Genomic DNA, 54213 nt, shown 5'->3' on the forward strand with positions numbered 1-54213 from the left:
TGCCTACTTGGCAGACGGCGGCACCGTATGCTCTCGCGCATCAGCCTGCGCATTCACCACAACTGTCATGAGCACTGCCAAGCACCACATCGTTGAGCCTTGGAGGTTATCGAATCAATACTCATGCAGTTGTGCAGCACACCAAACGCTCCGGTTTACCCTTCTTCGCTGAGTGATGTGCTGAATAGAAAAAGTGCCGAAGCATGCTTAAGACACACTATCGACACCTTACCCTCTTATTATGGCTAAATGGATAATACAAAGTCAAGCATGTATCACGCTATTTTTTGAATCTTAGCCACACGTTTACGGTTTTTAAATGCAATATCGAGTGGAGCATGCAAAATCCATAGCGTTGCCTTTAGTATTTCATCGATTTCATTTCGACAGGTTCCTAGTGATGGTTTTCTCCAACCTTCACCAAGACGCCCTCGGTCGATTTTGCGGGGTTTTGCAGTGGCGTGATAGTAAGATGCAATGGCTCGCTTAGAAGAACCATGCGCGTAATAGCTAAGCAGAATGCCGAAGGCTTTTTTGTCAATTTTGAGAGCGGAATCTACGACCTGAGAAATCAACATTCCATCATCATCATTGCACATTGGGCGCGTCGGTGTTCCGCTTGGCTCTACGGTTGCCATGTACTGAGCTATAACGCTGCTCATGCGTTTCTCTAATCGACCTGAGTAAACCCATGCTCCCCACAGTTCCAGCCAGCCATTAATCCAATCATGCTGCTCTTTGGTGAGTTCTAACTGCCTTATGTTCATCGCTTACCCCACCTGTTCTTCCCAATATCACCGCGAGCTGTCATGAATACGCCATTCACTATTGCGTGGTGCTTGGCCTCTTTGTCGTTGAGATATTTTGATATGGTTTCTCTGTTGATGTGTAGGCGTCGTGCTAGCTCGCTCTGATTGCCGTATGTATCGACTAGCATGTCGGGTATGGTTCGGATTTCGGCATTCATATCCCCTCCAGTTCGGTAATGACCACTTCCAGCTTGCCGCCCTTCACTAACTCCCCGCGCCGCACTCGGAAATCATCAATCTGCTCGTCGTCTTCCATGAATCCAGCATGCACAAGCGAATCAAAGACGGCCTTTTGCAAGTTGTCTAAGTCTCGGCGGCGTTTGTCTGGTACGTGGGCAGTGATTGAGAATTTGAGTCTGGAGGTGGTGTGAATATCGAGGTTTTGTTGCTGGATGATGGTGATAATGCTTTGTCGGTACTTTGTGCCTTTCTCGCTGATGTAGTGCCGTTGCCTTGCGTGTCGCCAATATGTGTTTAGGCTCGGCGGGTACGGCAGCGTTAGCCGGTATTCCCTCATAGTTTCAGCTTTCCCTCTGCAATCAGCGCGGCCTGAGTTCGTATTACTCCCTCAAGGTGTGCCATATGCGCTTCACCGGCGTCTGTACGCCTTGTCCTGCGGTCTATTTCATCGTGACATGCAGAGCATGCCCAAGCGCCGAATAAGTCGTTAGGCTTCATCCCTACGCCGCACAATCCAGCCATTCGATAATGAGCTAGTACTACCGTCTCACTATTGCCGTTACATATGCCGGGCAACCGCACTTGGCATTCTCGGCCTTGGGCTTCTTTCCGAAGGTTAGCCATTCTCACTCTCCTTCATCATCAGGTAGACGATCATGGCATCTCGAAGAGGCTCGCTATCACTGTCACTATCCCAATTGATGTCGATGCAGTATTCTTTCAGAATCGGCCATGCATCTGATGGGCAGCTAGTAAAACTGAAACCATGCTGCGCCCTGCTCAACTTGCCGTCGTTAATCACAAATACGGCGCGACCAGAGATATCGAAACAAATCCAATCTTTGAGTTCGGGGTGACGTGAGATTGCTACTAATTTATTAATCTCAAAGTCACTCATCTTGCTGTAGTTACGTGAGGTTGCTATCAGTCGGTTTATTTCATCGTCGCTTATCTTGCTGTAATCAGTCATGTCTATTCCTTGCTCGCACTCTCAGCCAACGCACATCGTGAAGGTGGGCGCTGTAGTTGAAAGTCACTGTTGATATGGGTTGGGGTTTACTGCGTGGAGTGGATTTGTTGAAGATTAAGTTGTCTATCGTTATTCGTGTCGGACTTCGCTGTCGCTTCATGCTGCTGAACTCCTGTTGTGTTGTTGAGCCCAGCGCATCGCGGCTATGGCATCATCACCGAACTTAACGTTATGCTCTGCACCAAATGCCTGTATCAGCTCTATCAGGTCACGCATTTCACCCACAGTCATTCGACTAGTTGATTGCCCAAGCACAACAAAGCCGCCCTCAATACCCGGTGCTGACCGTTGGCCTTTGAGTGATGCGGTGAATATGTGCTTCCAGTCTTCACTGCTGAGCGTTAACCCATGCCAAATGACTTGCTCACTGATATCGTTAAGCATTGCCCATAGGCGCGCGTTCTGGTCTAGGGTTCTGGTTCGCTCTTGGATGGTTACTACGAGGGGTGAATCTGGATTGACTGGGAGTGACTGGATGAACTGGATGGCGTTTTGCTGTCGGTGTCGGTCTATCAGAAAATAGGCCTGTTTATTCATCACTCCCCCTTAACCTTGATGCCAGCTGCGCGGATCGCTTTAATTGCATCTTCCTTAAAATTGAATACACCATCTGACCAAACATATCTCTCACCGCTATCGATTTGCTTCAGGCTTGGCAGCTCCACCTCCACCGCCTCGCGGCTTGCTTGCCATGCCCACCACTGACCATCAATTATCTCGTCCGTGTAACCATCATCACAACGCAGACATTCCCAGCCATCCATAGGCTCGCATTCGTTATTTTTTTCCCATGCCGCTTCAAACTGTTCACGACCTGTCATGATTATCTCCACTCCGATGCTTGCTTGTTGTCATTCTGATTGGCAGCGTACCGGCGCGCGGCCTCATCCTGTTCAATGTTGACGAAGTGTCCATTCTTCCATCCCATGTAAAACGTCTTTGGCTGGCCAGAACGATATTTCCCAACGATGATTTCGGCGATCCCCTTCATGTTGCTGTTGTCGTGATAAACCTCATCGCGGTACGGGAAGATAATCACGTCTGCATCCTGCTCGATCGCCCCTGAGTCCTTCAGGTCTGCCAGAGTTGGGCGCTTGTCAGGTCGAGTCTCAACACCACGATTAAGCTGTGAGAGCAAGATAACGGGTACTTTGCTGCGCAGGCTGAACTGCTTGAGCTTCCGTGTAATCTCTCCGATCGCTATGTCGTTACGCTCTGCCTTTGGCTTTTTCATCAGGCCGAGGTAGTCGATAGAAACAAAGCTGAGGCCGCCGTCCATGTTCAACCGTTCGGCATGTGAGATTATTTCATCAACGCTCATCGCCTCATCAAGCACATAGTTCTCTTCGCCCTGAAGCATGCCGGTGGCGGCTGTTAGTCGAGTGAACTGCTCGGGGATCATATCCAGAGGGTTACGCAGTGCGCCGATAGCTAGACCAGAGCGATCCGCAACATGGCGTTCGACGACCTGCATCTCTGACATCTCCATGGAAATCATTAGGCCGCGTCCTTTCTGGTGACCAATTGAGTTGCCGATGTTGATCGCCAGTTCCGTTTTACCCATACCCGGTCGCCCAGCGATGATTATCAGGTCAGTGCGATCGAATCCCCCGTACTCGTTATCCATCGGCTCAATACCGGTTTTGAGATACAAGCCTGACTCAGCGCCTTTCATGCGTTTCTCCAGAACATCCATGTAGTCCGGCAGTAGGTCACCAATCTTGCGCGGCAGCCGGTCATTGGTTTCGAATTGCAGGTTCGATAAAATACCGCTGACTTCGGCGATCCGCTCGTTTAGGTCATGAGTGCCAGCTTCACGAAGCAACGAAGCCGCCTTGGTTAACTCAGCCTCCCCCTTTCGCAACATCCAGCACTGGCGAACACGCTTAGCCCACGCCTTGATGTTTGCAGCAGACTTGCAGCGGGCAGATACCGACAAAACCAGATCCCGAGTTTCACCAGCCACCCCCTCCTGAACCGTAAACGGGTCAATCGGTTCGCACTTGTTCAGCAGCGCAACGATAACGCGGTACATGTTCTGCAAGTGGAAGTTCGCAAAAGCCTCGGCAGGCAGCTTCCCTGCGATTTCAAGGCAATCAACGTGGTCACCCTTGATAATCATTGAGCCAATCAGCTGCTCTTCAAAATCGTAACTGTCCATCAATCCTCCCTCGTCAAAATTTCATCAATTTTTTCTTGCCTCAGCGCTGTCTCGATCCCGTACTTCTTGCCATCAGGATTCTCACCGCAAGCCCATTTTGTTGGTGTGTACCCATGGGCTAGATAACCGTTCAGGAACGTGTTTATCTCCGTAGGTTGAGCTTCTAGGTCTTTGCACTGCTTCAGATAAGATTGCCATAGGCGCTTTAGGCCTTTCTCGACCGTCGCCGATACGCTAATGATTTTTGGTAGGCCGTACTTCTCAGCCTTGGTGTTCCAAGTTTCTTTCAGCCGATCACGGTCAAATGGTGGCATGGCGGCTCTTGGATTTGCTCCCTTAGCTCGAGGGTTAGTTCCTGCTTGACGGGGTGTTTTTTTGCTCACATCCAGCAAGCCCACATCGTGGGTTTGGGTATGTTTTAATTCTTGTTTAATAACTTCTTGTTCATGTACTCCGCACTTACCTTCGGAGTTACCTTCTGGTGAATGGCTTAAAGCCGCGCCAGCACTGGGTTTGTTACCCTCGCTATTACCTCCGGATTTACCTCCGGCATCATTACCTCCGGCTATACCGCTTAAAGCCGCGCCAGCACTGGGTTTGTTACCTTCGGCACCATTTTTGTGGTTATTCCCATTTTCTTGATCAGCTATGAGCTGGTAATCGCTATAGTTTGTGATTGATATCACTGTCCCATGGCGGTTACCTGAATAACTCAACATGCCCTGTGATACAAAAAAGTCCAACATTCGGCGAACCTGCTGAGGGCTTTTCTCTTTACCTTCTGCATCGCGTAATTTTCGACACAATAGGTCATATTTGGTGACCAACTGCCCCGCCGCCAATGACCATTCGACACCGTTAAAGCTAACTGTACGGGGTTTGTGAGTGGCTTGACCGATCAGCCTGACCCATAAGGCCAACTTACCAACATCAAGCGCCCAATCAGCGGAGAGGAGACTTCTGAATAGGGCAAAGTGCCCCATCTTCTGGTTCTCCATCCTGATACTCCTGACGACCGTTTTATCAACAAAGTTCGCATAAGCAACGTTACCCATCGTTCTTACCCTCACTGGCTTTCTTCTCTGGTAGCAAAGCCTTTAACTTCTGAATAAATCCCAAGTTAACCGAGCGTAAAAACTGATCTCTTATGATGCTTTTATGAGTACTTTGCTGGACATATCTCCAGTCTTTTTGCATACTAACCTCCTGTGAATGAGCTCAAAAATTCATAGTGATCTGAGAGTCGTCAGCTGTTCCCGCAGTTGGCGACTTTTTCTTTTGTGGCAATACCGATTCCACAGCCTGACGCGCTACCTCACGAATCAAACTGGTTTCCCATACCTTCTCTAGCAGTACGAACATCGTTGCCATGTCGCGGATATTTAGGCGGCTTACTTTCGATTCGTGCCACCCTGCTTGCTTTGCTAACTCTCGGTTAGTCTTCTGCATCATCCGGCAGCGGAGTTCTGTCTCCACTTCGTTGATGCGCTTGCTATAACTTGCATGTTCCATTGATTAAAATTTCCGTGTTGAATAAATAGTTACACCACCGGTTGGTGGTTGGGTTTTTCACCAAACGCCTTTTCGGCATAGGGTGAGAGATCAGATTGTTTAAAGAGCGGTGTTGCTTAAGCTGCTTGATCCGGATGAGGGAACAAGTGCGGTAAATCAGGTCGAATTTCGTAAGCCTGAATTTCTCCACCAGTAGCATTCACGACATGATCTACATGCTCTGGTGACACCTTCGCCTTATTGTGAAGCCACTTATAAACCGCCTGCTGACTGAGACCGCAAGCAGCGCCAAGTTTTTTCTGAGAACCAACTAAGGCAATGGCGGTTTTAATTACATTATTCATAACAACCTCCATTGTTTATCAAAACAAATAATAAAACCAAGGTTGTTATTAGTCAACAACTACAGTGCTTTTGATTGTAAACAACCGAGGTTGTACTATTACCGCATGAAAATGACACTTGCTGAAAGATTGAAGCTTGCGAGAAAGCAATCCGAGTTATCCCAAGGTAAATTGGGAGAAATGGTTGGTATATCTCAGGCTGCAATCCAAAAAATAGAATCTGGGAAGGCTTTGAAATCAACAAAGCTTGTTGAGCTTTCTCGCGCATTAAAGGTTCGCCCTGAGTGGTTGGCGGAGGGGATAGAACCAATGCGGGGAGATGTTGCGATCATTGATAGTAGGGAATCATCCATACCACCTGAAAGCGAGTGGGGAACCGTTGATGCATGGGATAGCAAAACCCCATTACCCGATGATGAGGTAGAGGTGCCATTTTTAAAGGATATAGAATTTGCATGTGGTAATGGAAGCTTCTGTGACGAGGACTACAACGGCTTTAAGTTACGATTTTCAAAAGCTACTCTCCGTAGGGTAGGGGCTAACACGGATGGGTCAGGAGTTCTATGTTTCCCTGCGCGCGGCAATAGCATGGAGCCAGTGATACCAAATGGCGCAACCGTAGCTGTTGATACTGATAATAAGCGCATAGTTGATGGTGAGTTATACGCCATAAACCAAGATGGACTAAAGCGCATAAAACAACTTTATCGTAGGCCGGGTGGCATTGTTGAGATTAGGAGCTTTAATCGTGACGAGCACCCTGATGAATCTGCAATGGAGAATGAACTGGAGATTATAGGGTTCGTATTCTGGTACTCCGTGATTCGTTATCGTAGATAGCCAACCTTCCGTGATGCTGGTTTAGCCCAGTGGCCTGAGGATACGTTCTAGTCGTAGCTAACATGACAACAAACCACGAAAAAATTTAAAGCTTAAAAAGGGAAGTATTATGTCTGATGTTAAGAATATAACGCCGGAACAGCTAGCTCTAAAGGTAACAATGGAAATGCTGATGGAACACCTTGAAGAGTCACAATCAAAGGATCCTGAGTTCGTTTGCCCAGTTTGTCACAAGTCATCTTTTACAGTTCCAGTATCATCAAAAGACCCAACAAAACCGATGATTGTTACAATGCCGCTTCCTCACTCAGAAGGTAGAGGAATATGGAACTTCCAAATTATGTGCAACATCTGCGCTCATTCAATGTATTTCAATACAGGTAAAATCTGCTCATTATTAAAAGAAAAAGGTAAAATATGAATTCCGGTTGCTTTGATGAGTTTATCTGGGCTACCGATGAGAAGAAAAAGTCATCAGGGAAAAAGGCCAAACGTGCTAAACTAGAAAATCAAGATGGCAGCAGTATGTTTGTTGCTGAGTTCGTAACCATTAAATACGAGGAGGAACAGATGAGTAATCAATCACCACATTTGAAAGTTCCTCTGACTTTCAAATCAGCATTATGGTTGTCACTTGGCGTTATCACTATCGTAATCGCATCTGCATGGACTGCCTTTACTTATCTCGATTCTAAAATTGAGTCTTCACGTATTAATACAGAAGCTAAAATAGAAGCTCTTGGCGCTGACACTAGAGCGCACTTCGAGTCATCTAGACTAGAAGCAAAAACTGATAACTCTGCTATTAATGCACAACTTCAAGCCATATCAAACAGCATGGCTGAATTGAACGGAAGACTATCTAAAGACTCGAAATAACCCCGCCGCCGAGCGGGGTTTTTATTGCCCTCACTCCTTCATCGCCTCCGCTGCCATTATGTACGTCGCCCTTCTCTTTTCGTCATACTCAATCTGCGCGAAAGATTCCAACATCGAAATGATGTACTCCTTCGTCACCTCTTGCTTGTAAGACACCAGATTCAGCGTTGCCTTTCCCACCGCTTCGCATAGGTCGTTATAGCCGATCGCGTTCTTATCCATATGACCTCCTGTTTTGCTCACTTTATCACCATAAACCAAATATTTCTCAGTTTTGATTGAAAATAAAAAACAACAAAAACAACCAAATAAAACAAAAAAGGATTAAACCGAAAAATAAAACAACCATCGTTGTTGACACAATAACAACTATGGTTTTAAATAACCACACCAACACGGCAGCACACCAGATCACCGGAAGCTGCCAGCTCTTTAACAATCTGATGCTTTACCACTTTATGCCGAGAAGGTGTTTAGTGTGAAAAATGTCAGTTACAGGTCGTTTATATAGCGGCCTGTGCCGGACAAATGGAGGTTCTTATGAATGCAAGAGAACGATGCAGGGCTAAGCGCCATGCGATACGAGAAAAAGAACGGATGATTGCAGCAGCTACAGGTTGCAACTACCGGACTTCATTGCCTGCCTCATTATACGCAGCGGGTCACCGTAAGAGCGAGAGTGTGACAGCGAGGTAGTTTCCTACCTCGTTTTACTAACCTTTAGGCTTAGGTGGTTTGGGTGTTGGGCGGGGAATAGCGTGATTGGGGACTATATCTCTACAGGTCATTGTGTTCACTTAAACAATTTACCGGTGAGGGTTATCTCCGGCAAACCATGCAATAAAACGTTTCGTCCGAGATAAGTTCTGGTCTTGGTCTTCATCGTAACCCTTTCTGATATTTGTTCTAACCAATGCAATATCTGAAAGGATCAGCCACGGCCTTAGGTCGTTGTCTTCTAACTCTACAAGCTTATCTAGTAACTCATCATCTGAATATCTGCTCTCCAGTGTTAAGAGCTTCAAATACTCTCTACTCTGGCGAGATGAATGTTCTGATGATTTAGCAAACTGATATGTCATCTGAATTGCGGTCAGAACAGCGACAGCCAAGCCATACCAAAACGCACCTTGGACTCCTGAAAAAACAGCCGAACCGAGGATGAGAAGAATTAGCGAAATAAGCTTATCAATTCGCCAAGTTAGTGAACTAAATAGGTGTTCGAAGTTGTATGAATACTCAATTCTGTAAAGCAGTTCTTCTCTGTCCATTTTTCCTCTGATTCAGCTATTTGCCACCTTCTGGTTTTGGCTGAGGCTTCGGTTGAGGCTTCGGCTGCATACGTGGTGGCATATGGTCTTGTTTAAAGTCTTTCATCGTTAAAATCCTTTGTACTGTTGGGGTGATGAAAGATTACACGTTTTTTTGCTGTTGGGGAATGGCAAGAACCACTGCCGCCTGAGGTGGTTAAGACAGTACAGGCATTAATTATTGGCGTAGATAAACGGGCGCCAGAAGATTCGCGGGAAGAGCATTCCCTTAATTTAGAGAGGTAGGTATGGAATTTAAAGAATTGCCAGAATATGCACAGGTTATTGCTTTAGAGGCCTTAAAAGATTTAATCGTTCAGGGTCCTGTTCACGAAAAAGAGCCAGCCGAAAAACTGGCTCATGCGGTTCAAGTGGCATTCGTGAAGATTTTTACGAATTAGCCTTCCTTCTTCAAGTGTTCAAGAAATGCAGAGTAAGCTTTTTTAACATCAAAAACACCAGTACCTACTCCTGATATAGGCCCTGTCTTTCCTGCTCTTATAAGCTCAATAACCAATTGAAGAGCTGCCTGCTCTGGGTTTGATTTTGGGTCGACAATATCCGACATTTTCCAATTCCTTACTTTGACTGTGGAATAACCAAAATATCAGTTTTCCTTGACTGTGGAAAGTTAGGAACCACCTCGCCTGATGTGGATAAAAGCAGGCAACAAACAATCACAGGTCGCTTAGGCGGCCTTTTTTATTGGGTGAACAAGGGGTGTGAGATGAATACCGCAGATTTACGCAAGATTCTTGATGAACACAAAATTTGGATTGAGTCGTTTGGAGAAAACGGATCACGTGCCAACCTGTGCGGTGCCAACCTGCGCGATGCCAACCTGCGCGATGCCAACCTGAGCGGTGCCGACCTGTGCGGTGCCGACCTGCGCGATGCCGACCTGCGCGGTGCCAACCTGTGCGGTGCCGACCTGTGCAGTGCCGACCTGCCAGATCACACGTTCGTAATCATGGGGCATAAATATCCAATCACCATCACCAATGGTGAATATGTTCGAGCAGGATGCCAGAACCATACAGTTGCAGAGTGGCGCAAGTACAGCAAACAGGAAATTGCTGATATGAATGGACGTTCAGCACTGCGCTTCTACCCTGAGCTGCTAGATATCATAGATTTTTATCTTGGTAAGGGTGAGCGTCCAAATTGGCTTAAAGAGCCAAGTGAAGAAACTGAGGCCGCCTAGCGGTCTTTTTTATACCCAGAATGGAGATAGATATGAAGCACACACTAAAAGTTTATAAAGATTCCAAAGAATACCCTGATTACATGAAAGTCCGTTTTGATAAAACAAGCATAGGTAAATCATTCCTGTTTAATGGTCACCGATGGGCGTATGAGCATAGTACATTCGATGATTCTGGCAATTACGACCTGCTTTATCGTTTCGACGATGAGCCATACCCAGAGGAAAAATCAAATTCTGTAGATGAATTAACTGCTCGCGATTACTTCGCATCGAAGGCGCTCGGCCTGTGTTATGCGGACTACCTTAACTACGCCGCTGAGAATGGTGTTCAAGAAGGCTGGAGAGATGGCGTAGCGAAGGATGCTTATCTAATGGCCGACGCAATGTTAAAAGCCCGTGACGAGTAATGCACCTAGCAGGTATTCACTGAGTATCTGCTGTGAGCAATCCCGCTCATAACTGGAGAATGACTGCTCTGGTTAGCTGACACGTTTTGCCCCTCTCGTTAGGGGCTTTTTTATACCCGCTTCATCGCAAAGCGTAGGCGTTTTGCAATGAAACCAACAAAGGAGATCGCCAGTGAGCGAGATTACAGATTTAGTCGTCATTGAGAAGACCAATGCTCTAGCGGTCTTCACCAGCCAAGAGCAGCTAGACCCACTTATTGAGGCTATCGAGAAAGAGGCTCGCAGTCTGGTGCCGGATTTATCGACAAAGAAAGGCCGAGACGCTATCGCATCTATGGCACATAAAGTTGCCCGTTCGAAAACTTATATCGACAACGCTGGTAAAGACCTCGTAGCCGAACTAAAGGCGCTGCCAAAGCAGATTGATGAAAGCCGCCGATTAGTGCGTGAGCGGCTGGATGCGCTGAAGGATGAGGTTCGACGACCACTTACTGAGTGGGAAGCTGAGCAGGAGCGTATCAAGGCCGAGGAAGCCATGAATGCCATGCATGAAGAAGCGCTGGTAATGAATTCAGAGTTCGACCGCCAACGCGCAGCCAAGATTGAAGCCGATCATGAAATGGCTTTACTCATGAACGAGAAGATTGACCGTGAGCGCGAAGAAGCACGACAGAAAGCCGAGCAAGCCAAACGCGAGCATGAAGAACGTATTAAGCGTGAGGCCGAAGAGAAAGCACGGCGCGAAGCAGATGAAGCGGCAAAGCGTGAAATCGAAGCGGCAGCAGCCAGAGAACGTGAAGCGACATTGGCGAAGGAACGCGCCGAACGTGAAGCCAAGGAGCTGGCGGAGAAGGCGGAGCGCGACCGCATAGAGGCGGAGCAGCGAGCCGAACGCGAGAAGCAGGAAGCCGCTGAGCGTGCTGAACGTGAAAAGCAGGAAGCCATTGCCGAAGAGCAACGAAAAGCTCACGAAGAAGCCGAGCGAATTAAGCGTGAAAACGAGCAGAAGGAACAGGCTCGATTAGCTGAAGAAAAGCGCATCAAGGATGAAGAAGCTCGCCGCGCCGCAGATAAAGAACACCGCAAAATAGTAAACAACAAAGCACTACAAGACCTTATCTCCGCAGGTGTGCCGGAAGAATGCGCCAAGCTGTGCATCACGGCTATAGCCAAAGGCAACATCACCGCAATCAGCATCAACTACTAATCAATCAAACAGGAGTAACCCCATGCAAGAACTCAGCTTTGCAGGGTGCCCTCGCATGGGCACTCTTCGCGAATCACAACTAGATCGTATCGTTCGTATCGTCACTCAATTCTTCTCACCACTCTGGAGCAAATAACTATGACTGATTTCATGAGAGAACCACGCCGAATCCAAGCGGTGAGAGCTTGTCGATTTCTGCGCTGGGTTAAACGACTTCCCGTAGTTAAGCACTTATTTATCAAAGGTGATCCGCTATGAACATCACATGCACATCGCTCGCTAGCAAGCATGGAGTGCGTCAAGGCGAGTTCGTAATGGAGTTGCAAGGCGTTTCCATAGCTGAGCAGCCAAACAGCGAGAAAGAGCTTAGAGAGCTTCTGGCGGGTATGGATATTCAGACTATTTGTGAATACCTGAATGACATGGGATTCACGGTAACCAATAAGCAGGCGTCAGCATGAACCAAACAATAGACCCACTGGAACAGCAGTTACTCCAGTGGATGCGATCACCAGAGATGATTCCGGTGATGAACGACCAGATTGCTCAACTAGAAGCAGTGGCAGATCACCGTACAAACATGCAAGAGAAAAGGATGGGAATTAATGAGTGTGCTCAGAGTTATTGATACAGAGACATGCGGGTTGAATGGCGGTGTTGTTGAGGTGGCAAGTGTGGATATTGAGAACTCCTTATCCATCATTAATCCAATGAGTGATTTCGTTAAACCAGACCGCCCTATCGAATTCAGCGCAATGGCCATTCATCACATCACAGAGGATATCGTTGCTGATAAGCCATTGATTGATGATGTGGTTGGTCGCTATCAAGGTGCTGATTTCTACATAGCCCACAACGCAAACTTTGATAAAGGCGTACTTCCAGAAATGGGCGGAGAATGGATATGCACAAGAAAGTTAGCGGCGCGTCTTTATCCAGACCTTGATAGCCACGCCAACCAGTTCCTACGTTACGCGCTTGGGCTTGATGCGTGGGTTCCTGAAAACCTACACGCCCACCGTGCGCTATATGATTGCTATGTAACTGCTGCACTTTTTATTCGCATCTCACGTGATTCGTCTTGGTCAGTTGAAGAAATGCTAGAGATCAGCTCTCAGCCAGTCCTACTAAAAACACTGAGAATTGGGAAGCACAAAGGTAAGACGTTCGCTGAGGTAGCAAAAGAGGATCCTAGCTGGCTCAAGTGGGCTTTAAGCACCATCAGCGACATGTCAGATGACATGCGATTTACGATACAACACTACCTAAGAGATTAATTTAATGAAATTTGAAAAAGCCATGAGAAAGAAAGCCAAGCTACGGCTGGCACTTACTGGGCCAAGCGGGGCTGGGAAAACGTATAGCGCCCTTGTTATCTGTAAAAGTATGGGGGGAAAAACGGCAGTTATAGATACAGAGAAAGGGAGCGCGTCACTTTACTCAAATGAGTTCGATTTCGATGTTCTTGAATTAGACCCGCCATTTAGCCCCGAGAGATTTATTGAGGCTATAGCAGCCGCCGAAGCTGCTGGGTATGACAACCTTGTTATTGATTCTATCTCTCACGAGTGGGGTGGCGTTGGTGGTTGTCTTGATGATCTGGATACGATCGCAAAAACAAAATTCAAAGGAAACACACACGCGGCATGGAGTGCATTAACCCCGCGACATCGCAAGTTCCTTGATTCAATACTACGAGTGAATTGCCATGTCGTAGCGACTATGCGAAGCAAGACTGAAACAGCGCAACAGGAAGGTAGCAAAAAGGTCGTAAAACTTGGCATGAAATCTGAGCAACGCGATGGTGTTGAATACGAGTTCACAACCGTTCTTGATATTAACCACGAAACTCACACAGCCACAGCATCCAAAGATAGGACAGGTCTTTTTTCCAATGTGGATTACACGGTAATTGACGATTCGGTAGGGAAAAAGCTTGTCGATTGGCTTAACGATGGAAGAACTAAAGCTGAAATAGACTTAGCCCACTTCGTTCTTGTTGCTGAGAAGTCCCAATCATTTGATTCCCTGAAGTCTGCATGGGCTGAGGCTTACCGTTCATTGAGAGATACGCCAGAACAAGCCAAGGCACAAGAAATATACGAAGCAAGAAAATCAGAACTATTACCAACTGAGGAAGCTGAATAAATGGCGAGCAGAGGCGTAAATAAAGTAATCCTTGTCGGGAATTTGGGAAATGATCCAGAAGTTCGATACATGCCTAACGGAGGCGCAGTCGCAAACATCACGCTAGCCACATCAGAGAGCTGGCGTGACAAACAGACTGGCGAGCAGAAGGAAAAAACTGAGTGGCATCGCGTAGTGCTATTCGGAAAGCTGGCTGAGGTTGCTGGTGAATATCTGCGTAAAGGTTATCAGGTTTATATCGAAGGTGCTTTGCAGACTCGTAAGTGGACAGATCAGGCTGGTGTTGAAAAATACACCACTGAGATTGTTGTAAACGTTGGCGGCACCATGCAGATGCTGGGTGGACGTCAAGGTGGCGGTGCGCCTATGGGCGGCGGTCAGGCACAGGGTAATCAGTTCAGCGGCGGCTTACTGCCAGCGGCTCGCCCTCAGAGCACTCCAGCAGCTCAGCCACAAAGCAATGAACCTCCAATGGACTTCGATGACGACATTCCTTTCTAGCAGGTAACAATCATGACGCCGCAGAGCATCCTGCGCGTCCTCAGCCAGCACCCCGACAATAACATCACCGAATTCCACAGAGCGCTTAACTCAGTGGGCGGCAAGCTATTGGGCGGCGGTGCTACTGGCGGGGTGACGCTGAATTATCACGAGCCATATTACACATGGCGAAATTTTCTTGAATCCACTCACATCAAATACAACCACATTGGCCGCATTAGAGCATATCTGGACGCAGAGCCATGGGGGAATGTGAATCTTGGTGGAACTATCTACCGACTAAAGCCTGACGTTGATATCGACGCGGCTATTTCTGCGCTAAGTATGGCCGCATAGGAGATATTCATGAACAACCTACCAATTCAGACCTACGAATCAGTAGTTCAGCAGCGTGATGCGCTGGAGAAGAAGCTGGCTGAATTAGGCAAAGAGAATGCCTATCTACTACCAAGTGCTGCTAGTGAGCTTAATACGTCATGGATGCTGCATAAAACAATGCTTGGGGCTCAAGTCGCCCTTTTCTATGTAGTCAATGGAGACTTTCAATCAGCGCGTGATTGGTTGGAGGGAACAACTGACGAAGCAGGAGCAGAGATTCCTGACGGAATGACCATTCCTGAGCTTCAAGAATGGTTCGATAGCCAGATGGTGAGCAATGACGGGAATAACGGTTTCCTTAGCCACAAACAAGCAGAGGAAGCGATTAAAACAAGGGTTCCAGCCACCGACGCATTCACCCGTGAGCTGATGGCAAAAGGTGTTGATGCTTTAGCTGTGAAATACAGAAACATGATTGAAACCATGCATCCAGATACCATCGCATACGGTGCATTAAAGCAAGAGTTTGAGTCGGTAATCAAAGAGGCTAATAAATTCGCCGCCCAGCTTCGCAAGGGGATTAATGATGCACAGTAACAGCAAAGAGCTAAATACAAATTCACAGGAAAATAAAATGAAAAAGTTTGAATTGGTTGCAGAGTTATCTAAAGAGTTTTTTGGTCGCAAATTATTCCGCATTCGTGCGCTGATTTCATTTGGCGATATTTGCAAGGGTGACTTAGGCGGCTGGGTTGAAAAAGAAGAGTGTGTGGATCAGTCCGGCAATGCGTGGGTGTCCGGCGATGCGCGGGTGTCCGGCGATGCGCGGGTGTACGGAAATGCGCGGGTGTACGGAAATGCGTGGGTGTACGGCGATGCGCGGGTGTCCGGCGATGCGTGGGTGTACGGCGATGCGCGGGTGTACGGAAATGCACTGGTGTCCGGCGATGCGCGGGTGTCCGGCGATGCGCATCATATTACTGTCTCGCCAATCGGATCAGAAGGTGGTTATTTAACGGCTTTCCGTCAGAAAGATAACTCTATCGTTGTTAGTCGTGGTTGCTTCTCTGGATCTATCGAGGAATTTGAAAAGGCAATAAATGCTACTCATGGCGATAGCAAATATGCAGAGCAATACAAAATTGTGATTTCGCTAATTAAATCTCGACTAGAAGCCGTGGAGCAGAGTAATGACTAAGCTAACGACTGAGCGGTTAGAAGAAATAGCAAAACTGGAAATAACTGAATTTAGCAATGGAATGGATATTGCGAAAGATGCATATCAATCAGTTGGCAGCTCTGAGATTGTCTTAATGGCTCGACAGCTTCTGGCATACGAACAAGCTGCTGAGCATCCGGCAGCGCGGATCACATGGGACGGGTCTGAGTTCAGCGTGAGTAATGTAAGCGAAGATTTTTTATACGGTGGCACTGCTGTCTATCTGGCACCGGTATTACCTAAACAGCCTGAACACTCACGCCAGCACTTTGAAAGCCTATGCAATCAGTTTTGGAATTGGGCTGAGTTAGACGAAATCGATCAAGATGAAGAACCGCGTCTTGAATGGAATGGTTCTAACTATACCCACCGCGTAACCGCTGCGCTGTGGAAAATGTATCAAGCAGCACCCGCACAACCTGTAATACCAGAACAGCCAGACGCTCAAGATTTAGAACTCTATATAGACATGCTCGAAAATAGCGATAGCGACGATCAGGACGGGGAATTAAACAACACTCAGCTAATTATGTGGCTCAAAGAGTTACAGCGCCGCCGCACGCTACCAGCACAACCAGCCAATGGAGATAAGCAATGAACAATATCATCAAATTCACAGGCAGTACTGACTGGTCACGCGACAAAGTTATCGATCATTTAGAGCGCTGTCAGATGGCTTCGTCTGTAACGATGCCGGCAGAAGGTCTTGAGCACTTACTCATGCAAGTATTGCGGTACATCGATTCGCAGAAACCAAAATCACAAAGGGTAAGCGAGTCTTGCAAAGCAGGAAACGACATTATTGCAGAACGTCAGCGTCAAATCATAGAGGAAGGATGGACGGCAGAACACGACGACGAGCATGCAGAGGGAGAAATAGCTTCAGCGGCTGCGTGCTATGCGTTATTTGCTAACGATCAGGGCTTCTCAACTCCGGCACATTGGCCGTGGGGTAAAGAGCGGTGGAAGCAGGCTGGCCAGCGCAGGGATTTAGTTAAAGCCGGTGCTCTCATTCTCGCTGAAATTGAACGTTTAGACCGCGCAGCCCCAGCACAGGAGAGCGAATAATGAGTAAGCGCAGATCTACAAGAAAGGCAAAAGCGGCCTTGTCCGAACTAAGTATTATTTTCTTAGCGTGTGGTTTTAGTCGCAAGCGCAACCGTGTGAGATTGCCTGTTTTTTCTATGTCAGCACAGGAGCAGAAATAGATGCTGATAGCTGGTTATATCCTTCTAGTCAGCGCCTGTGGATTAGATGCTTGCGACGCCCTCCCCGTTACACCTGAAGTCATGCCAAAAGAAACCTGTGAACAATGGATAAAGCTGATTCATGAGAAGCGGCCTAACCACGTTCTAATGTGCTTACCAGTTAACAAAGATTAATAGCCGCTAACCAGCGGCTTTTTTATTGCCTAAGTTTGGAGAAAACATGCAAATCGAAATCGGCGAATACGTCATTACGAGTGACACATACAACCTGATTCTTAACGAGAAAAAGGTAGCAAAGGAAGGTAAATCTGCAGGTGAAGAGAGGCTTCAGTCCATCGGGTTCTACTCAAAAATCTCCACGCTTATCTCTGCATTAATTCAGCGCGAGGTTCTGCTCTCTGACGCCCAGTCATTGCAGGCAATGCAGCAATTAATAGAGCGAGTTTCATTGCAGTGTGAAAAGGCTTTCAAGGACTTTAACAATGCGACACATCATCAAGGGTAATCCAGAGCGTAAAGAAAGAGCGGCGATGAAAGCTGCTCTCGATATACATCAATCCAAGTACGGCGACTATGGGCCAACCAAGAAAGGCGTCACGTACACAATCAAAGTTAGCGAAGAGAAATTCTTCATCGAGATTATCAACCGAGAGAAATCATATGTGGCTACATCGATGATGCGGCCTAGGGATTTATCCAAAGTGTGGGGGAGTGCAGCGTGAATAAATACAAACTGATTTATGCAGACCCACCGTGGACATATCGCGACAAGGCAGCCGATGGCGAGCGGGGAGCATCATTCAAATATCCCACGATGAGCATATTGGATATATGCCGTTTACCGGTATGGGACTTAGCTGATGAATCTTGTCTGCTGGCAATGTGGTGGGTGCCAACTATGCCGGCCGAAGCGTTGAAGGTGGTCGATGCTTGGGGATTTAGATTGATGACTATGAAGGGATTCACATGGCACAAGACAAATCGACGTAAAGGGAACAGTGCGATCGGCATGGGCCACATGACAAGAGCTAATAGCGAAGATTGTTTGTTTGCGGTTCGTGGTCGGCTGCCAGAGCGATTTAACGCAGCAATATGCCAGCATCAAACTTTCCACCGCGCTGAACATAGCGCCAAGCCCCCAGAGTTTCGCGATCTGCTTGTTAGCTTGCTAGGCGACGTGCCTCGCATTGAGCTATTTGCGCGTCAGCAGGCTGAATGTTGGCATTCGTGGGGCAACGAGGTCGGTTGCAATATCGAGTTCCAGCAAGGAGTGAAAGCGGCATGACATGACAGCAGAACAAGACAACGCGATCCGCAATGTGGCGCGGCGATGCAACGAAGCAATGAAATCTGCAATAAAGTCCGCGCCAAAAAAAACCAACATCGACACAATCACCCGCCCCATTCTTCTCAGCCACTACGAAACCATTAAACCTCTCGGAATTCCATTCGTTAGGTTCCTTTGGACTATTGGCGTTTTGAATGGGCAGTTTGAGGATAAATGATGGAGAAATTCAGTCTAAACCGCCACGAGGCCGCCGCCTTCATTGGGATAGATAAAGACACGCTAACTCAGTGGTGCCGGTCTGGGCGCATTGCTTACACGAAGAAAAACCCTACGAAACCCAATTCCCCCTACATGTTCACTCGCACTGCATGCATTGCGGCGCTAAACAATCCGATCCAAACTGTGCCGGTGAGCGCGGTTGGTGCGACAGGAGAATCATTATGTCACTCTTCCGCAGAGGTGAAATATGGTACGGCAGCTACTCGACGCCAAGCGGCAAGCGAATTAAGGAATCACTTGGCACGAAGGACAAGCGCCAAGCGCAGGAGTTGCACGATAGAAGGAAGGCAGAGCTCTGGAGGATAGAGCGGTTAGGCGACTTTCCTGATGTGACCTTTGATGAGGCTTGCCTCAGATGGATAGAAGAGAAAGCCGATAAAAAGTCTCTTGATGATGACAAAAGCCGGATGGGATTCTGGCTAATGCATTTTGATGGGGTCAGGTTAAAAGATATTACAGAGGCCAAAATATATACGGCGATAAGCAAGATGACCAACCGGAGATATATGGCAAACTGGCTGGCTCAATCCACGGCGCTGGAAAAAAGAGGGAAAGAAGTTCCAGCGTTTTGTGATAAACAGGTGTCTACATCAACAAAGGCCAAGCACCTTGCCTTGATGAAGTCTTTGCTTAGAGCGGCTGAGCGCGATTGGAAGTGGATAGAAAAAGCTCCAATTATAAAAGTACCGCAGGTTAGAAATAAGCGCGTCCGCTGGCTGGAACCGGCTGAGGCGCAACGGCTAGTTAATGAATGCCCGGAGCCGTTAAAGTCTACGGTGATTTTTGCTCTCGCTACTGGTCTTCGCCGATCCAATATTATCAACTTGGAATGGCAACAGATAGATATGCAAAGAAAGGTAGCTTGGATAAATCCTGAAGATAGCAAGTCTGGCAAGGCCATTGGTATAGCCTTAAACAATACTGCATGTAAGGTACTACGGAATCAACTTGGACAGCACCAGAAATGGGTATTTGTTCACACCGAAGCCAAAAAGCGATCAGATGGGACATTAACGCCAGCAGTGAGGAAAATGAGGGTTGATTCCAACTCTGCTTGGCGACTAGCACTTAAGCGGGCTGGGATAGGGAATTTTCGTTTTCACGACCTGCGCCATACGTGGGCAAGTTGGCTGGTTCAGTCTGGAGTGCCGCTATCTATATTACAGGAGATGGGTGGTTGGGAGAGTATAGAAATGGTGAGACGCTACGCTCATCTAGCCCCGAATCATTTAACCGAGCATGCGAAGCAAATAGACGTCATTTTTAGCGATGATGTCCCAAATATGTCCCAGTTGGAAAATTTGGAGGTGATAGGATTTGATAAGTGATTGATTTTAATGGTACGCCCTACAGGATTCGAACCTGTGACCTACGGCTTAGAAGGCCGTTGCTCTATCCAACTGAGCTAAGGGCGCACTGAGACGGTTGAGCAGTTGCTCTCTGTCGGGTCGTGCAGCGGATTTGGATTATACGGTCAGCACAGTTTGAGTCAATGCCTTTTGTCCGTTTGATCATCCACTTGGTTATTTTATGGTTATTCTTTGCCTGACAGCACGCTTTGCATCTGACACAATAGAAGCCCTCCCCCGCTTGAACAATATTGATGGATTTCGTCACTGATGGCAGCAAAGATTATTGATGGTAAAACGATTGCGCAGCAGGTTAGAAGCGAGATGGCTGTGCGCGTAGAACAACGTTTGGCTGAGGGGAAACGCGCCCCTGGGCTGGCAGTAATATTAGTAGGCGAAAACCCTGCCTCGCAGATTTACGTCGGCAGCAAACGCCGCGCATGTGAAGAAGTCGGTATCATATCAAAATCTTACGATCTGCCGATTTCCACCAGCGAAGAGCAGCTATTAAGTTTGATTGATGACCTCAACGCCGATAACACTATCGACGGCATTTTGGTTCAGCTTCCGCTGCCTGACGGTATCGACAACGTGAAAGTGCTGGAAAGAATCAGCCCAGATAAAGACGTCGATGGCTTCCATCCATATAACGTTGGTCGTTTATGCCAGCGTTCGCCAAAGCTCCGCCCATGCACTCCTCGCGGCATTATCACGATGTTAGAACGCTGCGAAATCAACACCTATGGCTTGAATGCCGTGGTCGTTGGCGCATCGAATATTGTGGGTCGCCCTATGGGACTTGAGCTGCTGTTAGCCGGTTGCACCACCACCATCACCCATCGCTTTACCAAGGATCTGCAAAAGCACGTTGAAAATGCCGATCTGGTTGTGGTCGCCGTGGGTAAACCAGGCTTTATTCCCGGTGCATGGATCAAACCAGGCGCCGTGGTGATCGATGTTGGGATCAACCGTTTAGCCAGTGGGAAAGTCGTTGGTGACGTTGAGTTTGATGTAGCCGTTGAGCGCGCGGGTTGGATCACCCCCGTACCGGGTGGCGTTGGGCCAATGACCGTAGCAACGCTGATTCAAAATACCCTGCAAGCCTGCGAAGAGTTCCACGACATTTAAGCAGCAAACTACTCTCTATATAAGCCAGTCATTGACTGGCTTTATTCATTTATAGCGGTTGTCCACACAGCAAGATAATTCCTAGTCTTACGTCATTTCCTTGTGGATATATGATTCCGACCTATAGTTATTTATTACACATCAGCGATTGAGTCGCGAATTCGTTAACCTCAGTTGCTCCATTCACGTTCATAAACCTCATGTCATTCAATTACCTAGCTCGGAGAATATCCAACTCGTCTTCGTCAACATGATCTATACCGATAAGGAGCCATCATGCCATACCAGACAATCAATCCTTACACCGACAAACTCATCAAAGAATATCCACAGCACGACGATAAATATGTCGAATCAGCCTTAACAACCGCACACAAACTCTATAAGTCAGACTGGGCACAAGGTGATATATCTCAACGCCTTAACGTTCTGAGCAAGCTGTCTGAGCTATTTACCCAACACGAAGAAGAACTGGCGAAAACGATCAGCCAAGAAATGGGCAAACTTATCGAGCAGAGCCGTGGCGAAGTTAAGATTTGTGCTGCGATTGCCAAATATTATGCAGACAACGCCAAAGCGTTTCTCAAACCGGTCAAATACCCTTCATCACTCGGTGAAGCCTGGGTTGAACATCATCCCATTGGCATCATCATGGCGGTAGAACCGTGGAATTTCCCGTTCTACCAGCTCATGCGCGTATTAGCCCCGAATATGGCCGTTGGTAACAGCGTGATGGTAAAACACGCCAGCATCGTCCCCCACTGTGCCGAAACCTTCGAACGGATGGTCTCTCAGGCAGGAGCCCCTAAAGGCGCCTATACCAATCTGTTCATCTCACAGGATCAGGTCGCCAGCATCATCGATGACGATCGTGTCAGCGGCGTTGCCCTTACCGGTTCCGAACAGGCAGGTAGCGTAGTAGCAGCACAGGCGGCTAAAAACCTTAAAAAATCCACCATGGAACTCGGCGGGAATGACGTATTTGTGGTTCTTGATGATTGCGACCTCGACAAGGCAATCAAAGTGGGTGCTCAGGCCCGCCTACAAAATGCGGGTCAGGTGTGTACCGCTGCCAAACGCTTTATTATTCATGAAAAGATTGCCGATAAGTTTCTTGCCGGTTTTACCAAGGCGTTGGAATCCGTAAAAATGGGCGATCCGCTCGATCCGAGCACCACACTGGGGCCTTTATCGTCTAAAGGCGCATTGCAGAACTTGATTAAGCAGGTTGATAAAGCTGTCAAAAACGGCGCCAAAGCGACATTAGGCGGTAAGGCTGTAAATCAACAAGGCTATTTCTATCCGCCAACAATCCTCACAGATATCAAGCGCGATAATCCAGCCTATTTCGAAGAGTTCTTCGGCCCAGTCGCCATGGTATTTGTTGTGAAGAGTGACGATGAAGCCATCAGCTTGGCGAACGACTCACACTATGGGCTGGGGGGTGCCATCTTCACTGGTAACATTGAACGCGGCAAAAAAATGGCCTCACGCATTGAAACCGGCATGGTATTTATCAATACCTTGAGCGGTACTGCGCCAGAACTGCCGTTTGGTGGTGTAAAACGTTCAGGCTATGGCCATGAATTGGCCGATCTTGGGATTAAAGAGTTCACGAACCAAAAACTGGTCGTTGTGGCTTAACTTATTCTTGGGATTAATTCTCTGCGGGTGTGGTAACGCACCCGCATTCGTAGATTAGCTATACGCCACCGCGCGCAAACTGGCATAATAGCGCATTGCCCGCCGTATATTGATAGTCATACATTGGCTATACGATGGCTACGGCATCTCGAACGAATCACTCCCAAAGAATAAAGAGATAACACCATGGAAATCTTCCATCTGGAAAACCATCCGCACGTTGAACTGTGCGATCTACTGAAACTACAAGGCTGGAATGATAGCGGCGCAGCGGCAAAAAACGCCATTGCTGACGGCTATGTGAAAGTTGATGGGAAGATCGAAACACGTAAACGTTGCAAAATTCTTGACGGTCAGACGGTGACTTATAACGGTCAAAGCGTGCAGGTCAAAGCGTAATTGATACGCTTGATGTGAAAAAGCCGGCGGGTAAGCCGGCTTTTTTATTGGATAAATCTAACGCCTTACTTACGACGCCAAGTCGTCCCCTGCGGGCCGTCTTCGAGCACAATACCGAGCTCATTCAATTGATCACGCGCCGAATCGGCCATCGCCCAATCCTTCGCCGCACGAGCGTCGTTACGCTGTTTGATCAACGCTTCAATCTTAGCCACTTCGCCATCGTCAACCTGCGCGCCGCTTTGCAAGAATACCTCAGGGTCCTGCTCCAGCAGGCCAAGGATTTTCGCCAGCTTGCGGAGCTCTGCTGCCATAGCATTAGCCAGCGCCATATCTTCTGATTTCAGGCGGTTAACTTCACGCGCCAAATCAAACAACGCAGAATAAGCTTCCGGCGTGTTGAAATCGTCGTCCATCGCTTCGCGGAAACGCGCTTCAAAGACATTGCCACCGGCTGGTTCTGCGTGAGGATCGGTGCCACGCAGCGCAGTATACAGACGCTCCAATGCAGCTCGTGCTTGCTTAAGGTTCTCTTCGCTGTAGTTCAGTTGGCTACGATAGTGGCCTGACATCAGGAAGTAACGCACGGTTTCAGCATCATAGTGCTGCAACACATCACGAATAGTGAAGAAGTTGCCCAGCGATTTAGACATTTTCTCGCGGTCAATCATCACCATACCGGAATGCATCCAGTAGTTCACATAAGGGCCGTCATGCGCACAGCTTGATTGTGCAATTTCATTCTCGTGATGCGGGAACATCAGGTCAGAGCCACCGCCGTGAATATCGAAATGTGCGCCTAACTGTTTGCAGTTCATGGCTGAACATTCAATATGCCATCCAGGGCGACCAGGACCCCAAGGCGATTCCCAGCTTGGCTCACCCAGTTTAGACATTTTCCACAGTACGAAGTCCATCGGGTTGCGTTTCACATCAGCAACTTCAACGCGAGCGCCTGCCTGAAGTTGATCCAGATCCTGTCGAGACAGCAAGCCATAGTCCGGATCGGTATCCACAGCGAACATCACATCACCGTTGCTGGCAACGTAAGCGTGGCCGCGTGCAATCAGCAATTCGACGATTTCAATAATCTCAGGAATATGGTGCGTCGCACGTGGCTCAAGATCGGGACGCGCGATATTCAACGAGTCGAAATCTTTGTGCATTTCTGCCAGCATACGCTCGGTCAGCTGCTCGCAGGTTTCGCCATTCTCCACCGCTCGTTTGATGATTTTGTCATCTACGTCCGTCACGTTACGCACATATCTAAGGTTGTAACCTAAATAGCGTAGATAGCGCGCCACCACATCAAAAGAAACGAATGTACGACCATGGCCGATATGACACAGATCGTAAATGGTTACCCCGCACACATACATACCGACTTCACCGGCGTGAATAGGTTTGAATTCCTCTTTTTGACGACTGAGTGTGTTAAAAATCTTTAGCATCGGGGCATCCGTGATGTTTGACATAATATTAGGTGTATTGAACCGCGAAGAAAGGCCGTTTGCAAGAATAACCCCTATTTTCACCCGTTTGGGTGCCGATTTCTTGTGTTCTTCTTTGTGCTATTTCACGTTTTCAGTTTTCACAGAGTTTTGCAGCCCACGGGGTATTTCCGTTATCGTAGTGATGTACCGTTAAGAAAGGCGATACGCTAACTGCGACAAAAGGGTGTCAGCGCCCTGCGCATCGGCTACAATCGCATTCTTTCGTCCTCTACATCAAAAAAACAGGATTATTGATATGGTTACTTTCCACACCAACCACGGTGACATCGTCATCAAAACTTTTGACGACAAAGCACCGGCTACCGTTGCCAACTTCCTGGAATATTGCCGTGAAGGTTTCTACGACAACACTATCTTCCACCGTGTTATCAACAGCTTCATGATTCAGGGCGGCGGCTTCGAACCTGGCATGAAACAAAAAGAAACCAAAGCTCCGATCAAAACGAAGCGAACAACGGTTTGAAAAACACCCGTGGCACGCTGGCAATGGCGCGTACCAACGACCCACATTCAGCAACTGCGCAGTTCTTCATTAACGTGGTTGATAACGATTTCCTGAACTTCCGTTCAGAACGTCCAGACGGTTGGGGCTATGCCGTCTTTGCCGAAGTCGTTGAAGGCTTAGACGTAGTAGACAAAATCAAAGCAGTCTCTACTGGCCGTAGCGGCATGCACCAAGATGTTCCACGTGAAGACGTGATCATCAAAAGCGTCACCGTAAGCGAATAATCGCTTCTTGATGCGCACGCTATTTATTGCAGATTTGCATCTTAGCGAACAGGAACCGGCGATTACCGCCGGTTTTCTGCGTTTTTTACAGCGCGATGCCTATCAGGCAGATGCTTTGTATATTCTCGGTGACTTTTTTGAATACTGGATTGGCGACGACGATCCACAGCCGCTGCACCGTGAAATTGCCACAGCATTACGCGATCTAACGGCTTCTGGCGTACCGTGCTATTTCATTCACGGCAACCGTGATTTCTTGATAGGTAAACGTTTCGCGCAGGAATGCGGTATGACGTTACTTCCGCAAGAAACGTTGTTAACGCTGTATGGACACCGCATTCTCATCATGCACGGTGATACACTGTGTATCGACGATGAAGACTACCAGCGCTACCGCCGTAAAGTGCACAACCCGCTTATTCAAACGTTGTTCTTATGGCTACCTCTGCGTACACGCTTAAATATCGCGGCCAAAATGCGCGATCGCAGTCAGATGACCAACGGTGATAAATCTGACGCCATCATGGACGTCAATCAACATGCGGTTATAGAAGCGTTAGAGAGAAATCAGGCCGAGTGGCTGATTCATGGGCATACTCACCGCCCAGCGATTCATGATATCTCCATGCCGAACGGTAAGCTTGCAAAACGGGCCGTACTGGGCGCATGGCACTATCAAGGATCGATGATAAGCGTTACGCCCGCAGGTATTGAACTGATTGAGTTCCCTTTCTAAAAGCGCCTTAAACTGGCGCTAGTATTCGTTGCCCACGACGCGGCTACGATAGCTTTCCCAATCAAAATTAACCCATAAACTGTTACCTAAGCTCATACGATCCATCACGCGTTCGCCGAGCAACGTATTCATGCTCTGCACGTTTAGGTTAGACAGCATACCGGTTGGTCGTTTAGACGATGAGCGACGGTCGACAATTTGATTGATGATCACTTTTTCATAGCGAGATTCGGTCTGCACACCAATTTCATCAATAACCAGCAAATCCACCGCGCTGAGATCCTCTAACAGGCGCTCTTCGGTAGTATCGCTGTTACCGCTAAACGTCCCCTTCATGCTCGACATCAAATCCGCTACGGTGACGATAAGCACTGACTTATTGCGTAAAATCAGATCGTTGCCAATAGCCGCAGCCAGATGATTTTTACCTGTACCAGGCTTACCGGAAAACACAAAGCTTGCGATATTGCCGTCAAATTCAGCAGCATATTGGCGAGCACGTTCCAGCGCGATGCGCTGCCCTTCGCACTCAACACGATAATTATCAAACGAGCAGTTCATATGCAGAGGGCGAATCCCTGAGCGCTTGAAAACGCGCTGCATTTTCATTGCCTGATTCTCACGCGAAATGGCTTCTGAACGTTTACGCCCTTCTTCTTCCTGCCAAATGCGCCATTCCTCGGCGTTAGTAAACTTTGGCTCAACGTGAGCAGGCATCATTTTCTTCAATCTCTGCATCAGGTTCATGCTAGCGGCATCTTTCATCATTAACCTCTGAAACCTTTAGGGATGGAATAATCTTGTTCGCCTATGTCATTGATATCACGTTTTGGCTGACCACCGTTACTCATGCGATTTTGCTGCACGCTGCGTGCGAGTTTCTGCTGCCATTGCACATGATGGAAGGCCTTCCCCTCCGCCTGCCAATAAGCAACAAAGGAGGCCAATTCAGTTGGGGTCACCGGTGAGGTCAAAATGCATCCCCACATTGCCGCCATACGCAAAAAGTCAGCGTCGGGCTGCCATCCTGCGTACATCACAAACTTACCTAGCGGTGTTGGAATATTCTGTGCGGCAGGAACAGCGGCATCGTGGCTAAAATCATCATTAAACAGAGACTCTTCAAGAGTAACATCTGAATTTGCGCGGCCAGCCGCTTCTTCAATAGCCAACAGCTCAGCCATTCTCTCTGGTGTCACTGCGTAAAAAATTGGCATGTTGTTATCGAGCACAGTCATTATTCCACGATCGCCGGATTTTAACGCCGTCGCCGGATCGCGGCTAAATGAATCTAAGCTCGTAATAGAAGAGGCCAAAATTTTGACAGACATGTTTTCTTTTTACTCTGATGAAGTGTGAACTGATAAAACGAACAACGGTGTATACCGTCCAAATACCACGCGCCCGAGGGGTTTTTAGCCCTGAGCTATCTGGCGGTATATTACCAGTCCATACAGTATAAATCAGTCTTATCTCGAACGAGAGAAGGAATGAAATGACCACACGAATGAGAAAGCGCGGAATTCCTGATAATTCAGCGAAAAACTAAGCCACTGTGTGCTCAAAATCGGAGATAGGATGCGAGTACACCACAACACGATTTCGCCCACCTTTTTTGGCTTGATACATCGCAGCATCAGCTCGAGATACGCTCTCATCTGCGCTGAGATGCTGATCGGTGATGGTGTACACACCGATGCTAACGGTGACTTTTTCTGGGCCACCGTGCACATGGACCTCTTCTGACACACGATTGCGAATATTTTCAGCAATTCTAGACGCTGACTTTGTATTTAATCCTTTAAGAATAATGGCAAACTCTTCGCCACCATAACGCGCAACCACATCCGTTTTACGCACCGATGCCACCATCGTATCAGCAACACGACGAATCACTTTGTCGCCAACAGGATGACCGTAGCCGTCATTGATACTTTTAAAATGGTCGATATCAATGAAAAACAGAGAAATCGGTGATACTTCCGAAGCGCCTTTGATTCGGCTAGCCAACCTGTTGTCAAAGTAACGCCGATCATACAGATGAGTGAGGGAGTCACGGATCGACTTCTCATAAGATTCGAGGTAATCCTCTAACCCCTTTTGATAAAGCTTGTAGATGTCGTAAATAAACGCCAAAACAACGAACAGCGTAGCCAATACCTCAAATAAATGAGAACCATACCATGCCAGTGAAGTCACGTATGCGCTACGCCACATCAGCAAGATACTGCCAAGAAACGCTACGCAGCTGAGACTAAGGCTAAACCAAAACCCATTAACCAACTTAGTAAAGAAAACGACCGTAAATGTCGTTATTACCCAAATAATGATTAAGGCATTGCCAATATGTGAACTCCACAAACGGCGATAGTTCAGTTCGTCCGGTTCAATTATCGGCAATTGTAATATGTTATTATTGCTGATAATAACGACAGCAAAACCCACTGCTATCAATATAACTAAAGTACAACTCGCCGTTACGGTGCTTTTATTAACATAATTATATTTATTTTTTATATAAAATAGCACCGAGAGTAAAAACAACACGGCCATTGAAAAACTGCGAATAACAAAATCCACGGCTAAAGCATTTGCACTTTCTTTAATATTAGACTCGGAAATTAAAACACCAGGATATATAAACAGACTATTCGCGAGGAATAAGCTCGATAGTCCATAGGCACTGGCTATAGCGATCAGGTGTAAATGTGTGTTATTGAAGTGAAAACGAATCAAAATAATAATCGTTAAAAACATATGTAAAACAAAGACAATAGCGGTAGATACAGGGAAGAACGAGCGTAAAACGTCAAAGCGATGGGCGCCAAAGCGGATAAAAAATGCAAATAGACAAAATAGTAATAGGAAAGAAACAAAACTAAGAAAATGGCCTTTTGCCAGAAATGATGATTTTCCGTTTTCTAACATAGCGAACATCCTGTTCTCTAACCGCCATTAAGGTTAAGTTATATTTTCGTGTTATTAATTTAATAACTGCTGTATACCATTATATAAACTGGCATTCAATAGATTAAATCAATCATTACAAATTAAATCCACGTCATTAATTAAATTTATAGTACAACTGCAATAGATCGAATTATTATATATTTTAAAGTTAATAAATAAGTAGGAAGTTTATTCAGTTAGTCGTTCATTAAAGCATGATGGAAAATTAATCAAATAACTCAATATTATTATAGCCAAAATTTTTCAGGCTATTATTACAATATATCTCAGAAACATAGCCCTGCAAAAAACGACTGCACGATGTACATAACGTTGGTATCAAAAGGGTCACTTTCAGCATCAAAACTCAACGACGGCGATGCTACGCAACCGTTTTCGTCACTATAAACACGTGATATACTTCGCGCCTCTTTACTTGCTCAGCGCAGCTGGGTTACCAAAGTTAGTTCGTTAAACAGGAGCTTGCCATCAATGTCAGCCAATGTTGTTCCGGCTAACCCATCCGAGGCAAAAATTGCCATCGTTATGGGTTCCAAAAGCGATTGGGCTACCATGCAGTTTGCCGCCGAAGTTTTGACCCAGCTTGATGTTAAGTTCCATGTCGAAGTGGTTTCCGCTCACCGAACTCCTGACAAACTCTTTAGCTTTGCCGAACAGGCCAGCGAACGAGGTTTTGACGTCATTATCGCCGGTGCCGGTGGCGCAGCACATTTGCCAGGCATGCTGGCGGCAAAAACATTAGTTCCTGTACTCGGCGTGCCCGTGCAAAGCGCTGCGCTTAGCGGCGTAGACAGCCTCTATTCCATTGTGCAAATGCCGCGCGGTATCCCTGTTGGCACACTGGCTATTGGCAAAGCTGGCGCAGCAAACGCGGGATTATTGGCGGCTCAAATTTTAGCACTGCATGATCCGATGCTCGCACGTCGTATAGCGGCATGGCGTCAGGCACAAACAGATGAAGTGCTGGCGCATCCCGATCCACGGGAGGAAGCATGAAGCCCGTTTGTGTTTTAGGAAATGGCCAGCTTGGCCGCATGCTACGTCAGGCGGGTGAACCGCTGGGGATCACTGTTTTCCCCGTCGGGCTCGACGTTGATCCCGAAGCCGTTCCTTGGCAACAAGGCGTTATTACGGCTGAAATTGAACGCTGGCCAGAAACCCCGTTAACCCGCGAATTAGCTCGCCACAATGGTTTTGTTAACCGTGATATTTTTCCACGTCTAGCCGATCGTTTAACGCAAAAGCAGCTGTTGGATGAGCTGAACTTAGCCACCTCGCCATGGCAGCTACTAGCTTCAGCAAGCGAATGGCCAGAAGTCTTCGCCAATATCGGCCAATTCGCGATAGTGAAGCGCCGCACCGGCGGTTACGATGGACGTGGTCAATGGCGAATTCGCCCCGGTGATGAGGCTGAATTACCGACAGATGCTTACGGTGAATGTATCGTTGAGCAAGGCATCAACTTTTCTGGCGAGGTGTCATTAGTCGGCGCCCGCGCCCATGATGGCCATTGTGTGTTTTATCCTTTGACGCACAACCTGCATGAAGATGGTATTCTGCGAACTAGCGTCGCCCTTCCACAGCCAAATGCTCAGCTTCAGCAACAGGCAGAGCAGATGCTTAGCGCTATCATGAATGAACTGGGTTACGTCGGCGTGATGGCGATGGAGTGCTTTGTGGTAGGGGACAGCTTACTGATTAACGAACTTGCACCACGCGTCCATAACAGCGGCCACTGGACTCAGAATGGTGCATCGATAAGCCAGTTTGAATTGCATCTGCGCGCTATTCTGGATCTGCCACTCCCAACTCCCGTGGTCAGTACGCCTTCGGTCATGGTTAATTTGATTGGTACCGAGCTGAACTATGAGTGGATGTCACAGCCGTTAGTGCATCTTCATTGGTACGATAAAGAAGTACGCTCAGGGCGTAAGGTTGGCCATCTCAATTTAAATGACGCTAACGCTTCGCTTCTGGCCACTGCGTTAAGTGAGCTTACGTCACAGCTACCGGCGGAATATCACAGCGGGCTGCGTTGGGCACAGCAAAAACTTCTCGCCTGATTTTAGCCATCAAAAACGGAGCCCAAAGGCTCCGTTTTTACTTCACAAAGATAAACTACGTATATATTGGCCTCAATGGCGCTGAATTTTCACGCCCCATTATTTCTGCGGTACGCGCCGAATAGATAACCACACGATCGCGCCCTTCTTGCTTGGCTTGATACATGGCCTCGTCAGCGCGGGCAACGCATTGTTCAGCGGTAAGCTCATTTCCCACCACGGTATAAATACCAATGCTGATAGTAATTTTCTCAGGAACATCCTGACCGTATGGCGAGTCCTGATGATGGCAAATTTTAGCACGTATTTTCTCTGCAATTTCTAACGCATCATCTCGGCTAACACCATCGAGCATCACCGAAAACTCCTCGCCACCAATCCGCGCCGCAATATCTGTCTTGCGTATCGAATTCTGCAAAGTTTTAGCCACATACTGAATCACACGGTCACCGGTAACATGCCCGTAAATATCATTAATACGTTTGAAATGATCAATATCGGCCACCAGCAAGGTAATTGGCGCATTTGTTGATGCACTCTGCATTCGATTAACTAAAGAATCATAGTAGTAGCTGCGATTATATAAACGCGTCATCGGATCGCGAATAGAATTATTATAGGAAATCTTATAGTCGATACGTGCTTTTTGATAGAGTTTAAAAATATCAAATAAGAAAGCCAGCATGACAACAAACGTGGCAAGCACTTCAAAAAGATGAGCGCCATACCATGCTAGAGAGGTCAAATATTCGCTGCCGCTAAGCAGCATCGTGCTCCCTAAGAAAGCCATACAGCTAAGACTTAGACTTGCCCAAAAGTTATTCTTCACACCGGCAAACCACATTACTGCACAGGTTGTACCGCCCCAGAGTAAAACCAGATAGAGCCCAACGGATGAGTTCCAAAACTGCTGATAAGAAAGGCTTCCCTCATCAACAATCGGCAGGCTTAAAACTAAGCTATGGCTAGAAACAAAATAGGCGGTAGACAGCAGAATAATCGTCAAGCACGTGCAGAGAGCCGTAACCGAAACCATATTAATAAATCGGTTATTCCATAAACGATAAACAACTAAAGATAAAAGGAAAAATATCGCCATGCTGGCACTACGAAAGATAAAATAGATGGCCAAATCATTAGCGTTAGTACCAATTCCACCCTCGGTGAAAATAACTCCCGGATAACTAAGCAGTTTACTCATGAGGTAAAGAGAAGAGATACCATAAGCAAATGCAAGCACAACCAAATAAAGGTGTTTTCTATCAACACTAAACTTCATCAGCATAAACAACGCTAACAAAACATTCAGAATAAGCGTTACTGATGTGGAAACAGGGAATAATGCCTCTAATGCGGGAAGTCGGATATAGCCAAACATTCGAAATAGAACAAAAAGCACAACCAATAATATGATTGAAAAAATTACAAACTTATTTATCTTAATAGATCCAGTGTTAACCTCAGATCGTTTCATATTTAAATTCCTTTTAAATATTAACTACTCGTCCATATATCCTATAAAAATCTCATAACCTGATGTTACTTATGAACTGCATCACATGCAATTATTCGCACCAAAAACATATACTTTTACCGAATAAACGAGCTAACACCTCGGAATTTATATGGCTATAAGCCCATAAAGTGGGTATTAATAAAGTAATTAATTGAATTATATATCAATGAGCACGCCAATAACGGCGTGCTCATATTCGTTATCGCTTAAGCAAACGAGCACCTAAGAAACCACCACACAATGAAAGCAACAGCGCTCCGCTAATAGGAACTAAAGCCCACATTAAGTAATTCGGCTGCCACGGAAAATCAAATACCTGTCGTTGCAGCAACCACAATGCCACTTCGGCACCAGCCGCCGCCGCAATACCAGACACCAATCCTAATAAGGCAAATTCGCTCCACAGCGTGCGGCGCAGCAAACGCATTCCCGCCCCCAGAGTACGATAAACCCTGAGCTCCTGTCGGCGTTGCTGCATACCCACCTGCACCTGCGCCATTAATAGCAATACGCCGCAGATAATTACCAGAATCACCATCACTTCTAATGCACGGCTTACCTGCTGTAACACCTGACTCGCCTGTTGCAATATCGCACCAATATCAAGCAGGCTCAGCGTTGGAAATTGCCGATTAAGCTGAGTCAACAGCTGTTCGTTGCCCACATAGCGGAAACTGGTTAGCCACGTTTGCGGCTGGCCATCCAAGGCGTGCGGAGGGAAAATGAAGTAGAAGTTTGGCCGCAGGCTTTCCCAATCAACCTTGCGTAGGCTAGTGATTTTGGCGCTAAAATTTTGCGTATCGCCACTAAACGTCACCTCATCACCGATTCCCAAGCCAAGGCGTTCGGCAATTCCCTGCTCGATGGAAACCTCGCCGGTCTTCGGTGGCCAATACCCCGCCGTTAACGGATTATGATCCGGTAACTTATCTTGCCACGTCAGATTCAGCTCACGGTTAACCGCTTCACCGCCCGGCGCATCTTCAGCAATTAATTTAGTCGCTTCATGCCCGTTAATTTCAGTTAAACGCACACGCACCACGGGATAAAATGTACGCGCCTCAACCTGATGTTGCTCAAGGAAATTTTTTACCAGCGGAACCTGCTGCTCCGTCATATTCATCAGAAAATAGTTCGGGCTGTCCGGCGGCAATTGCTGCTGCCAACGATCAAGTAAATCACCGCGCAATACGAGCAGCAAAGCCAAAAGCATGAACGACAGTGAGAACGCCGCCAGTTGACTGATTGTCGCCGCTGGTTGGCGCAATAAACGGTTAACCGCTAAACGTAACGCCAAATTCTTAAGCGTGAGCCTACGCAGAACAACTAACCCTCCCCAGCCCACCACGCTAAGCAGAAACGCCAGTGCCACCATGCCCAACAGCAGTGACCACAGCAGCGTGCTCAGCCCAACTAACGATATCAACCCCGCAACTAAAATCAGTGCCGTGATCGGAAGGTAATAACGCAGCGGCCACACCACGCGAAACGCATCGCTACGCAGCACGCGCAACGGCTGAGTGGCTATCAGCTGGCGATAAGGTCTTAACCCAACCACCAGCGAAATCAGAACCATGCCCCCTAGCGCCCAAACCCAAGGCCAGCCTCCCGCAGCAGGCAGTTCGGCCGGTAACACAGGAGCCAACAAGCGGATCAATAGCGCTTCAAACAAGAGTCCTAGCGCGCTTCCCGCAACACCAGATACCAGCAGCAAGGCCAACCATTGTCCCGCAATTAAACGCAGCAGCGTTTTACGCCCGGCACCGAGCGTTTTTAGGATCGCCACCAGTTCATAGCGACTGCGGCAATAATGGTTCATCGCAACGGTGACAGCCGCCACCGCAAGTAAAAGCGTGAGTAACGCGGATAACAGCAAAAATTGCTGCGAGCGCTGCAATGATTTACCCAGCGTCCCGCCCGATTCCTCCAGCCCAAACAGTTTTTGGTCAGGCTTCAGCTTTGGTGTCAGATACTGCGTAAACCGTTCGATAGCATCAGCAGGGCCGGCAAACATATAGCGATAGCTCAGGCGACTGCCCGGCTGCACCGCGCCCGTTTTATCAACATCGGCGAGATTGATAAGAATTCTTGGCGCAGTTTGAAACGGATTAAACCCGTTATCAGGCTCTTGCACTACCACACCAGCCACTTTTAGCGTTGCGTCCCCCACATCTAAGCTATCCCCCACCTTTAAATTTAGCAGCGAGAGCAAACGTGAGGCGACCAGCACTTCGCCCGGCTCAGGGCGTAATCCGGCAGGTTGCGTAATTAGCTCACCGTACAGCGGATAAAGCGTGTCGGTTGCCTTTACATCCGCCAGCTGCGGTCTATCTCCGGCAAACGTCATGGTGGTAAACGAAAGCTGGCGGCTTACGTTTAACCCATCGTGCTTAGCCTGCGTTAGCCACTGTTCATCGGCAGGATGTGCGCTGCGCAATACTTTATCACCGGCCAGAAAATCACGGCTTTGTTGACTCAGCCCGCGCTCCATTCGATCACTGATACTTCCTAGCGCCAAAACGCAGGCCACCGCCAACGTTAAAGCCATCCACACAATCAATAGCGAAGGCGATTTCCACTCGCGCCAAAACCAACGCAGAATCATGCTTCCTCCTGCAACACGCCTTCAACCAAGCGCATACGCCGCTGGCATCTTGCGGCCAACTGAGGATCGTGAGTCACCAGAATCAACGTGGTATCAAAATCGGTATTCAGGGAAAACAGGAGATCGGCGATACGATCGCCGGTGTGGCGATCGAGATTGCCGGTTGGCTCATCGGCAAATAGTACTTTGGGACGTCCGCTAAACGCACGCGCCAACGCCACGCGCTGCTGTTCTCCTCCAGAAAGCTGTGCGGGTAGATGATTCAAACGCTTGCCCAGTCCGAGCTGCTCTAACAGCTGCACCGCCTGTTGACGGCTTTGACGATCGCTATCGCCGCGCAGCAGCGCCGGGAGCTGAACGTTTTCCAATGCCGTGAGCGTGGGCACCAGCATGAAAGACTGAAACACAAAGCCAACGTCACGTGCACGCAGCGCCGCCCGTTGTTCCTCGTCCATTTGATCTAAACGCTGGCCTAAAAGGGAAACCTCCCCACGCGTTCCATCATCTAAACCGGCTAAAATCCCCAGCAGCGTTGATTTACCCGAGCCCGACTCGCCAATTAACGCTAATGTCTGCGCCGGTTTGACAACCAGCTCAACTCCGGTAAGGATGGAAAGCTGACTATCACCTTGACCAACCTCTTTGGCTAAATGATGAACTTCAAGAACATTTTCCGTTGGCATATCCCTTTCCTTCTTCTATTCAGCCTGTTATGTGGGCGGGCAATGGCCGCTGATACATTGTTAATATTAGGCGACAGCCTGAGCGCAGGCTATCGGTTGCCGATTGCAGATTCATGGGCCACGCGTCTTGCGCAGCAATGGCAAAAAACAACGCCGCCGGTTTCCGTGGTCAATGGTAGCATCAGCGGTGATACAGCCGATCAAGGTCTTGCTCGGCTCCCCGCGTTGTTGAAACAACATCAGCCGCGCTGGGTATTGATCGAACTCGGCGCTAACGATGGGCTAAGAGGCTTTGCTCCTGCCGATATCGAAACGGCCTTAGACAAAATCATTACTCAGGTACAACAGGCCAAAGCGCAGCCACTGCTGATGCAAATTCGGCTACCGCCTAACTATGGCCGCCGCTACACCGAAGCCTTTGCAGCCGTTTATCCTAAACTCGCAAAACAGCATCAAATACCGCTTATTCCATTCTATATGGAGCAAGTCGCGTTAAAACCCGAGTGGATGCAGCAGGACGGATTACACCCAAACGGCGAAGCACAGCCGTTTATTGCGCAATGGATGAGCGAACAGCTTCACCCCTTGCTGACGAATCCCCATCAGTAATGTTTTAATTAAACATCTTTAACGCCGTGCCAACAGGTTTACATAGGTAAAGTTATGCAAAAAGCCATCCTTATCACCGGCTGCTCCAGCGGAATTGGACTTACCGCAGCACAGGATCTCCGCAACCGGGGATATCGCGTGTTAGCCGCTTGTCGCAAACCGCAGGACGTTGAGGTGATGCGAGATTTAGGCATGGAAGGTATTGAGCTGGATTTGGACGACAGCGCGAGCGTAGAGCGCGCCGCGGCCGAAGTGATTCGTATCACTGAAGGACGCCTTTATGCGCTGTTTAATAACGGCGGCTTTGGCCTTTACGGCCCACTTAACACCATCAGCCGAGCCGAACTAGAACGGCAGTTTGCCACTAACCTTTTTGGCACCCACCAGCTCACCCAGCTTTTATTGCCCATTATGCTGCCACACGGTGAAGGCCGAATTATTCAAACCAGTTCGGTGATGGGACTCGTCTCCACGCCTGGACGTGGCGCTTATGCCGCAAGCAAATTTGCGCTTGAAGGCTGGTCTGATGCATTGCGAATGGAGCTGCACGGCAGCGGCATCCATGTTTCTCTGATTGAGCCGGGCCCGATAAATACCCGCTTCACCAGCAATGTGCATCAGATGGAAAAAGATAAACCAGTGACCAATCCAGGCATTGCGGCACGTTTTACGCTCACGCCTGATGCCATTCTGCCTAAGCTGCATCATGCCTTAGAAAGCAAAAGACCAAAACTTCGTTATCCGGTCACGCTGGTCGCGCACGCACTGACCTTACTGCGCCGTATCTTGCCAGGAAGATTACTCGACAAGGTTCTGCGTGGTAATTAACGGCTTGGCATTGCAAACGGCCAGATAAGCCCCATATCGTTTTTATATGTTTAAGCGTCTGAGAGAACAAAAGAATGCTAAATAATTCCGTGATCACCGTTACCGAAGCCAACCTACATCAGACGCTAGAGCAGTCTGCGTCTATTCCGGTGCTGTTCTACTTCTGGTCTGAACGCAGCCAGCATTGCCTGCAGCTCAACCCGATTCTCGACAAACTCGCGTCAGAATACGCAGGCCAGTTCGTGCTGGCTAAAGTTGACTGCGACGCAGAGCAAATGGTGGCCTCACAGTTTGGCCTGCGTGCCATCCCAACAGTTTATCTCTTTAAAGATGGCCAGCCTGTGGATGGCTTCCAAGGGCCACAGTCTGAAGAGTTCATCCGCGAGCTGTTAGGCCGCTTCTTACCGAAAGAAGAAGAGTTGAAAGCCGCACAGGCAGCAGAATTTATCGCCGAAGGCAAAATGGCGGAAGCCTTACCACTGCTGAAAGAAGCGCGTGCGTTGGATTCAAAACACAGCGACATCGCGCTGATGCTGGCCGAAGTGCAGATCGCGCTTAACCGCAGCGATGAAGCAGAAGCCGTGCTAGCAACTATCCCAATGCAGGATCAGGACTCTCGCTATCAAGGCCTCGTGGCGCAAATCGAATTACTGAAACAAGCCGCCGATACCCCTGAGATTCAGCTGCTGCAAAAACAAGTAGAAGCAGAACCTGAAAATGCGGTCATTGCCTCTCAGCTGGCTTTACAGCTGCATCAGGTCGGACGCAACGAAGAGGCTCTTGAGCTGCTGATGGTTCATCTACGCAAAGATCTCACCGCCGCCGACGGTGCTGCGCGTAAAACCCTGATGGACATTCTTGCCGCGTTAGGAAACGGTGATGCACTGGCGTCTAAGTACCGGAAACAGCTGTATTCATTGTTGTATTAATCTTTCTCTCGGCCTCCCCCATCTCTGGGGGAGAAGCAGATCGCGTTTCCATACAATCTATCTCGCCTGTCCTAATCCCCCTTGTGAAGGAAAGGATTAGGATAGGGTCATCACCTGTGATCCCCTTCCCAATTTCTATACAAACTCTCCCGTAGCAACGCCCCAAAAAGATGCTCAATTAAGAAATTAATTCGTTGTTTTATCTGTAAATACTTTTCTTCTTCACGTCCTTATTCCTTTAAGTCGCTCGCATAAAATCTATTTGCATATACTTGTCTATACAAGTATATGTTAATCAATAACGGCTTTTGTTAAACACTAGTTAACTAGTAAATCCTGATATCTGAACTGATAACGCGAAAGGAAAATAAAAGTGACTCTTCCAAACCGACTGCGTGAAATCGACATCCGCGCCCCGCGTGGTACTCAACTCAATGCCAAAAGCTGGCAGACCGAAGCACCATTGCGCATGCTAATGAATAATCTCGATCCTGAAGTTGCCGAAAATCCTCATGAATTAGTGGTTTATGGCGGCATCGGGCGCGCAGCACGCAACTGGGAGTGCTACGATAAAATCGTTGAAACACTAAAAAAATTAAACGACGACGAAACTCTGCTGGTGCAATCTGGCAAACCCGTTGGCGTATTCAAAACCCACAGCAATGCACCGCGCGTATTGATTGCTAACTCCAATCTGGTACCTCACTGGGCAACGTGGGAACACTTCAATGAGCTCGATGCCAAGGGCTTGGCAATGTATGGCCAAATGACCGCTGGCAGCTGGATTTACATCGGTAGCCAAGGCATCGTTCAGGGCACCTATGAAACGTTTGTGGAAGCAGGCCGCCAGCATTACAACGGCGATCTGACCGGTCGTTGGGTTCTGACCGCAGGCTTAGGCGGCATGGGTGGCGCTCAGCCGCTAGCCGCAACCATGGCAGGGCTGACGTCATTGAACATCGAATGCCAGCAAAGCCGTATCGACTTCCGTTTGAAAACGGGCTACGTCGACGAACAGGCAACCGATCTGGATGACGCGCTGGCACGCATCAAACGTTATACCGACGCTGGCAAAGCTATCTCTATTGCCCTTTGCGGGAATGCGGCAGAAATTCTGCCTGAATTAGTTCGTCGCGGTGTACGCCCAGACATGGTGACTGACCAAACCAGCGCACACGACCCGCTCAATGGCTATTTGCCGAAAGGCTGGACGTGGGAAGCGTATCGCGAGCGAGCACAGGCCGAGCCCGCATTCGTGGTGAACGCCGCTAAAGAGTCCATGGCTGAGCACGTTGAAGCCATGCTGGCTTTCCAAAAGATGGGCATTCCAACCTTTGACTATGGCAACAACATCCGCCAGATGGCCAAAGAGATGGGCGTGACTAACGCTTTCGACTTCCCCGGTTTTGTCCCAGCTTACATTCGCCCACTGTTCTGCCGTGGCGTAGGCCCGTTCCGCTGGGCGGCATTGTCAGGCGATCCTGAAGATATCTTCAAAACCGATGCCATGGTCAAAGAACTTATTCCTGACGATGAACATCTGCATCACTGGCTGGATATGGCGCGTGAGCGCATTCACTTCCAAGGACTGCCAGCGCGTATTTGCTGGGTTGGCTTAGGCCAGCGCGCTAAGTTAGGTTTAGCTTTCAATGAAATGGTACGCAGCGGCGCGCTTTCCGCCCCTATTGTGATAGGTCGCGACCACTTAGACTCAGGCTCGGTTGCGAGTCCAAACCGCGAAACAGAATCCATGCAAGATGGTTCTGACGCCGTATCCGACTGGCCACTGCTGAACGCATTATTAAACACCGCCAGCGGAGCAACGTGGGTTTCACTGCATCACGGCGGCGGCGTGGGGATGGGCTTCTCTCAGCACTCCGGCATGGTTATCGTGTGCGATGGCACCGATGAAGCCGCTGAACGCATCGCCCGCGTCCTGCACAACGATCCCGCCACCGGCGTAATGCGTCATGCGGATGCTGGCTATGAGATCGCCATTGAATGCGCACACGAGCAGGGATTAAACCTGCCAATGATTACCTCAGCTCAGGGGAAAAAATAATGTACGAATTAATGCTCCAGCCAGGAAAAATCACCCTTAGCCAACTGCGTGAAATCTACCATCATCCGGTGCATATTCAGCTGCACAGCAGCGCGCGTGAGCCAATTCGTCAAAGCGTGGCCTGCGTCGAACGTATCGTGGCCGAAGGCCGTACCGCCTACGGCATCAACACCGGTTTTGGCCTGCTGGCTTCAACACGTATTGAAACCTGCGATTTAGAAAACCTTCAGCGCTCCATCGTACTTTCACATGCGGCGGGTGTAGGCAGTGCTAACGATGACGCGATCGTGCGTTTAATCATGGTGATGAAAATCAACAGCCTAGCGCGTGGCTTCTCGGGGATTCGTGAAGAAGTGCTGGACGCTTTGATTGCCTTGGTGAATGCCGAAGTGTATCCACATATTCCGGTAAAAGGCTCAGTCGGCGCCTCTGGGGATTTAGCCCCGCTGGCACACATGTGTCTGGTGCTGCTGGGTGAAGGTCAGGCGCGCTATCAAGGTGAATGGCTACCCGCCACACAGGCGCTGGAGAAAGCCGGTTTGAAACCTATTCAACTGGCAGCCAAAGAAGGGTTAGCATTACTTAATGGCACACAGGTTTCGACCGCCTATGCGCTTCGTGGCCTTTTCGACGCAGAAGATATGTATGCCTCTGCGTTAGTGTGCGGCGGTTTAACCGTTGAAGCCGTGCTAGGCTCACGCAGTCCGTTTGACGCCCGTATTCACGACGTGCGTGGACAAATTGGCCAAATCGACAGCGCCGCAGCCTACCGCCATCTGCTGGGTGAACGCAGCGAAGTCTCGGATTCCCATCACAACTGCGGAAAAGTGCAAGACCCCTATTCCCTGCGCTGCCAGCCACAGGTGATGGGCGCTTGCCTAACACAAATTCGTCAGGCCTCTGCGGTGCTTGAAATTGAGGCCAACGCCGTTTCCGATAACCCGTTGGTCTTTGCCGAGCAAAATGACGTGGTTTCTGGCGGCAACTTCCACGCAGAACCGGTGGCCATGGCGGCAGATAATCTGGCGCTGGCGTTGGCAGAAATCGGCGCGCTGTCTGAACGCCGAACTTCGTTGATGATGGATAAGCATATGTCGCAGCTGCCGCCATTCTTGGTGAACAACGGCGGCGTTAACTCTGGCTTTATGATTGCTCAGGTCACAGCGGCCGCGCTAGCCAGTGAAAACAAAGCCCTCGCGCATCCTTCTAGCGTCGATAGTTTACCGACTTCCGCTAATCAGGAAGACCACGTTTCGATGGCACCGGCAGCCGGTCGTCGGCTCTGGGAAATGGCAGAAAACGTGCGTGGGATTTTGGCTATTGAATGGCTTTCTGCCTGCCAAGGGCTGGATTTCCGCAATGGTTTAAAAACCAGCCCACGGTTAGAACAAGCACGTCAGCTGTTACGCGAAAGCGTGGCTTATTACGACAAGGATCGTTTCTTCGCCCCCGACATTGAAGCCGCCAGCCAGCTATTAGGTTCCGGTCAGCTTAAAGCGCTGATTCCTAGCGCGCTACTGCCTAGCCAAGCCTAAGTCCTCTCTCATTATCTGCAAAAAGTAAGAGCACGCAGGGTATATATTCTATACCCTGCGTCGGTAATCTGTACCTGCCGACCAATATGACGGGATAAAACATGCAAAATAATAATGAAACATCGCCCCTGCAACCTCACAACACTTCGCACCTCAAACGTGGTCTGAACGCACGCCACATTCGTTTTCTGGCCTTAGGCTCAGCCATCGGCACCGGTCTGTTTTACGGTTCTGCGGGCGCAATACAACTCGCTGGCCCCGCGGTTTTATTAGCCTACTTAGTGGGCGGACTCGCTGTTTTCATGGTGATGCGCGCGCTGGGGGAAATGGCGGTGCATCAGCCGGTATCCGGCTCCTTCGGTCACTATGCCAGCCGCTATCTTGGCCCGTTAGCCGGTTTTATCACCGGTTGGACATATACTTTTGAAATGGTGATTGTCGGCATGGCTGACGTCACCGCCTTCGGCATCTACATGGGGCTCTGGTTCCCCGATGTTTCCCAATGGATTTGGATGCTCAGCATCGTGTGCTTTATCGGTGCGTTGAACCTGTGCAGCGTTAAAGTATTTGGCGAAATGGAGTTTTGGCTCTCGCTGATTAAAGTGGTTGCGATTATCGCCATGATCGTCGGCGGCGGTGCCATTATGATGTTTGGCTTCGGCCAGCATGAACAGGCAACGGGTTTTAGTAATCTGTGGCAGCACGGCGGATTTATGCCAAATGGCATTACCGGCGTCATCGCTTCGCTAGCGGTGGTGATGTTTGCCTTTGGTGGGATAGAAATTATCGGCGTAACGGCGAGCGAAGCCCGCGATCCGGCCAAGGTAATCCCTAAAGCCATCAACACGGTTCCAGTTCGTATTTTGCTGTTTTATGTCCTCACGCTGATGGTATTAATGGCGATTTACCCATGGAATAGCATTGGCCAGCACGGTAGCCCGTTCGTTGAAATTTTTAAAAGCCTTGGGATTAGCTCTGCCGCTCACGTCCTCAACGTGGTAGTGATCACCGCGGCAATATCAGCCATCAACAGCGATATTTTTGGTGCAGGCCGCATGATGTATGGCATGGCAAAAGATGGTCAAGCGCCTCAGTGCTTTACCAAATTAACCGCGGGCGGTGTGCCGTGGATGACCGTTTTGGTGATGGCGATTGCGCTGCTCACGGGCGTGGTATTGAACTATCTGATCCCAGAAAAAGTCTTCCTGATCATCGCCTCTATCGCCACCTTTGCCACGGTATGGGTATGGCTGATGATCCTACTTTCTCAGGTGGCTATGCGCCGCCAGATGAGCAAGGAAGAAGTCGCTACGCTGAAATTCCCAGTGCCGTTCTGGCCGTTAGCGCCAGCGTTAACCATCATCTTCATGGCCTTCGTTATCGCGCTGCTCGGCTATTTTGAAGACAGCCGAGTCGCGCTCGCCGTAGGTGTGGTGTGGATGGCGCTGCTAACGTTGGCATGGTGGATTTGGGTGAGAAAACCGAAAGGTCAATCTGTGAGTGATTTTAATGCTGAAACTGAAGCGGATGTGTAGCTCAGCTAATCCCCCTCCCAGCCTCCCCCTTCGCAGGGGGAGGAGCAGATCGAGATTCTGCTCAACATTACCAGCCTCCCCCTTCACAGGGGGAGGAGCCGATCGAGTTTATGTCAGGCATCACTAATCGGTTCCCTCCCCTGCCAAGGGGAGAGTTAGGGTGGGGTCTGTCTAAAGAACCTTACTCAAAAATGCTGCCGTGCGTGGATTCTGTGGCGCGGTGAAAATCTGCTCCGGCGTGCCCTCTTCCTGAATGATGCCTTGGTCGATAAATACCACGCGGTCAGCGACTTCACGGGCAAAACCCATTTCATGAGTCACGATCACCATCGTCATTCCTTCAAGCGCCAGCTTCTTCATCACTTCCAACACTTCGCCAACCAGCTCAGGATCAAGCGCAGACGTCGGCTCATCAAAAAGAATAATCGAAGGATCCATCGCCATAGAACGTGCAATTGCTACGCGCTGCTGCTGCCCGCCAGATAAGCTAGCAGGCCATGCATCAATTTTGTCGAGTAGTCCCACCTTATCCAACAAAACCTCAGCGCGCTTGAGCGCATCGGCACGCGACATCCCTTTTATCGACATCGGCGCCATAATCAGATTGTCTAACACCGTCATATGCGGGAACAGGTTAAAACGCTGAAACACCATGCCAACGCTTTCGCGCATTTTGTTTAAATTTGTTTTGGGATTATGAACGTCAAAACCATTAACCGACACTTCGCCGCCGTCGGGTTTTTCTAATGCGTTGAGGCAGCGTAAAAACGTGCTTTTCCCCGATCCCGACGGGCCAATAATGCAAACCACCTCCTGCGGCTTGATATCGCAAGAGATCCCACGCAGGACGTGCGTTTCACCAAATTGCTTCTGCAAATTATCAACGTGAATCACTTTTGCTCAACCTCTTTTCCATATGTTGCACCAGCAGCGACAGGATGAACGTTAGCATCCAGTAAATCACTGAAATCGTTAGGTAGGGTTCCCAATAGGTCGCATATGCACCAGACACGGTACGTGCGGCATACGCAAGATCGGCCAAACCAATGGCAGAAGCCAATGAAGAGTCTTTAACGATAGCAATCGCGTTATTTCCTAACGGCGGGAGGATCCGGCGAAACGCCTGCGGCAAAATCACTTTGCGCATGGTTTTACCCCAGCTCATACCGAGTGCCCGCGAGGCCTCCATTTGGCCGTGATCGATAGATTGAATACCCGCACGGAAGATCTCCGACACATAAGCGCCGGCATTTAGCGTAATCGCCACGATACACGAGAGGAACGCGCCATAGTCTGAACGCAGCATGCGCGCAAAATCCACGGACATCAGCCCGCTCGTCACCAAAACACCATCACGCGGGTTTATTAACAGAGGAACGAGAGCAAAATGCACCACCATAATCTGTACAAACAACGGTGTGCCACGGAAAGCACTTACGTAGACACGTACAGGCCATTGTACAAAATAACGCAGCACGAAGCGCCACGGGCCATTTTCAGCCTTAGCCATTCTTCCTAGGCCTAAGGTTAGGCCCCAAAGCGTACCTAAAATCACACAGATAATGGTGCATTTGATGGTCATCCACGCGCCTTCAGCAAACAGCGGGGCATATTCCTGAATGATTTCCCAACGGAATCCGGTCATACAACTTTCCTGTTTATTGCATTTTTCTATTTATGACAGCAAGTTATAACAGCTATACCGGTTGCGCCCAGTCCATGAGCGCAACCCAAAGCGTTTACTTTTCAGGCAGCGTTGGAACGTTCGCGTCAAACCATTGGGTATAAATCTTGGCATAGGTCCCGTCGGCCACAATTTTCTTCAGGCCTGTATTAATTTTTTCGAGTAATTCTTGGTTGCCTTTTGCCACGGCGATACCAAAATACTGGCGTTCAAATTTGCTATCGGGAACCAGTTTGAATTCTTTCTCTGGGTGATTTTTGATGTAGTACTTCACCACGCCCACATCACCAACAGCCGCGCCTAAACCATCCTCATACAGCTCTTGCAGCATCAGCGGCGTATTATCGAAGCGTTTAATATCAGTGCTGTTTTTGCCTAATACCTCAGACACCACGATGTCGCCGGTGCTCGAATTCACCACCCCAACCTTCTGCCCTTTCAGCGCATTAACTGAGTCTACTTTTGAACCATTCGGCACCACGATAGACTGTTCAGCGGGGAAATAAGGCGCGGAGAAGTCCACCATCTGCTGGCGTTTTTCGGTAATGGTGATGCCAGAAATAATGATGTCACGATCGCCTGAATTCAGCGTGGCGAAAATGCCTTCCCACGGCGTATTAACCAGTTTGATATCAAACCCTTCGGCCTTGGCGACCGCTTTGATGATATCAATATCAAAACCTTCTAACTGTTTCTGGCTATTTTCAAACTCAAATGGACGATAGGTTCCACCAGAGCCTACGACGTAAGTTTGTTGCGCCGCGAAGCTGCTCCCCATCATTGCTGCCATAAAGCAGCCAGCCAATACCATTTTCTTCAACATGTCTTTTCCCCTGACGTTAGATATTTTATTTATGCAGTTTTAATGCATAAAAATACACAACAAAGCATACCAACTCAATACCATTGCGAATAAAATCTTACTATCAGCATAAAAATTCAATCTGGCATCACAATTAAGCATCAGTTGTTGCAGGAATTCAGTATTCCAGTGAGAGATCTTACAAAGACACGAAAAGACTATTTTTTATACGGAATTAAATAGCATGAGAGAGAGGAGAAGCGATGAAGAGAAAGACATAACTTTACGCTTTATCGAACATGTTGAGATATCGATTACAAAATAAACAGATTTTTTATGGCATAGTACTTCTAGGTTTTGACAAAAAGGAGTGCATATGTTCCCAGAGTATCGAGATCTTATCTCAAGACTGAAAACAGAAGACGTCCGTTTTGCCACGCTCTTTCATGAGCACAACCAGTTGGATCACACGATCCGAAGGGCTGAAAACCGGCCAGGAGCCCCATTTGATGAACAAATTGCAGGATTGAAACGAGAAAAGCTCAGACTGAAAGACGAGCTTTATCAAATCCTCCGTTCGTATGAAGATGAAGCAACAACCTGATAGTTGGTCAACTTGATAGTTTGCTACGTTGTTTTCTTCTGAATACAGAACACCGAATAAAAAAAACCCGCTCATGAGCGGGTTTTTTAATGAAGTCGTTTTTAATTAAAAAAACGTGCTCAGTAACGAATTACTGACCTTTAACTTCTTTCAGACCGTTGAATGGTGCTGGAGTGCCTTGTGCAGCCAGAGCTTCTTCGATACGAATCAGCTGGTTGTACTTAGCAACACGGTCAGAACGGCTCATAGAACCAGTTTTGATTTGGCCTGCAGCGGTACCAACAGCCAGGTCAGCGATGGTAGCATCTTCAGTTTCACCTGAACGGTGAGAGATAACTGCAGTGTAACCAGCGTCTTTAGCCATTTTGATTGCAGCCAGAGTTTCGGTCAGAGAACCGATCTGGTTGAATTTAATCAGGATGGAGTTAACGATACCTTTTTCGATACCTTCTTTCAGGATCTTGGTATTGGTTACGAACAGATCGTCACCAACCAGCTGGATTTTGTCGCCCAGTACTTTAGTCTGGTATGCGAAGCCATCCCAGTCAGATTCGTCCAGACCGTCTTCGATAGAAACGATTGGGTAATCTTTGGTCAGGTTTTCCAGGAAGTGGGTGAATTCTTCAGAGGTGAAAGCTTTGTTGCCTTCGCCAGCCAGAACGTATTTACCGTCTTTGTAGAATTCAGATGCTGCACAGTCCATAGCCAGAGTAACGTCTTTACCCAGCTCGTAGCCTGCTGCTTTAACCGCTTCAGCAATAACAGCCAGCGCTTCTGCGTTAGAACCCAGGTTTGGCGCGTAGCCACCTTCGTCACCAACAGCAGTGTTCATACCTTTAGACTTCAGAACTTTAGCCAGGTTGTGGAACACTTCAGAACCGATGCGAACCGCTTCTTTCAGAGTTTTAGCGCCAACAGGCTGGATCATGAACTCTTGGATATCAACGTTGTTGTCGGCATGTTCGCCGCCGTTGATGATGTTCATCATAGGCAGAGGCATAGAATATTTGCCTGGAGTGCCGTTCAGTTCAGCGATGTGCGCATACAGCGGCAGGCCTTTAGAGGCAGCAGCAGCTTTAGCAGCAGCCAGAGAAACAGCCAGAATAGCGTTAGCGCCAAACTTGGATTTGTTTTCTGTACCATCAAGATCGATCATGATCTTATCGATGTTAGCCTGGTCTTTCGCATCTTTACCCATAACCGCCTGAGCGATTGGGCCGTTTACAGCGGCAACGGCTTTCAGTACGCCTTTACCCATGAAACGGGATTTGTCACCGTCACGCAGTTCCAGCGCTTCACGGGAACCAGTTGAAGCACCTGATGGTGCAGCAGCCATACCTACAAAGCCGCCTTCCAGATGAACTTCAGCTTCTACAGTTGGGTTTCCGCGTGAGTCGATGATTTCGCGACCAATGACTTTAACGATTTTGGACATTAGGTTTTCCTCGATACAAGTTAAACTAAAAACTCCAGACGACAGGCGCGAAACCAATGCTTCGCGCCTACCAGTATATTCACTTATTTTGCCTGACGCTTCTGGTACTCACCGGCCGCTTTCACAAAACCAGCGAACAACGGATGTCCATCACGCGGCGTAGAAGTAAACTCTGGGTGGAACTGAGAGGCTACAAACCATGGGTGGTTTGGCAACTCAATGATTTCCACCAGCTTGTTATCCGCAGAACGGCCGGTCACACGTAGACCCGCGGCTTCAATCTGCTTCAACAGCATGTTGTTTACTTCATAGCGATGGCGATGACGTTCAACGATAGTTGGTGAACCGTACATCTGACGAACCAAACTTCCGTCGGCCAGATTACATTGTTGTCCACCTAAACGCATCGTGCCACCTAGGTCGCTTTCTTCTGTACGTACTTCTACGTTGCCTTCTTCGTCACGCCATTCTGAAATCAGCGCAACCACTGGATATTTGCAGTCTGGTACAAACTCGGTTGAGTTCGCATCAGCCATGCCTGCCACGTTACGGGCAAACTCCATCAGAGCAACCTGCATACCCAAGCAAATGCCCAGATATGGAATATTATTTTCACGCGCATAGCGTGCGGTAGCGATTTTGCCTTCGATACCACGGTAGCCAAAGCCGCCCGGTACCAAAATCGCATCCAGACCTTTCAGCAGTTCAACGCCTTTAGTCTCTACGTCTTGTGAATCGATAAGCTTGATGTTCACAGTGACACGATTTTTCAGGCCGCCGTGCTTCAACGCTTCGATTACAGACTTATAAGCATCCGGTAATTCGATGTATTTACCGACCATACCGATGGTCACTTCACCACCAGGATTGGCTTCTTCGTAAATCACCTGTTCCCATTCTGCCAGATTTGCTTCAGGACAGTTTAAGCTGAATCGTTTACAAATGTAATCATCAAGTCCCTGAGATTTCAAGAGGCCTGGAATTTTATAAATAGAATCAACGTCCTTCAGAGAAATAACAGCTTTCTCAGGAACATTACAGAATAGCGCAATTTTTGCGCGCTCATTCGCAGGAACAGCGCGATCTGAACGGCAGATCAGCACATCAGGCTGAATACCGATAGACAGAAGCTCTTTTACAGAGTGCTGAGTAGGCTTAGTTTTCACTTCGCCAGCCGCCGCCAGATACGGCACCAAAGTCAGGTGCATATACATGGTGTGCTCGCGACCCACTTCTACCGCCATTTGGCGAATAGCTTCGAGGAATGGCAAGGATTCGATATCACCGACGGTACCGCCGATTTCAACCAGAACCACATCGTGACCTTCGCCACCTTCAAGGATGCGCTCTTTGATTGCATTAGTGATATGAGGAATAACCTGAACGGTAGCGCCCAGATAATCGCCACGACGCTCTTTACGCAGCACATCGGAATAGATGCGGCCAGTGGTAAAGTTATTGCGGCGGGACATTTTGGTACGGATGAAACGCTCGTAATGACCTAAATCCAGATCGGTTTCTGCGCCGTCTTCGGTGACGAAAACTTCTCCGTGCTGGATAGGGCTCATCGTGCCCGGATCGACGTTGATGTACGGATCCAGTTTCATCATGCTTACGTTGAGGCCACGGGCTTCAAGAATAGCCGCCAGGGAGGCTGCGGCAATGCCTTTACCCAGAGAGGATACAACCCCGCCGGTCACAAAAATATAATTAGTTGTCATGCTGAACCTGAGAGTTAGGTTTAAAGACGATGGAAGAACCAAGACGGGACAGTAGTATACCCGAACCTTTCATTTGCCACAAACGATCTCAGTGCCTAAGTCACATTTGTTTAGGGTAAAAGGTATGACTAAATTCATTTAATCTTTAAATTACAATTAGATAAAAATTTCATTGGTAAAAAAAACCTATAAACCAACGATAGGTGGTGAAATTTGTTAAAACGGATGATAACTCGAGACAAAAGGGTCTGGCGCAATACCGCCAAACCCAGTTAATTGGTGTCAGGATTTAGTTTAAAAATGCCGGCTTTATTGCCCTTCAGCCTTTTTCACCTGCTGCCAATGCGCTTCCATTTCATCAAGCGTGGCCTCTTCCATGGTTTTTCCGGAGGCGCGCACCGCATCTTCAACTGCACGGAAGCGACGTTCGAATTTGCGGTTGGCTGCTTGTAGAGCGTTTTCGGCTTTATGGCCTAAGTGACGCGATAAATTCACCGTTGCAAACAGCAGATCGCCAATTTCTTCGCCTAGCTTCTCCTCATCCACCACGGCCTGCTGCGCCTCATCCATCACTTCATCGATCTCCTCATACACCTTGCCTAACACCGGACCAAGCGTATCCCAATCGAATCCTACTGCCGCGCAGCGTTTCTGGATTTTATAAGCCTTCATCAGCGCAGGCAGCGCATTCGGAATATCGTCCATTGATGAACTGAGATCTTTTTCAGCACGTTCCTGCGCCTTACGCTGCTCCCAGCGTGCTAGCGATGCTTCGGCACTTTCCGTGTGCTCAGCGGCAAAAACATGCGGATGACGGCGTTCTAACTTATCGCTGATGGCATTACACACATCGTCAAAGTTAAACAACCCTTGTTCCTGCCCCATCTGCGCATAAAACACCACTTGAAATAACAGGTCGCCTAGCTCTTCGCGTAAGTCACTGAAATCTTCACGCTGAATCGCGTCAAGCACCTCATAAGTTTCTTCCAGCGTATAGGGCGCAATCGTGGAGAAAGTCTGCTTCTGATCCCACGGGCAGCCGCGTTCCGGGTCGCGCAGGGTTTGCATGATGTTCAGCAGGCGTTGCATTGGGGAGGAAGTCATAGTGCAGCTCTCAGAGATAAAAAATAACCGCCGCAGAATGCGGCGGTTTCTGTGCTGACTATCTTACGGATTTAAGCCGCAGGGATAAAGTCACCGTTTTGGCGCGTCACCAGCGTCAGAATGCTGTACAGCGCCACCGGCTGCTGATGCTGATTGAGCACCTGCACATCCCACACCACTACGCCATGCGGTTTATCCTCGGCGGTTTTCTGAGCTTTTTTGATTTTTTTCTTACAGGTTAAGCGAACCTGAATGGTATCGCCGATTTTCACCGGTTCGATAAAGCGCAGATTTTCCATGCCATAGTTGGCGATCACCGGCCCTACACCCGGATCGACAAACAGGCCTGCCGCCGCTGACACCACAAAATAACCATGCGCCACGCGCTCACCAAACAAGGATTCCGCCGCGCCAATTTTATCCATATGGGCATAGAAATGGTCACCGCTCAGGCAGCCAAAATTCACAATATCCGCTTCGGTGATCGTGCGACGTGCGGTCAGCAGGCTTTCACCAATCGCCAACTGTTCGAAATATTTTCGGAATGGATGAACCTGTTCTTCCACCACATCAGCACCGCGTACCCATTCGCGACCAATCGCCGCCAGCATCGTTGGGCTTCCTTGAATCGCGGTGCGCTGCATGTAGTGTTTTACCGCACGTAAGCCCCCCAGCTCTTCACCACCACCGGCTCGCCCTGGGCCACCATGTACCAACATGGGCAACGGCGAACCATGGCCGGTTGATTCTACGGCCGCATGGCGATCCAAAATCAGCATGCGCCCATGAGCACACGCCGTTGCGCGGATAATTTTTGCCGCAATCTGCTCATCCGCAGTCACCAGCGACCCTGCTAAACTCCCCTGCCCCAGCAACGCTAATTCAACCGCTTGCTCTGCATTTTGATACGGCATCAGCGTCGCAACGGGCCCGAATGCTTCAGTGCCATGCACGGCCTGATGCGTGAAAGGATCGGCACAGTAAAGCAGCGTCGGAGGATAAAATGCGCCGTTTTCAGCACCGTTTCCGGTTAATTGCAGCGCCGAAAGCGAGCCACCGCACAAAGGTTCACAGCCGTTGCGCAGCAGATAATCAACTTTTTGCTGTACGTCATCACGCTGCTCAAGATTGACCAATGCGCCCATACGCACATCGGGATGCGCTGGGTCGCCCACCGTGACACCGCCCAGACGTTTAAGCAACGCTTGTTGAACGGCGTCCATTTGCGCTGCGGGCACAATGACACGACGAATAGCGGTACACTTTTGCCCCGCTTTTGTGGTCATTTCTCGCACCACTTCTTTGATGAAAATCGCGAACTCAGGCATCTCAGGCGTAACATCTTCGCCTAAAATGCAGCAGTTGAGCGAGTCGGCCTCCATAGTAAAAGCGATGGATTTTTGTAATAAACGGGGATGTGAACGCAGCTTCTGGCCAGTTTGGGCAGAACCGGTGAAAGTCACCGCGTCCTGATAGTCCAAGTGCTCAAAGATATCGCCGACGCCGCCGCAGATAAGCTGCAACGCCCCTTCGGGCACCAATCCACTCTCAATAATCAGTTTAACCATAGCCTGAGTGAGCTGCGCCGACGCTGTTGCCGGCTTGATGATCGCAGGCATCCCCGCCAACCATGTTGGTGCCAGTTTTTCCAGCATTCCCCAGCAAGGGAAGTTAAACGCGTTGATGTGCAGCGCAACGCCGGGACGAGACGTTATGACATGACGAGCGGCAAACTGTGATTGCTTGGAGAGAGGAATTAATTCGTCTTCAGGCCAAAGGGTATCGTCGGGAAGCTCACGCCCAGCCAAGCCTGCATAGGCAAACAGCGTCGCAATACCGCCTTCAATATCCACCCAACCATCACCGCGCGTGGCTCCGGTTTCAGCCGAAATCTGATACAGCGATTCTTTGTGAGCCAGCAGGTGCTTGGCTACCGCTTTCATCATTTGCGCTCGCTGTTGGAACGTCATCGCGGCCAACGCTTTGCCGCCGTGCTGACGCGCATAGTCCAAGCTTTCAGCCAGCGGTAAACCATCTGAACACACCTGATACAGCGCTTCGCCGCTCACAGCGTGGTGGATCGCTCGCTCTTTGCCCTGCCCATATGCCCAGACACCTGAAATATAACTAGTTAACTGCTGCATCCTACCCTCCAAGCTTCACTTTATGACTAAATATTTAGCCAAGGTGTATCACATTATTTTAGGTATTCGCCACTCATTAATTTAACAAAATAGAAACACATCGCATTTTAAAAAAGCATCCATCAAGCTTGGCAAATCTTTACAACAAATCAACTTACTGTTTTTAAACAGTTAAAAATAAAATCCTGTGACCTGTACGACAAATGCGCACAATAAGTGTTTGATCTTTTTGTTATCAGAATGTAGCTTTTTAGTTATTGAAAGTGATTCACAATTTAAATTAAAACTTAAAACATTCGAATCATTAAGTGAGGAAGCAATGACCCAAAACGCTCAACATCAGGCGCTCTTCGAGGCAAAAATTGCCGCAGATACGTCGATAGAAGCCAAAGACTGGATGCCAGATGCCTACCGGCAAAACCTCATCCGTCAAATTGGTCAGCATGCGCATTCAGAAGTCATCGGGATGCTACCAGAAGCCAACTGGATCACTCGAGCACCCAGCCTGCGCCGCAAAGCCGTGCTGCTAGCGAAAGTGCAGGATGAAGCAGGACATGGTTTGTATCTGTACAGCGCTGCGGAAACGCTGGGCTGTTCACGCCAAGACATCTACCAAAAGATGCTCGACGGCAAAATGAAATACTCCTCGATCTTCAATTACCCAACACCGAGCTGGGCTGACGTTGGCGTCATCGGCTGGTTGGTTGACGGTGCCGCTATCGTTAACCAAGTGGCTTTGTGCCGTGCCTCCTATGGCCCCTACGCTCGCGCCATGATCAAAGTCTGTAAGGAAGAAAGTTTCCATCAGCGTCAAGGCTATGAGGCCGTTACGGTGCTGGCTAACGGCACCGCGGAGCAACGCGCCATGCTGCAAGATTCCATCAACCGTTTCTGGTGGCCGGTGCTGATGATGTTCGGCCCTAACGACAGCGATTCCCCACACAGCGCACAAAGCATGGCTTGGAAAATCAAACGCCATAGCAATGACGAGCTGCGCCAGAAGTTTGTTGATAACACGGTGCCGCAGTTAGAAGCGCT

At 48.6% G+C, this 54213-nt stretch carries 65 protein-coding genes, 1 tRNA gene and 1 pseudogene (1 of these 67 running past the window's edge); 36 read left to right on the top strand and 31 right to left on the bottom strand.

Annotation, left to right across the window (positions count from 1 at the left end):
- Positions 1-275 precede the first annotated feature (275 nt).
- The 13 genes from DSM2777_RS20125 to DSM2777_RS20175 all read right to left on the bottom strand — a co-directional run bounded on the left by DSM2777_RS20125 (position 276) and on the right by DSM2777_RS20175 (position 6036).
- Positions 276-767 carry an antiterminator Q family protein gene (locus DSM2777_RS20125; RefSeq protein WP_004094656.1) on the bottom strand — a complete coding sequence of 164 codons (492 nt, stop codon included), beginning with the start codon at positions 765-767 and terminating at the stop codon, positions 276-278.
- Positions 764-967 carry a protein ninH gene (locus DSM2777_RS20130; protein ID WP_061554985.1) on the bottom strand — a complete coding sequence of 68 codons (204 nt, stop codon included), beginning with the start codon at positions 965-967 and terminating at the stop codon, positions 764-766. Before DSM2777_RS20130 ends, DSM2777_RS20125 begins: the two co-directional genes overlap by 4 nt.
- The gene (locus DSM2777_RS20135) at positions 964-1326 is read right to left on the bottom strand and encodes a RusA family crossover junction endodeoxyribonuclease (RefSeq protein WP_061554986.1); all 363 of its coding nucleotides are present in this window, start codon (positions 1324-1326) and stop codon (positions 964-966) included. Before DSM2777_RS20135 ends, DSM2777_RS20130 begins: the two co-directional genes overlap by 4 nt.
- A complete protein-coding gene (locus DSM2777_RS20140) occupies positions 1323-1613 on the bottom strand; it encodes a DUF1364 domain-containing protein (RefSeq protein WP_008814363.1) in 291 nt (96 codons plus the stop codon). The genes DSM2777_RS20135 and DSM2777_RS20140 overlap by 4 nt, the downstream gene beginning before the upstream one ends.
- Positions 1606-1959 carry a phage protein NinX family protein gene (locus DSM2777_RS20145; RefSeq protein WP_061554987.1) on the bottom strand — a complete coding sequence of 118 codons (354 nt, stop codon included), beginning with the start codon at positions 1957-1959 and terminating at the stop codon, positions 1606-1608. Before DSM2777_RS20145 ends, DSM2777_RS20140 begins: the two co-directional genes overlap by 8 nt.
- Complete coding sequence (locus tag DSM2777_RS24595) at positions 1952-2119, bottom strand: NinE family protein (protein ID WP_147638201.1); 168 nt, start codon at positions 2117-2119, stop codon at positions 1952-1954. The genes DSM2777_RS20145 and DSM2777_RS24595 overlap by 8 nt, the downstream gene beginning before the upstream one ends.
- Complete coding sequence (locus DSM2777_RS20150; protein ID WP_061554988.1) at positions 2116-2556, bottom strand: recombination protein NinB; 441 nt, start codon at positions 2554-2556, stop codon at positions 2116-2118. The genes DSM2777_RS24595 and DSM2777_RS20150 overlap by 4 nt, the downstream gene beginning before the upstream one ends.
- Entirely contained in the window at positions 2556-2840 is a 285-nt protein-coding gene (locus DSM2777_RS20155) for a phiTE_015 family protein (protein WP_061554989.1), read from the bottom strand. The genes DSM2777_RS20150 and DSM2777_RS20155 overlap by 1 nt, the downstream gene beginning before the upstream one ends.
- Before the next feature lie 2 nt (positions 2841-2842).
- Positions 2843-4180: a replicative DNA helicase gene (locus DSM2777_RS20160; protein ID WP_061554990.1), complete on the bottom strand. Its 1338-nt coding sequence runs from the start codon at positions 4178-4180 to the stop codon at positions 2843-2845.
- Complete coding sequence (locus DSM2777_RS20165) at positions 4180-5235, bottom strand: replication protein (RefSeq protein WP_061554991.1); 1056 nt, start codon at positions 5233-5235, stop codon at positions 4180-4182. The genes DSM2777_RS20160 and DSM2777_RS20165 overlap by 1 nt, the downstream gene beginning before the upstream one ends.
- Complete coding sequence (locus DSM2777_RS24600) at positions 5228-5377, bottom strand: hypothetical protein (RefSeq protein WP_020303618.1); 150 nt, start codon at positions 5375-5377, stop codon at positions 5228-5230. Before DSM2777_RS24600 ends, DSM2777_RS20165 begins: the two co-directional genes overlap by 8 nt.
- Before the next feature lie 21 nt (positions 5378-5398).
- Entirely contained in the window at positions 5399-5692 is a 294-nt protein-coding gene (locus DSM2777_RS20170; protein WP_046457143.1) for a CII family transcriptional regulator, read from the bottom strand.
- A 116-nt stretch (positions 5693-5808) separates the two neighbouring features.
- The gene (locus tag DSM2777_RS20175; RefSeq protein WP_061554992.1) at positions 5809-6036 is read right to left on the bottom strand and encodes a transcriptional regulator; all 228 of its coding nucleotides are present in this window, start codon (positions 6034-6036) and stop codon (positions 5809-5811) included.
- A 105-nt stretch (positions 6037-6141) separates the two neighbouring features.
- Between DSM2777_RS20175 and DSM2777_RS20180 the strand changes: the two genes are divergently transcribed.
- The 3 genes from DSM2777_RS20180 to DSM2777_RS20190 all read left to right on the top strand — a co-directional run bounded on the left by DSM2777_RS20180 (position 6142) and on the right by DSM2777_RS20190 (position 7755).
- Positions 6142-6876: a S24 family peptidase gene (locus DSM2777_RS20180; protein ID WP_061554993.1), complete on the top strand. Its 735-nt coding sequence runs from the start codon at positions 6142-6144 to the stop codon at positions 6874-6876.
- A gap of 109 nt (positions 6877-6985) precedes the next feature.
- Positions 6986-7297, top strand: a complete 312-nt coding sequence (locus tag DSM2777_RS20185) for a hypothetical protein (RefSeq protein WP_061554994.1) — start codon at positions 6986-6988, stop codon at positions 7295-7297.
- Complete coding sequence (locus DSM2777_RS20190; protein WP_061554995.1) at positions 7294-7755, top strand: hypothetical protein; 462 nt, start codon at positions 7294-7296, stop codon at positions 7753-7755. The genes DSM2777_RS20185 and DSM2777_RS20190 overlap by 4 nt, the downstream gene beginning before the upstream one ends.
- 30 nt (positions 7756-7785) lie before the next feature.
- Here the strand turns inward: DSM2777_RS20190 and DSM2777_RS20195 are convergent, their stop codons facing one another.
- Both DSM2777_RS20195 and DSM2777_RS20200 read right to left on the bottom strand, forming a co-directional pair.
- On the bottom strand, positions 7786-7977 hold the full coding sequence (locus DSM2777_RS20195) for a hypothetical protein (RefSeq protein WP_008814374.1): 192 nt from the start codon (positions 7975-7977) through the stop codon (positions 7786-7788).
- A gap of 584 nt (positions 7978-8561) precedes the next feature.
- On the bottom strand, positions 8562-9026 hold the full coding sequence (locus tag DSM2777_RS20200) for a hypothetical protein (protein ID WP_061554996.1): 465 nt from the start codon (positions 9024-9026) through the stop codon (positions 8562-8564).
- Positions 9027-9313: 287 nt separating this feature from the next.
- Here DSM2777_RS20200 and DSM2777_RS24605 point away from each other — a divergent pair, with 287 nt between their 5' ends.
- Positions 9314-9466 (top strand): hypothetical protein, encoded by a 153-nt coding sequence (locus tag DSM2777_RS24605; RefSeq protein ID WP_156088387.1) that lies wholly within the window; start codon positions 9314-9316, stop codon positions 9464-9466.
- Here the strand turns inward: DSM2777_RS24605 and DSM2777_RS24610 are convergent.
- Positions 9463-9633 carry a hypothetical protein gene (locus tag DSM2777_RS24610; RefSeq protein ID WP_156088386.1) on the bottom strand — a complete coding sequence of 57 codons (171 nt, stop codon included), beginning with the start codon at positions 9631-9633 and terminating at the stop codon, positions 9463-9465. The genes DSM2777_RS24605 and DSM2777_RS24610 overlap by 4 nt on opposite strands.
- 159 nt (positions 9634-9792) lie before the next feature.
- Between DSM2777_RS24610 and DSM2777_RS20205 the strand changes: the two genes are divergently transcribed.
- From DSM2777_RS20205 to DSM2777_RS20285, 17 genes are all read left to right on the top strand, one after another.
- Positions 9793-10269: a pentapeptide repeat-containing protein gene (locus DSM2777_RS20205; protein WP_061554997.1), complete on the top strand. Its 477-nt coding sequence runs from the start codon at positions 9793-9795 to the stop codon at positions 10267-10269.
- A gap of 32 nt (positions 10270-10301) precedes the next feature.
- Positions 10302-10679, top strand: coding sequence for a hypothetical protein (locus DSM2777_RS25040; protein WP_061553681.1), 378 nt, complete (start codon positions 10302-10304; stop codon positions 10677-10679).
- 172 nt (positions 10680-10851) lie between these two features.
- The gene (locus tag DSM2777_RS20215; RefSeq protein ID WP_061553963.1) at positions 10852-11886 is read left to right on the top strand and encodes a hypothetical protein; all 1035 of its coding nucleotides are present in this window, start codon (positions 10852-10854) and stop codon (positions 11884-11886) included.
- Positions 11887-12140: 254 nt separating this feature from the next.
- Positions 12141-12347 (top strand): hypothetical protein, encoded by a 207-nt coding sequence (locus DSM2777_RS20220; RefSeq protein WP_061554998.1) that lies wholly within the window; start codon positions 12141-12143, stop codon positions 12345-12347.
- Positions 12348-12491: 144 nt separating this feature from the next.
- Entirely contained in the window at positions 12492-13163 is a 672-nt protein-coding gene (exoX, locus tag DSM2777_RS20225; RefSeq protein WP_046360914.1) for an exodeoxyribonuclease X, read from the top strand.
- A gap of 4 nt (positions 13164-13167) precedes the next feature.
- A complete protein-coding gene (locus tag DSM2777_RS20230; RefSeq protein ID WP_046360915.1) occupies positions 13168-14034 on the top strand; it encodes an ATP-binding protein in 867 nt (288 codons plus the stop codon).
- Entirely contained in the window at positions 14035-14535 is a 501-nt protein-coding gene (locus DSM2777_RS20235) for a single-stranded DNA-binding protein (protein ID WP_061553961.1), read from the top strand.
- A gap of 12 nt (positions 14536-14547) precedes the next feature.
- Complete coding sequence (locus tag DSM2777_RS20240; protein WP_061553960.1) at positions 14548-14871, top strand: hypothetical protein; 324 nt, start codon at positions 14548-14550, stop codon at positions 14869-14871.
- A 9-nt stretch (positions 14872-14880) separates the two neighbouring features.
- Positions 14881-15450 carry a hypothetical protein gene (locus DSM2777_RS20245; protein WP_061554999.1) on the top strand — a complete coding sequence of 190 codons (570 nt, stop codon included), beginning with the start codon at positions 14881-14883 and terminating at the stop codon, positions 15448-15450.
- Positions 15451-15487: 37 nt separating this feature from the next.
- A complete protein-coding gene (locus DSM2777_RS24615; protein WP_061555448.1) occupies positions 15488-16051 on the top strand; it encodes a hypothetical protein in 564 nt (187 codons plus the stop codon).
- On the top strand, positions 16044-16670 hold the full coding sequence (locus DSM2777_RS20255) for a hypothetical protein (protein WP_061555000.1): 627 nt from the start codon (positions 16044-16046) through the stop codon (positions 16668-16670). Before DSM2777_RS24615 ends, DSM2777_RS20255 begins: the two co-directional genes overlap by 8 nt.
- A complete protein-coding gene (locus tag DSM2777_RS20260; protein WP_061555001.1) occupies positions 16667-17140 on the top strand; it encodes a hypothetical protein in 474 nt (157 codons plus the stop codon). The genes DSM2777_RS20255 and DSM2777_RS20260 overlap by 4 nt, the downstream gene beginning before the upstream one ends.
- A 360-nt stretch (positions 17141-17500) precedes the next feature.
- Positions 17501-17785, top strand: a complete 285-nt coding sequence (locus tag DSM2777_RS20265; RefSeq protein ID WP_035502976.1) for a DUF5405 family protein — start codon at positions 17501-17503, stop codon at positions 17783-17785.
- Positions 17763-18002, top strand: coding sequence for a DUF4060 family protein (locus DSM2777_RS20270; RefSeq protein WP_061555002.1), 240 nt, complete (start codon positions 17763-17765; stop codon positions 18000-18002). Before DSM2777_RS20265 ends, DSM2777_RS20270 begins: the two co-directional genes overlap by 23 nt.
- Positions 17999-18565: an MT-A70 family methyltransferase gene (locus DSM2777_RS20275; RefSeq protein ID WP_061555003.1), complete on the top strand. Its 567-nt coding sequence runs from the start codon at positions 17999-18001 to the stop codon at positions 18563-18565. Before DSM2777_RS20270 ends, DSM2777_RS20275 begins: the two co-directional genes overlap by 4 nt.
- Before the next feature lies 1 nt (position 18566).
- Complete coding sequence (locus DSM2777_RS20280) at positions 18567-18785, top strand: hypothetical protein (RefSeq protein ID WP_040012355.1); 219 nt, start codon at positions 18567-18569, stop codon at positions 18783-18785.
- Between the two features lie 223 nt (positions 18786-19008).
- Positions 19009-20175, top strand: coding sequence for a tyrosine-type recombinase/integrase (locus DSM2777_RS20285; RefSeq protein ID WP_061555004.1), 1167 nt, complete (start codon positions 19009-19011; stop codon positions 20173-20175).
- Between the two features lie 10 nt (positions 20176-20185).
- On the opposite strand, the gene DSM2777_RS20290 is transcribed toward DSM2777_RS20285, so the two are convergent.
- A tRNA-Arg gene (locus DSM2777_RS20290) sits at positions 20186-20262 on the bottom strand.
- A 204-nt stretch (positions 20263-20466) separates the two neighbouring features.
- Between DSM2777_RS20290 and folD the strand changes: the two genes are divergently transcribed.
- The 3 genes from folD to ybcJ all read left to right on the top strand — a co-directional run bounded on the left by folD (position 20467) and on the right by ybcJ (position 23367).
- Positions 20467-21324 carry a bifunctional methylenetetrahydrofolate dehydrogenase/methenyltetrahydrofolate cyclohydrolase FolD gene (folD, locus tag DSM2777_RS20295; protein ID WP_046458612.1) on the top strand — a complete coding sequence of 286 codons (858 nt, stop codon included), beginning with the start codon at positions 20467-20469 and terminating at the stop codon, positions 21322-21324.
- 276 nt (positions 21325-21600) lie between these two features.
- Positions 21601-22968 (top strand): NAD-dependent succinate-semialdehyde dehydrogenase, encoded by a 1368-nt coding sequence (locus DSM2777_RS20300; RefSeq protein WP_061555005.1) that lies wholly within the window; start codon positions 21601-21603, stop codon positions 22966-22968.
- Positions 22969-23154: 186 nt separating this feature from the next.
- Entirely contained in the window at positions 23155-23367 is a 213-nt protein-coding gene (gene ybcJ, locus DSM2777_RS20305; RefSeq protein WP_025800580.1) for a ribosome-associated protein YbcJ, read from the top strand.
- Between the two features lie 65 nt (positions 23368-23432).
- Here the strand turns inward: ybcJ and cysS are convergent, their stop codons facing one another.
- Positions 23433-24818: a cysteine--tRNA ligase gene (gene cysS, locus DSM2777_RS20310; RefSeq protein WP_061555006.1), complete on the bottom strand. Its 1386-nt coding sequence runs from the start codon at positions 24816-24818 to the stop codon at positions 23433-23435.
- A 298-nt stretch (positions 24819-25116) separates the two neighbouring features.
- On the opposite strand from cysS, the pseudogene ppiB reads away from it, so the two are divergent.
- Both ppiB and DSM2777_RS20320 read left to right on the top strand, forming a co-directional pair.
- A pseudogene (gene ppiB, locus DSM2777_RS20315) lies at positions 25117-25610 on the top strand (peptidylprolyl isomerase B).
- Between the two features lie 10 nt (positions 25611-25620).
- Positions 25621-26346: a UDP-2,3-diacylglucosamine diphosphatase gene (locus DSM2777_RS20320; protein WP_061555007.1), complete on the top strand. Its 726-nt coding sequence runs from the start codon at positions 25621-25623 to the stop codon at positions 26344-26346.
- Positions 26347-26364: 18 nt separating this feature from the next.
- On the opposite strand, the gene dnaC is transcribed toward DSM2777_RS20320, so the two are convergent.
- The 3 genes from dnaC to DSM2777_RS20335 all read right to left on the bottom strand — a co-directional run bounded on the left by dnaC (position 26365) and on the right by DSM2777_RS20335 (position 29274).
- Positions 26365-27093 (bottom strand): DNA replication protein DnaC, encoded by a 729-nt coding sequence (dnaC, locus tag DSM2777_RS20325; protein ID WP_372338157.1) that lies wholly within the window; start codon positions 27091-27093, stop codon positions 26365-26367.
- A gap of 20 nt (positions 27094-27113) precedes the next feature.
- A complete protein-coding gene (dnaT, locus tag DSM2777_RS20330; protein WP_046458615.1) occupies positions 27114-27677 on the bottom strand; it encodes a primosomal protein DnaT in 564 nt (187 codons plus the stop codon).
- A 214-nt stretch (positions 27678-27891) separates the two neighbouring features.
- Positions 27892-29274, bottom strand: coding sequence for a sensor domain-containing diguanylate cyclase (locus tag DSM2777_RS20335; protein ID WP_046458616.1), 1383 nt, complete (start codon positions 29272-29274; stop codon positions 27892-27894).
- 513 nt (positions 29275-29787) lie between these two features.
- Here DSM2777_RS20335 and purE point away from each other — a divergent pair.
- Positions 29788-30312: a 5-(carboxyamino)imidazole ribonucleotide mutase gene (gene purE, locus DSM2777_RS20340; RefSeq protein WP_061555008.1), complete on the top strand. Its 525-nt coding sequence runs from the start codon at positions 29788-29790 to the stop codon at positions 30310-30312.
- On the top strand, positions 30309-31379 hold the full coding sequence (purK, locus tag DSM2777_RS20345) for a 5-(carboxyamino)imidazole ribonucleotide synthase (RefSeq protein WP_061555009.1): 1071 nt from the start codon (positions 30309-30311) through the stop codon (positions 31377-31379). Before purE ends, purK begins: the two co-directional genes overlap by 4 nt.
- A gap of 55 nt (positions 31380-31434) precedes the next feature.
- Here purK and DSM2777_RS20350 read toward each other — a convergent pair whose 3' ends face one another.
- From DSM2777_RS20350 to ybbA, 3 genes are all read right to left on the bottom strand, one after another.
- Positions 31435-32853, bottom strand: coding sequence for a sensor domain-containing diguanylate cyclase (locus DSM2777_RS20350; protein WP_061555010.1), 1419 nt, complete (start codon positions 32851-32853; stop codon positions 31435-31437).
- Between the two features lie 241 nt (positions 32854-33094).
- Positions 33095-35500 (bottom strand): putative ABC transporter permease subunit YbbP, encoded by a 2406-nt coding sequence (ybbP, locus tag DSM2777_RS20355; RefSeq protein ID WP_061555011.1) that lies wholly within the window; start codon positions 35498-35500, stop codon positions 33095-33097.
- On the bottom strand, positions 35497-36183 hold the full coding sequence (ybbA, locus tag DSM2777_RS20360) for a putative ABC transporter ATP-binding protein YbbA (RefSeq protein ID WP_040044494.1): 687 nt from the start codon (positions 36181-36183) through the stop codon (positions 35497-35499). The genes ybbP and ybbA overlap by 4 nt, the downstream gene beginning before the upstream one ends.
- On the opposite strand from ybbA, the gene tesA reads away from it, so the two are divergent.
- The 6 genes from tesA (at position 36154) to DSM2777_RS20390 (ending at position 43681) form a co-directional block, all read left to right on the top strand.
- On the top strand, positions 36154-36792 hold the full coding sequence (gene tesA, locus DSM2777_RS20365; protein ID WP_061555012.1) for a multifunctional acyl-CoA thioesterase I/protease I/lysophospholipase L1: 639 nt from the start codon (positions 36154-36156) through the stop codon (positions 36790-36792). The two genes, ybbA and tesA, sit on opposite strands and share 30 nt — an antisense overlap.
- A gap of 54 nt (positions 36793-36846) precedes the next feature.
- Entirely contained in the window at positions 36847-37620 is a 774-nt protein-coding gene (locus DSM2777_RS20370; RefSeq protein WP_061555013.1) for an SDR family oxidoreductase, read from the top strand.
- A 74-nt stretch (positions 37621-37694) separates the two neighbouring features.
- Positions 37695-38549, top strand: coding sequence for a co-chaperone YbbN (locus DSM2777_RS20375; RefSeq protein ID WP_061555014.1), 855 nt, complete (start codon positions 37695-37697; stop codon positions 38547-38549).
- A gap of 373 nt (positions 38550-38922) precedes the next feature.
- Positions 38923-40611 (top strand): urocanate hydratase, encoded by a 1689-nt coding sequence (hutU, locus tag DSM2777_RS20380; protein ID WP_061555015.1) that lies wholly within the window; start codon positions 38923-38925, stop codon positions 40609-40611.
- On the top strand, positions 40611-42146 hold the full coding sequence (hutH, locus tag DSM2777_RS20385; protein WP_061555016.1) for a histidine ammonia-lyase: 1536 nt from the start codon (positions 40611-40613) through the stop codon (positions 42144-42146). Before hutU ends, hutH begins: the two co-directional genes overlap by 1 nt.
- A gap of 101 nt (positions 42147-42247) precedes the next feature.
- Positions 42248-43681, top strand: coding sequence for an amino acid permease (locus DSM2777_RS20390; RefSeq protein WP_061555017.1), 1434 nt, complete (start codon positions 42248-42250; stop codon positions 43679-43681).
- 171 nt (positions 43682-43852) lie between these two features.
- On the opposite strand, the gene DSM2777_RS20395 is transcribed toward DSM2777_RS20390, so the two are convergent.
- The 3 genes from DSM2777_RS20395 to DSM2777_RS20405 all read right to left on the bottom strand — a co-directional run bounded on the left by DSM2777_RS20395 (position 43853) and on the right by DSM2777_RS20405 (position 46188).
- On the bottom strand, positions 43853-44575 hold the full coding sequence (locus DSM2777_RS20395) for an amino acid ABC transporter ATP-binding protein (RefSeq protein ID WP_046359237.1): 723 nt from the start codon (positions 44573-44575) through the stop codon (positions 43853-43855).
- Positions 44562-45326, bottom strand: coding sequence for an amino acid ABC transporter permease (locus DSM2777_RS20400; protein ID WP_025800562.1), 765 nt, complete (start codon positions 45324-45326; stop codon positions 44562-44564). Before DSM2777_RS20400 ends, DSM2777_RS20395 begins: the two co-directional genes overlap by 14 nt.
- 94 nt (positions 45327-45420) lie before the next feature.
- Positions 45421-46188 (bottom strand): basic amino acid ABC transporter substrate-binding protein, encoded by a 768-nt coding sequence (locus DSM2777_RS20405; protein WP_061555018.1) that lies wholly within the window; start codon positions 46186-46188, stop codon positions 45421-45423.
- 355 nt (positions 46189-46543) lie between these two features.
- Here DSM2777_RS20405 and DSM2777_RS20410 point away from each other — a divergent pair, with 355 nt between their 5' ends.
- Complete coding sequence (locus DSM2777_RS20410; RefSeq protein WP_046449536.1) at positions 46544-46771, top strand: HP1242/YdcH family protein; 228 nt, start codon at positions 46544-46546, stop codon at positions 46769-46771.
- A 130-nt stretch (positions 46772-46901) separates the two neighbouring features.
- Here DSM2777_RS20410 and eno read toward each other — a convergent pair whose 3' ends face one another.
- From eno to paaZ, 4 genes are all read right to left on the bottom strand, one after another.
- Positions 46902-48206 (bottom strand): phosphopyruvate hydratase, encoded by a 1305-nt coding sequence (eno, locus tag DSM2777_RS20415; RefSeq protein ID WP_025800559.1) that lies wholly within the window; start codon positions 48204-48206, stop codon positions 46902-46904.
- An 83-nt stretch (positions 48207-48289) separates the two neighbouring features.
- Positions 48290-49927 carry a glutamine hydrolyzing CTP synthase gene (gene pyrG, locus DSM2777_RS20420; protein WP_025800558.1) on the bottom strand — a complete coding sequence of 546 codons (1638 nt, stop codon included), beginning with the start codon at positions 49925-49927 and terminating at the stop codon, positions 48290-48292.
- 309 nt (positions 49928-50236) lie between these two features.
- Complete coding sequence (mazG, locus tag DSM2777_RS20425) at positions 50237-51031, bottom strand: nucleoside triphosphate pyrophosphohydrolase (RefSeq protein ID WP_156088296.1); 795 nt, start codon at positions 51029-51031, stop codon at positions 50237-50239.
- A gap of 71 nt (positions 51032-51102) precedes the next feature.
- Positions 51103-53175 (bottom strand): phenylacetic acid degradation bifunctional protein PaaZ, encoded by a 2073-nt coding sequence (paaZ, locus tag DSM2777_RS20430; protein ID WP_061555020.1) that lies wholly within the window; start codon positions 53173-53175, stop codon positions 51103-51105.
- 319 nt (positions 53176-53494) lie between these two features.
- Here paaZ and paaA point away from each other — a divergent pair, with 319 nt between their 5' ends.
- A protein-coding gene (paaA, locus tag DSM2777_RS20435; protein ID WP_025800555.1) for a 1,2-phenylacetyl-CoA epoxidase subunit PaaA crosses the window boundary here: on the top strand, positions 53495-54213 show its 5' portion. The gene runs 226 nt beyond the window's last position; only the first 719 of its 945 coding nucleotides appear in the window; it begins with the start codon at positions 53495-53497; its stop codon lies beyond the right edge, outside the window.

The sequence above is a fragment of the Obesumbacterium proteus genome (assembly GCF_001586165.1).
Taxonomy (GTDB): Bacteria; Pseudomonadota; Gammaproteobacteria; order Enterobacterales; family Enterobacteriaceae; genus Hafnia; species Hafnia protea.

What these genes read in the sequence shown, in the direction of transcription:
- ybbA (WP_040044494.1), bottom strand. Translation starts at nt 36,183, where the DNA reads ATGCCAACGGAAAATGTTCTTGAAGTTCATCATTTAGCCAAAGAGGTT.
- dnaC (WP_372338157.1), bottom strand. Translation starts at nt 27,093, where the DNA reads ATGAACCTGATGCAGAGATTGAAGAAAATGATGCCTGCTCACGTTGAG.
- DSM2777_RS20285 (WP_061555004.1), top strand. Translation starts at nt 19,009, where the DNA reads ATGTCACTCTTCCGCAGAGGTGAAATATGGTACGGCAGCTACTCGACG.
- DSM2777_RS20170 (WP_046457143.1), bottom strand. Translation starts at nt 5,692, where the DNA reads ATGGAACATGCAAGTTATAGCAAGCGCATCAACGAAGTGGAGACAGAA.
- DSM2777_RS20320 (WP_061555007.1), top strand. Translation starts at nt 25,621, where the DNA reads ATGCGCACGCTATTTATTGCAGATTTGCATCTTAGCGAACAGGAACCG.
- DSM2777_RS20280 (WP_040012355.1), top strand. Translation starts at nt 18,567, where the DNA reads ATGACAGCAGAACAAGACAACGCGATCCGCAATGTGGCGCGGCGATGC.
- ybcJ (WP_025800580.1), top strand. Translation starts at nt 23,155, where the DNA reads ATGGAAATCTTCCATCTGGAAAACCATCCGCACGTTGAACTGTGCGAT.
- DSM2777_RS24605 (WP_156088387.1), top strand. Translation starts at nt 9,314, where the DNA reads ATGGAATTTAAAGAATTGCCAGAATATGCACAGGTTATTGCTTTAGAG.
- DSM2777_RS20195 (WP_008814374.1), bottom strand. Translation starts at nt 7,977, where the DNA reads ATGGATAAGAACGCGATCGGCTATAACGACCTATGCGAAGCGGTGGGA.
- DSM2777_RS20145 (WP_061554987.1), bottom strand. Translation starts at nt 1,959, where the DNA reads ATGACTGATTACAGCAAGATAAGCGACGATGAAATAAACCGACTGATA.
- DSM2777_RS24595 (WP_147638201.1), bottom strand. Translation starts at nt 2,119, where the DNA reads ATGAAGCGACAGCGAAGTCCGACACGAATAACGATAGACAACTTAATC.
- dnaT (WP_046458615.1), bottom strand. Translation starts at nt 27,677, where the DNA reads ATGTCTGTCAAAATTTTGGCCTCTTCTATTACGAGCTTAGATTCATTT.
- DSM2777_RS20410 (WP_046449536.1), top strand. Translation starts at nt 46,544, where the DNA reads ATGTTCCCAGAGTATCGAGATCTTATCTCAAGACTGAAAACAGAAGAC.
- DSM2777_RS20175 (WP_061554992.1), bottom strand. Translation starts at nt 6,036, where the DNA reads ATGAATAATGTAATTAAAACCGCCATTGCCTTAGTTGGTTCTCAGAAA.
- DSM2777_RS20180 (WP_061554993.1), top strand. Translation starts at nt 6,142, where the DNA reads ATGAAAATGACACTTGCTGAAAGATTGAAGCTTGCGAGAAAGCAATCC.
- DSM2777_RS20350 (WP_061555010.1), bottom strand. Translation starts at nt 32,853, where the DNA reads ATGAAACGATCTGAGGTTAACACTGGATCTATTAAGATAAATAAGTTT.
- cysS (WP_061555006.1), bottom strand. Translation starts at nt 24,818, where the DNA reads ATGCTAAAGATTTTTAACACACTCAGTCGTCAAAAAGAGGAATTCAAA.
- DSM2777_RS20300 (WP_061555005.1), top strand. Translation starts at nt 21,601, where the DNA reads ATGCCATACCAGACAATCAATCCTTACACCGACAAACTCATCAAAGAA.
- DSM2777_RS20160 (WP_061554990.1), bottom strand. Translation starts at nt 4,180, where the DNA reads ATGGACAGTTACGATTTTGAAGAGCAGCTGATTGGCTCAATGATTATC.
- DSM2777_RS24615 (WP_061555448.1), top strand. Translation starts at nt 15,488, where the DNA reads ATGAAAAAGTTTGAATTGGTTGCAGAGTTATCTAAAGAGTTTTTTGGT.
- purK (WP_061555009.1), top strand. Translation starts at nt 30,309, where the DNA reads ATGAAGCCCGTTTGTGTTTTAGGAAATGGCCAGCTTGGCCGCATGCTA.
- DSM2777_RS20185 (WP_061554994.1), top strand. Translation starts at nt 6,986, where the DNA reads ATGTCTGATGTTAAGAATATAACGCCGGAACAGCTAGCTCTAAAGGTA.
- exoX (WP_046360914.1), top strand. Translation starts at nt 12,492, where the DNA reads ATGAGTGTGCTCAGAGTTATTGATACAGAGACATGCGGGTTGAATGGC.
- DSM2777_RS20220 (WP_061554998.1), top strand. Translation starts at nt 12,141, where the DNA reads ATGAACATCACATGCACATCGCTCGCTAGCAAGCATGGAGTGCGTCAA.
- DSM2777_RS20270 (WP_061555002.1), top strand. Translation starts at nt 17,763, where the DNA reads ATGCGACACATCATCAAGGGTAATCCAGAGCGTAAAGAAAGAGCGGCG.
- DSM2777_RS20260 (WP_061555001.1), top strand. Translation starts at nt 16,667, where the DNA reads ATGAACAATATCATCAAATTCACAGGCAGTACTGACTGGTCACGCGAC.
- DSM2777_RS20200 (WP_061554996.1), bottom strand. Translation starts at nt 9,026, where the DNA reads ATGGACAGAGAAGAACTGCTTTACAGAATTGAGTATTCATACAACTTC.
- mazG (WP_156088296.1), bottom strand. Translation starts at nt 51,031, where the DNA reads ATGACTTCCTCCCCAATGCAACGCCTGCTGAACATCATGCAAACCCTG.
- DSM2777_RS20130 (WP_061554985.1), bottom strand. Translation starts at nt 967, where the DNA reads ATGAATGCCGAAATCCGAACCATACCCGACATGCTAGTCGATACATAC.
- DSM2777_RS24600 (WP_020303618.1), bottom strand. Translation starts at nt 5,377, where the DNA reads ATGCAAAAAGACTGGAGATATGTCCAGCAAAGTACTCATAAAAGCATC.
- DSM2777_RS20370 (WP_061555013.1), top strand. Translation starts at nt 36,847, where the DNA reads ATGCAAAAAGCCATCCTTATCACCGGCTGCTCCAGCGGAATTGGACTT.
- DSM2777_RS20240 (WP_061553960.1), top strand. Translation starts at nt 14,548, where the DNA reads ATGACGCCGCAGAGCATCCTGCGCGTCCTCAGCCAGCACCCCGACAAT.
- purE (WP_061555008.1), top strand. Translation starts at nt 29,788, where the DNA reads ATGTCAGCCAATGTTGTTCCGGCTAACCCATCCGAGGCAAAAATTGCC.
- eno (WP_025800559.1), bottom strand. Translation starts at nt 48,206, where the DNA reads ATGTCCAAAATCGTTAAAGTCATTGGTCGCGAAATCATCGACTCACGC.
- DSM2777_RS20150 (WP_061554988.1), bottom strand. Translation starts at nt 2,556, where the DNA reads ATGAATAAACAGGCCTATTTTCTGATAGACCGACACCGACAGCAAAAC.
- DSM2777_RS20390 (WP_061555017.1), top strand. Translation starts at nt 42,248, where the DNA reads ATGCAAAATAATAATGAAACATCGCCCCTGCAACCTCACAACACTTCG.
- DSM2777_RS20375 (WP_061555014.1), top strand. Translation starts at nt 37,695, where the DNA reads ATGCTAAATAATTCCGTGATCACCGTTACCGAAGCCAACCTACATCAG.
- ybbP (WP_061555011.1), bottom strand. Translation starts at nt 35,500, where the DNA reads ATGATTCTGCGTTGGTTTTGGCGCGAGTGGAAATCGCCTTCGCTATTG.
- DSM2777_RS25040 (WP_061553681.1), top strand. Translation starts at nt 10,302, where the DNA reads ATGAAGCACACACTAAAAGTTTATAAAGATTCCAAAGAATACCCTGAT.
- DSM2777_RS20190 (WP_061554995.1), top strand. Translation starts at nt 7,294, where the DNA reads ATGAATTCCGGTTGCTTTGATGAGTTTATCTGGGCTACCGATGAGAAG.
- pyrG (WP_025800558.1), bottom strand. Translation starts at nt 49,927, where the DNA reads ATGACAACTAATTATATTTTTGTGACCGGCGGGGTTGTATCCTCTCTG.
- DSM2777_RS20235 (WP_061553961.1), top strand. Translation starts at nt 14,035, where the DNA reads ATGGCGAGCAGAGGCGTAAATAAAGTAATCCTTGTCGGGAATTTGGGA.
- DSM2777_RS20140 (WP_008814363.1), bottom strand. Translation starts at nt 1,613, where the DNA reads ATGGCTAACCTTCGGAAAGAAGCCCAAGGCCGAGAATGCCAAGTGCGG.
- tesA (WP_061555012.1), top strand. Translation starts at nt 36,154, where the DNA reads ATGAACTTCAAGAACATTTTCCGTTGGCATATCCCTTTCCTTCTTCTA.
- folD (WP_046458612.1), top strand. Translation starts at nt 20,467, where the DNA reads ATGGCAGCAAAGATTATTGATGGTAAAACGATTGCGCAGCAGGTTAGA.
- DSM2777_RS20125 (WP_004094656.1), bottom strand. Translation starts at nt 767, where the DNA reads ATGAACATAAGGCAGTTAGAACTCACCAAAGAGCAGCATGATTGGATT.
- DSM2777_RS20400 (WP_025800562.1), bottom strand. Translation starts at nt 45,326, where the DNA reads ATGACCGGATTCCGTTGGGAAATCATTCAGGAATATGCCCCGCTGTTT.
- DSM2777_RS24610 (WP_156088386.1), bottom strand. Translation starts at nt 9,633, where the DNA reads ATGTCGGATATTGTCGACCCAAAATCAAACCCAGAGCAGGCAGCTCTT.
- paaZ (WP_061555020.1), bottom strand. Translation starts at nt 53,175, where the DNA reads ATGCAGCAGTTAACTAGTTATATTTCAGGTGTCTGGGCATATGGGCAG.
- DSM2777_RS20335 (WP_046458616.1), bottom strand. Translation starts at nt 29,274, where the DNA reads ATGTTAGAAAACGGAAAATCATCATTTCTGGCAAAAGGCCATTTTCTT.
- DSM2777_RS20165 (WP_061554991.1), bottom strand. Translation starts at nt 5,235, where the DNA reads ATGGGTAACGTTGCTTATGCGAACTTTGTTGATAAAACGGTCGTCAGG.
- DSM2777_RS20245 (WP_061554999.1), top strand. Translation starts at nt 14,881, where the DNA reads ATGAACAACCTACCAATTCAGACCTACGAATCAGTAGTTCAGCAGCGT.
- DSM2777_RS20135 (WP_061554986.1), bottom strand. Translation starts at nt 1,326, where the DNA reads ATGAGGGAATACCGGCTAACGCTGCCGTACCCGCCGAGCCTAAACACA.
- DSM2777_RS20205 (WP_061554997.1), top strand. Translation starts at nt 9,793, where the DNA reads ATGAATACCGCAGATTTACGCAAGATTCTTGATGAACACAAAATTTGG.
- DSM2777_RS20405 (WP_061555018.1), bottom strand. Translation starts at nt 46,188, where the DNA reads ATGTTGAAGAAAATGGTATTGGCTGGCTGCTTTATGGCAGCAATGATG.
- DSM2777_RS20155 (WP_061554989.1), bottom strand. Translation starts at nt 2,840, where the DNA reads ATGACAGGTCGTGAACAGTTTGAAGCGGCATGGGAAAAAAATAACGAA.
- DSM2777_RS20230 (WP_046360915.1), top strand. Translation starts at nt 13,168, where the DNA reads ATGAAATTTGAAAAAGCCATGAGAAAGAAAGCCAAGCTACGGCTGGCA.
- DSM2777_RS20255 (WP_061555000.1), top strand. Translation starts at nt 16,044, where the DNA reads ATGACTAAGCTAACGACTGAGCGGTTAGAAGAAATAGCAAAACTGGAA.
- DSM2777_RS20265 (WP_035502976.1), top strand. Translation starts at nt 17,501, where the DNA reads ATGCAAATCGAAATCGGCGAATACGTCATTACGAGTGACACATACAAC.
- hutH (WP_061555016.1), top strand. Translation starts at nt 40,611, where the DNA reads ATGTACGAATTAATGCTCCAGCCAGGAAAAATCACCCTTAGCCAACTG.